This window comes from Deinococcus sp., assembly GCF_018260405.1.
Taxonomy (GTDB): domain Bacteria; phylum Deinococcota; class Deinococci; order Deinococcales; family Deinococcaceae; genus Deinococcus.
Genome location: NZ_JAGLBG010000005.1, coordinates 1 through 54,397, shown reverse-complemented (window position 1 = coordinate 54,397; position 54,397 = coordinate 1). Strand labels below are relative to the sequence as shown.

The window sequence follows — 54,397 nt, the reverse complement described above, 5'->3', positions numbered from 1 at the left end:
GCGGCGGTTAAAGGGCACCGGATGAACCCGTGGGCGGCGCACGTACCGGCGCAGGCGAATGACGCTGGGCACCTGGAGGACGGTACTGGGCGAACGCACCACATCGTCGCTGTCTTGCAGGACTTCCGCCACACCGTACTGCACGAGCGTAATGGCGCGTTTAGCGCTCGTAACATGCAGCGGTTCATAGGACGCGTTAAGCACCAGAACACGCGGCGCATTCAGGTCCGGCGCGACGCGGCGAGGTATTCGAGTTTCTTCCCCTCCAGTTCCAAGCGTATTCATGCCTCATTCTAAAAGTTTCTGGTCAAGAAAGTGTTGCGCCGAGTGGCCTAGTCCGAGTGGCCTAGTACAAGTTGAACGGGAGAAGCGCCCCCGCCCGCGTACAGAGGCCCAGAGAATGAGGCCCGGTCAGCGCGGCAGCAGCCCACCGCGCATTAGCGTCAGCGTACCGTCTGCGACGTACTGCACGGCAAGCGCCGCCAGCAAAACCCCCAGGACGCGCGTGACCACATGAATTCCGGTCAGGCCCATCAGGCGGGCGATCTGCCCACTTAGGCGCAGCGCCAGGTAACACAGCAGCAGCACGGCCCCCGTGACCAGCATGACCGTCAGAAGCAGTAGGGGTTCGCCGTGCGCCGTATTCGCCTCGATCATGATGCTCGCCAGAGTTCCCGGCCCGGCAATCAGCGGAATCGCTAGCGGAAATACACTGATGTCGGGGCGCTCCTGGGCTTCCTTTTCTTCCTCGGGGGTTTCCTTGCTGCCGCTCTGACGCGCAAAGACCATATCGAGCGCGATCATGAACAGAAGTAGACCCCCAGCGATCCGGAAGGCGCTGAGGCTGATGCCCAGGTAATGCAGCAGCGCCTGCCCGAACAGCCCGAACAGCAAGATGATACCGCCCGCGACCAGCACGCCCTTAGTGGCCATACGTCGCCGCTCGAAAGCCGGTCTGCTGCCTGCCAGACCGATAAAGATGGGGGCCAGGCCAATCGGGTCCATGACCACCACCATGGTCAGAAAGGTTCGGTTGGCTATGGTCAGAAATTCGCCTAGATCGGGCACAGTCCGCAGAGTATCAGGCCCCCCCCGCTCCGCTTCCCCGACTACTGCAGGTGTTGTTTGCAGTCAGGGCCTTTGAAAACGCCGCGCCGCCGCTGCACAAACAGCCCTAGAGCATTTTGCAAAAAGATGGTGCTCTTTTGACCATCTTTTGCCGAGTGGAACGAGTGAACAAGAAAGAGCAGGACGTAGCATGAAGGGGGCGGCGTTGTTCCGACGTGCCCATTATTCGGAGAACTGCTCTCAGTCAAAGGAAAACTCCCCGAAAGCGTCAGGGCTTACCGGGGAGGCGATCAAGGCGGGCCTTAATCAGATGAGGGTCTTGCGGCACTTGCTGCACACGCGCACGCGCAGGCTGACGCCGCCACGGGTCACGGTCATGGGTTGCAGATTGGGCTTCTGGCTGCGCTTGGACACACCAGTCACCTTACGGCCTACCCCACCCGCAGCGCGGGCCTTACCACGGCGGATAACCGAATTGACGACAATCGGCCCCTTACCACAAACTTCGCACACTTTAGCCATGTTCAACGCTCCTTCTTGAGTCTGGGCTGTACTTTTTTCCTGGCAGGCGCACCCCGGCTCCACCCGCTCGGCGGGTCAGGGCGTCAGCCGGGCCAGGTGAGGCCAGACAAGCCGTTAAACTGTAGCACACCGCGCGGGCCAAACAAAGAGCAACCGGATCACCGGTCAGGGCAACCGCAAAGTCGGTTCAAATCAGAGTCGCTTTTTCTGCCAAAAACAGAAATTGTAGTGTTCATTCTGCAATTTTGGGACTTTGCGGTTGCCCTGCGGTTCGTCATTGTGGTCATCGTGGCTGCGGTGAAAGTACCTGCACTTCCAGGGCACCGTCTGCAAATTCCAGCCGGAGAGTCTTTTCGCGCCTCCCCTGCGCGGCGCCGGTGACCACTTCACCAGTGGCGCCACGTACCAGGGCGTAGCCGCGCCTGAGCGTGCGCTCGGGTGTAAGGCCCAGGGCCTGGCGCATCAGGGCGTCTGCACCGGTGCTGGCGGCTTCGACCTGCCGCTGCGCCGCGCCGCGTATCCGGTCTACCATCCAGGCCGCTCCCGCATCGGCCTCGACCAGCACCTGTGCGCCGCGCTGAAAAATGAGACGGGCGTTGTCATGAGCCTGGGCAGTTGCGCTCGCCACCGTGCGTACGATCAGGGCCGCCGCCTTGCTGGGCGTATCGGTGCGGATATTCGCCACCTCGTCGGGAAGGGTATCGTCGCGGGCGTGTCCCAGACCGGTGATCACCGGAACCGGAAAAGTCGCCAGTCCGCGTGCCACCCCCAGGTCATTAAGCCATGCCAGATCAGTCGCCGCCCCACCGCCGCGAATGACCACCAGCGCGTCGAACGGCGTCTGATCGTGCTGCTCACGGGCTGCGGCAATGGCCCGGCTCAAACTGCTCGCCGCCTCACGTCCCTGAAAGGTGGCTGTCAGATAAACAAATTCCACAATTCCGGCGGCCTCCAGTCGGTCGGCTTCCCGGCGAAAATCGCCCAGGCCAGCCGCTTCCTGCGGGGCAATGACCGCCACGCGCGAGAAATCCTCAGGGGCAGGTAAGAGGCGGTTAAGTCCGTAGACGCCTTCGAGCACCAGTGTTTCACGCATGGCCTTGACCCGCAGGGCCGCGTCGCCCAGCGTAAATTCGGGGGCAATGTCCAGGATATGCAGCGAAAACCCGTATTGCTCGTGAAATTCGGCTGTGCAGTACAGCAGCACCTTCAATCCGGCGCTTAGCGCCCCGCCCGTCGCCCGGCGAAATTTGGCGTCCAGCGCAAAGCGCTCATGCGCCCAGAGCGTCGCGCGGCATTTGGCAACCTCGCCGCTTTCCCCGCCCCCGATCAGTTCCAGGTACAGGTGCCGCCTGTCCGTCAGAGAGGCGATCTCGGCCCGCACCCACACCGCGCCTGGCACGCCCCGCGCAATTACCTGCCCGACATAATTCAGCAGCTCCGGGAGTTCCAGAAACTGTTCGGGCGGGCGCTGGGATTCGGTTTTCTGGCGTCTGGGCATGGCTGTGGCAAACCTCGGAACTTAGAGCATTGTGCAAAAAGATGGTGCTCTTTTGACCCTCTTGTTGCCGAGTGGAACAAGTGAAAAAAACAGCAGGGCGTAGAATGGCAGGACGTAGAATAAAGGGGGCGGCAGTGTTGTTCCGACGTGCCCATCATTCGGAGAACTGCTCTAACCCTCGGAAAACAGTCGAGTGAAGGTTAATGCGCTGACTTTACCACCTGTCGCCCAGCGTCCGGCCAGCAAACGCCGCCGCCACTCCCAGGCTGAGGCTGCCAAAGGCGTAGACCAGGGCCAGCGCCGGAGCGCCACGGGCCAGTAGGGTCTCCAGGTCAACACTGAACGTGCTGAAGGTCGTAAAGGCCCCCAGAACGCCCGTACCAAAGGCCAGCCGCGCCTCTTCCGGCCACACGCCGCGCCCGGCCAGGGCCACGGTCAGGCCCAGCAGGAACGAACCCAACACATTGATAAGCAGCACATGCACGGGAAATCCGGCGCGTGCGGCATGCGGCGTTAGCAAAAGCACCGTACCGTAGCGCAGGGCCGCTCCGATGGCCCCGCCCAGCATGACCCACACCCAGTTCACACCAGGCAGAATACGCAATCCTGACCCCGACGGGCGGCAAAGCACGTAGCATGACAGTTATGATCCGTGCCAAACGCCTGTCTACCGGCGCCGAACTGCCGTGGACCGGCCAGACCAGCGATGTCTGGATAGACGTGCAGAGTCCGGCCCCCGACGAACTGGCCGCCCTGTGCCGCGCCTTTGCGATCAACCAGCTGGCCCTTGAAGACGCCCTGGAATATGGACACTGGTCGCGTGCCGAGGTCTACCCCGAGCACGCCTTTATTACCGTGCGCAGTTACGCCGACCCGGTGAATGACCGGGAATTCACGGAGCGAGTCAGTCTCTTCGTATTCCAAGACGCCGTCATCAGTCACAGCGTCGGCGGCACCCTGGCGCTGGGCAAGGTCTGGGACATGGTCGGGCGTGAGATGGTCAATACACCGCAGGAAATCACCTACGAGGTGCTCGATCACACCGCCGATACTTTTTTTATGCTGGCCGACACCCTGGAAGCCCGCGTCGACGAGCTGGAAGAAACGGTCTTCCGTACCCAGCGCCACAGCTCCGTCGGAGAAATCTTCGACCTCAAGCACCTGATCGGCCCGGCCCGCCGCCTTGCCAGCGACGCCCGTGAAGCCGCCGCCCTGTTAGGCCGCCACGGCACCGGTTCAGCTGCCGATCTGGTGCGTTACCGGGACGTGCAAGACAGTTTCATGCGGGCCACCAGCCGTTTCGAGGCCCTGCGCGAACACCTGACCAGTCTGCTAGACCTGCAACTGAGCCTGCAAGGTCAGCGCATGAATGAGGTCATGCGGACGCTTACCGCCGTCAGCATCATCTTTTTGCCGCTCACCTTTCTGGCGGGTGTGTGGGGCATGAACTACCAGATGATGCCCGAACTGCACTGGCGCTACGGGTACGCGTTTGCGTGGGCCAGCTTTCTGGGAGTCGGTTCCCTGCTGGCCTACTATTTCAAGCGGCGCGGCTGGTGGTAGGCAGGCGTGCGAGCCTCTCCCCTGCCCCCTGCGGCAGACCTCTAAGTGCGGCCAAGTGACCGTGTAGGGGTGACCCAAACACCAGGCTATCCCTGCACTCACCCTTGACCGCACCTTTTCCCATACTCGCCCCGCCCGGTTTGTCTTTACGCAAACTTGGTTGTCCTTAGCTCCAGCGGGCGATTACAGCGCTTCGAGCATCAGGCGGTCCGGATTTTCAAGGAGCCGGATTATTTCTTTGCAGAAGCGGGCCGCGTCGGCCCCGTCGACCAGGCGGTGGTCGAACGAGAGCGAGATGTACATCATGTGCGCGACCACGATGTTGTCGTCCTGATCGACGATGGGGCGCTTGATGATGCTGTGGATTCCCAGAATGGCCGCGTCGGGCACATTGATAATCGGAAAGCTAAACAGCGCTCCTATGGTGCCGATGTTAGTGATGCTAAAGGTGCTTCCGGCCAGTTCGTCGGGGTGCAGTTTGCCATCATTGGCGCGTCCGGCCAGATCGACCACTTCGCGGGCCAGCTCGAAGATGCTCTTGTGGTTCACGTCCCGGATCACAGGAACAGTCAGCCCAGCTTCCGTCGCTACTGCCATTCCCATGTTGTAGTAGCGCTTTTGCACGATTTCCTGCGTGGCCTCGTCAAAACTGGTGTTCAGGCTCGGGTATTTTTTGAGGGCCGCAGCCACCGCCTTGAAAATAAAAGGCAGATAGGAAAGCTTTACGTTGGCTGCGCTGGCCTCAGCTTTTACGCGGTTACGGAACTCGACCAGGCGGGTCATGTTGACTTCATCAACGGTCAGAGTCCGCACAGTGTACAGGTGGCTGGCAAACATCTGGTTGCTGATTGCCCGGCGCATTCCACGCAGGGGCAGGCGGTCTTCAAGGTGCTCGTAACCTTTGGGGGTACGGTACTGAACCGGGGCGGGCAGATGACCCACAGGTGCGGCAGCTTTTGCTGCTTGTGGCTGTGCCGGAAGCGGGGTCTGATGAGACGGCCCGCTGGCCTCCCCCGTTGGCTTTCCTGTCCCCTGCTGCGCGTGCTCCGCGACGTCTTGCACGCGGATACGGCCATTAGGCCCGCTGCCCCGTACGGTCGCCAGCTCAAGCCCCAGCTCACGGGCCAGTTGGCGGGCGGCAGGCACCGCCAGGGTACGGCCCTCGCCCGGCAGGTACTGGGGTGCAGGGGTCTGCGGTTGCCCGGCAGCGAAGGTCTTCAGCAGCCTGGTAGCGTCGTCCTGCGCCGCCGGAAGGTGGTTCGCCTCGACAATGCTGCCGCCCACTTGCTCCCGTTCTTCCTGGGCCTGCACGGAAAGCTGCGGCCTGGAGGCGGCTGGCGCAGCTTCCGTGGACGGTTCTGGCGCGGTTGCCGCCTCCAGATCGCCCGTAGCTTCCCCGATCAGGGCAATCACCGAATGTACCGGCACCACGTCGCCCTCGGCGACCAGACGCTTACGGAGCACCCCGGCCACCGGACTGGGCAACTCGACGGTCACTTTGTCGGTCATAACCTCGCACAGCGGCTGTTCCAGGGCCACGGGATCGCCCTCATTCACGAGCCATTTCAAAATTTCACCCTCGACGACACTTTCAGCCAATTCCGGGAGCACTATTTCTTTCATACCGACCTCTTAGAGCATTCGGAGAACTGCTCTAATGAAGACCCGCTAGGGCCATTCAGAGCATTTTGCGTAAGATGTTGCGCTTGTGACCCCGTGCGGGGGGTTGAACGGCACCCACTGACCTTCCGCGAACGGCTCTAGTGCAAAAGGACAGCCCGGAGCACCCCCCAGACCAGTAAAAGTGCGGCCAGCACCTGAATCCAGCGCTCGCCTGCTGCGTAGACCCAGGCCGCGCCACCCAGCAAAACGAACAAGGCCCCCACCGCCACGCTCTGCCACGGCTCGCCTAAGCGGTGAGCAAGCTGATAAAGCGCGTAGCCTATGCCAAGCCCAGCCAGACTGAGCAGCGGACGCAGGAATTCGGGCGGCATATCAGTCGTTAAGTCCCTCGCCACAGTTCACAACTGTGCGCCATCTTGCCTGAAAACAAATCCTAAGTGCTGCATGGACCTCCTCTAGAATGCACGGGCATGGACGATCTTCCCGGCACAACAATTTTGTCTAGTGTGTGGTAGGTATTTTAGTCGGCAACAGGTGTGTGGTGTGTTATCCCATTGTCCGGTATTGCAGGACACAATTCGACAATAGCAGGCTCTAGCCTGGAGGGTCTGTCCATTCCCACGACAACGTACTCAACTGTGTCATTAATAATACGCAAACAGTACGAGGTCCAGTGGCACACTTCCGGGAACGGCCCTCCTCTCCCCTACCGGCTTCAGGCCCTGGGCCAGTGCTCGGGCTTCGGCCAGGTACTCGGCGTAAGGCACCTCGCCCACTCCGGTCTGGGGCCGTTCGCTGCCGAACAGGTCTAGAGGGGCCTGATCCGCCGGGTGGCTCCAGGCCCCGGTTTTCCAGTCGAAGCTGTAGTGGTGCATAAAATGCTCTCCCCATTCGGCCACGAATTCTATGGCGCTCAGGATGAAATCCACCTCCGCGTCGCTGGCCCACGGAGCCAGATTCAGTCTGGTCCAGCCCGGCTTAATGCCTTCCAGGTCACTGATGACACACTGAAAGTAACGCTCGCTCTGGGCGTCGTCTACATTCAGCAGGGCGTGCCCGTAAGGCCCAGCACACGCGCAGCCGCCACGCGCCTGAATACCGAATAGGTCGTTGAGCAGCCGCACCACCAGCCGTGGATGCAGGTAAGGCCCAGACTCGGTATGAATGAGGAACGACAAAAAGGCCAGTCGCTCGGCGCGTGGATTGCCCAAAATCTGAATGCGCGGCTGGGCGGCCAACCGACCGAGCGCCTGCTGAAACAGCTGGTGTTCACGCTGGGTCAGCTGCTCTACTCCCAGTTCCTCCTTGACCTGGAAGGCCAGCGCCGTGCGAATCTTGCCCAGAATGGCAGGAGTTCCGGCGTCTTCCCTCGCCTCGATATCGTCTACGAAGGCGTGGCGAGTACGGCTGACATAGCTGACCGTGCCGCCGCCCGCCGTGCTAGGAGCGGCCAGCGTATACAGATGTTGCTGAAAGCATAGCAGTCCTGGCGTTCCCGGCCCGCCGACGAATTTGTGTGGACTAAGGAAAACAGCGTCGTAGCCGTCCGGCTGGCCCGGCTTCATATCGATTTTGACATATGGTGCGCTGGCCGCAAAATCGAAGAAGGCGTAGGCGCCGTGAGCATGCAACATTCGCGCCACTGTGCGGGTATCGGTCAGGAGTCCCGTGACATTGCTCGCCGCGCTGAACGAACCGATCTTGGGGCGCTGCACATAGCGCGGGTCCTTCAGGGCCTTGAGCAGAAAATCCAGATCCAGGTTTCCCTCCTGACACAGTGGGATTTCGATAACCTCGGCCAGCGTTTCGCGCCAGCTGACCTCGTTGCTGTGGTGTTCATAGGGGCCCACGAACACTACTGGCCGTTCCTGCTCGGGCAAATGCTCGAGCACCGTGTTCCGGTGCGCTGCCGAAACGGTCAGCCCCAGAATGTCCTGGATGCGCCGCACCGCCGCCGTACTTCCCGAACCGCAAAATACCAGTTTGCAGGTGGCGTCGCCGCCCAGTTGCGCCCGGATATAGTCCTGGGCCTGATGGGTCAGGTGCGTGCTGTGTGCCCCCGTCGCGCTGTCCTCGGTGTGGGTATTGGCATATAAAGGCAGAGCCAGCGTCGCCACGCGCTCTTCCACGCTCTTCAAGGGTTTCCCCGAGGCGACGTAATCGGCGTAGGTTACTCTTCTGGCTCCAAAGGGGGTCTGAATAACCGCGTCGGTGCCCATCAGGTCGCGGCGCAAAGTAGCGAAGTCCATGAAAAGATTGTACGGACTTGGGCTACGGCTGATGGTAATACTGTGGCAAAACCTGCAAAGGCGGCCTGCACGTTACGGTTGTCTGGCCTCAAAGCCCCTACACTTCTTCAGATATGAGCGGCTGGAATGTCATTGTTATCGGTGGGGGTCACGCGGGCATCGAAGCCGCCTGGGCCGCCGCCAAATTCTCACAGGTTGCCCTGCTGATCGGTAACCCCGCTACGGTGGGCCGTATGCCGTGCAACCCGGCGGTCGGCAGCCCCGGCAAAAGCCAGCTGGTGTTCGAGCTTCATGCTCTGGGCGGTCTGATGGGGCGCCTGGCCGACGACACGGCCATTCACACCCGTGTCCTAAACGCCAGCAAAGGCCCGGCGGTGCAGTCGCTGCGTGTTCAGAACGAGCGCGACGCTTACGCCGAACACGCGCAGGACATCATCTTCGGTCACCCTGGGATCGATATTCTGCGCGGTGAAGCTGCTGATCTACGTGGAGACGGGCGGGGCGGCTGGGTGGTCACGACCACCGACGGGCGCGAGTTTCACGCCCGCAGTGTCGTGGTAGCCGCTGGGACTTTTATGCGGGCACAGACCTGGTATGGCCGCCAGACCCGTCCCGAGGGTCGGCAGGGAGAACCACCTGCCCGCTTTCTTTCGTCGCCGCTGGCCCGCGCCGGACATGTGCTGAAGCGGTATAAAACCGGCACGCCCCCCCGCGTTCGGGCCGACTCTGTTCAGTTCGGTGAGCTTTTGCAAATTCCGGCGGATCCCCAACCGCGCGGCTTTACAGGTGCGCCCGGCCCCCGCGCCACCGAGTCACCGACCTGGCAAACCTACACCACTCTTGAAACGCACCGACTGATTCAGGAAAACATCCACGAGTCACCCATGTACGCCGGAGATATTGAGGGGCGCGGCCCGCGTTACTGCCCCAGCATTGAGGACAAGGTGGTCAAGTTTGCCCATCATGACCGCCATCTGCTGTTTGTGGAACCCGACGGTATTCAGACCAGCGAGGTCTATTTGCAAGGCTTTAGCTCCTCGCTGCCGCCGCATCTTCAAGATCAACTGGTGCGCACCTTGCCTGGTTTCGGTCGGGCTGTTATTCAGCGTTATGCCTACGCCGTCGAATACGACGTGGTGGACTCGACCGAACTGACTCTGAATCTGGAATCGCGGCATATGCCGGGCGTTTTCACGGCGGGGCAGATCAATGGCACTAGCGGCTATGAAGAGGCGGCGGCCCAGGGACTGATTGCCGGAACGGCTGCTGCCCGCCGCGCACAGGAGCTGCCCGAACAGTTTGTGACCCGCGAAACTGGCTATATCGGGGTTCTGCTCGACGATCTGGTGTTCAAGGGAAGTGACGAACCCTACCGCATGATGACCAGTCGCGTCGAGCACCGCCTGTTGGTTCGCCAGGACAATGCCGATGAGCGCATGACCCCCATTGGCGTGAAGCTCGGGCTAGTGGCTACGGCACAAGCAGAGCGCGTTTCCCAGAAATATCAGCAGGTTCAGGCAGGCATATCTGCTCTAGAGCAGCAGCGGGTTCAGGGCAACACGGGTGACGGCTGGTTGCGCCGCCCCGAATTTACCCTGAGTGATGTCGAGGCTTTGGGCCTCAGCCTGCCGCAACTGTCTGCTGAAGAGCGCGAGGCTGTGGAAATCCGAGTGAAGTACGCCGGATATATCGAACGCGCCAAGACGCAGTTGAAAGCCGAGGCCCGTGCCCGCAGTCTCAGCCTGAGCGGGATTAATTTTGCAGCGATCAGCACACTATCCAATGAGGCCAGGGAAAAATTGGCTCGTCACCAACCTCAAACCGTTGAACAGGCCTCCCGTATTTCTGGCGTGCGGCACGCAGACATCAGCGCGTTGCTGGTACATGTCAAGCAGGCGGGCGTTTCACGGGAAACCTGACGGTGAAACAAGGGCGACGTGCTGCTTCGCCCCAGGCTTGACCTCCTTCACGTTTCACGGGAAACTTGACCGTGAAACAAGGAGGGCTTCTTTTTGACCGAATTTGAACAGGGACTGTTGCTCGGCATCCTGATCGGTGAAGGACATTTTGGCGGCGACGGCAAGCAGCCTCAGATTACGGTGCGTATGCACACCCGCCACCAGCGGCTGTTTGAAACCCTACGGCGCATGTGCCCCGATTCCAAGCTGTACGGCCCCTATCAGCATGGTGGCCGCAGTTACTACCAGTGGATGGTGAGGGGTGAGGCGCTCCGTGAAAAATTGCTGCCTCTTTTAGACCGCTTGCCAATAGAGCAAACGGATGAACACGTGTATGCGAGGTATATGGATATGAAGCAGCGGTATAACCTGTGACGCCCGAGGGTCTGGCCCTGCTGCAAGACGGCGCAGGACAATTGAAACTAGAGTTGACCCCTGAGCAACTGTCGAAATTCGAGCAACTTTACATTCTGCTGCTTGAGGGCAATCACCGCCTCAACCTGACGGCGCTGCGGCAGGAGCGTGACATTGTGCTGAAACACTTCGTCGATTCGCTGAGCTGTTTGCGGGGCGGGCATCTTGGAGGCGATCTGAGGGTGCTCGACCTGGGCACGGGCGGCGGTTTTCCAGCGCTGCCTCTGGCGATCATGCGCCCCGAACTGCACCTTATTCCGCTGGATTCGACACGCAAAAAGATCGATTTTGTGCGTGAGACAGCCGCTGCATTGGGCCTGGATAATGTGACCCCACTCGTCGGGCGCGCCGAGCAGGTCGGTCGCCTGCCGGACTACCGTGAACAGCTTGACCGGGTGGTGGTGCGTGCTGTAGCCGCCTTGCCGGTGCTGGTCGAACTGGCCTTGCCTCTGCTCAGGGTCGGTGGTCAACTGGTGGCCCAGAAGGGAGCGCTAGGACAAGAAGAACTCGGGGCCGGGCAGCAGGTGGCGCGGGAACTGCGCGGTGAGGTTATAGAAGTGGACTCGTTCGGACTGCCGATCTTGGGAGACGAACGGACGCTGGTGGTGGTTCGCAAAGATGGCCGGACGCCGGAAAAATATCCACGGCGTGAGGGTGTGCCTACTACCCAGCCGCTATTCTGGAAAGTGAAGTGATGGGAGAGGCATGAAAACGATTGGAGTAGTCAACCAGAAAGGCGGGGTGGGGAAAACCACAACAGCTGTGAATCTGGCCGCGTATCTGGCCGCCAGCGGGCGTAAAGTGCTGCTACTCGACATGGACCCGCAGGGCAACGCCACCAGTGGCCTGGGTTTGCGCGGAGCCGAGCAGGGGCTGTATGAAGCCCTGGGCGAACCGGGGCGCGTACAGGAGTTCATCGTGACGGGCACTCAGAAGGGCCTAGACGTGCTTCCGGCAACCCCGGATCTGGCGGGCGCAGGGGTCGAACTGGCTGATGATCCCGACGCTCTGGCCCGGTTGCTGGCCAGTATTCAGGGCTACGATCTGGTTCTGATTGACGCGCCGCCTAGCCTGGGGCCGCTGACGGTGAATATTCTGGCCGGGGTAGATGCGCTGCTGATTCCTGTGCAGGCCGAGTATTACGCCCTGGAGGGTCTGGCGGGCCTGATGGAAACGGTGGAGCGTGTGCAGGGGGGGCTGAATCCGAAGCTGAAAGTGCTGGGCGTGGTTCTGACCATGCTGGACAGCCGCACCAATCTGGCCCAGGAAGTCGAGACGATGGTGCGCCAGCACTTTGGCGAACTGGTGTTCTGGTCGGTCGTGCCGCGCAATATTCGCCTGAGTGAGGCCCCCAGTTTTGCCAAACCGATCAACGCCTTTGCGCCGCTTTCGAGTGGTGCAGCGGCCTACAAGCGCCTGAGTGAGGAGGTGCTGCAACGTGTCGAAAAAATCTAGCCTGGGCCGGGGGCTGGACGCTCTGCTCAGCAAAAAGACGGAGGAGGGCGCAGGGACTCAGGTTCAGACCATCCGCATAGACAGGATAACTCAGGCAGGCTACCAGCCACGGCAGGTGTTCGGGCCGGAAGCCCTGGCCGAACTGGCGCAGAGCATCCGGGAAAAGGGCGTGTTGCAGCCACTGCTGGTGCGCCCACGTGGCGACGGCTTCGAGATTGTGGCGGGTGAGCGGCGTTGGCGGGCGTCGCAGCTGGCCGGACTCACCGAATTACCAGTCATCGTGCGTGACCTAGGCGACCGTGAGGCGCTGGAAATCGCCATCATCGAGAATCTGCAACGGGAAGACCTGGGACCGCTGGAAGAAGCGCAGGCTTATCAGGCTCTCATGGATCACGGACTGAACCAGGAGGGCGTGGCGCGGGCGGTAGGCAAAGGGCGGAGCACTGTCACCAACGCGCTTCGCCTATTGAGTTTGCCCGCGAATATCCTGCGGGCGCTTGACAGTGGGGAAATCACTGCCGGACACGCCCGCGCGATCCTGACGCAACCGGAAAAAGACCGGGACTGGGCACTAGAGCAGATCACCAAAGGTCAGTTGAACGTGCGTGAGGCCGAAGCGCTGAAACGGGAGAGCAGGGGAGCCGCTCCGGTCAAGGTGAACCCGCCGCGCACTTACCGTCAGCTTGAGTTGGACCTAAGCCGCCGCACCGGAACAAAGGTGCGAATTACCGGTGAAGACAAGGGCCGCGTGGAACTGAATTACGCCTCACGGGAGGAACTCGACCGCTTGCTACAGCTTCTGGGCTATGAGGCAGACACTTGAACGCCGCTCTTTAACGGTCGTTACAAAACGGGGGAGGGGAGAGGCTATTTGCTGGCCTCTCCCTTTTGCTTAATGATGCACGTCTGCCCCAAATAGAACAAGAAGGCGAAAAGGAGCTTCTGGTAAAAGTGGAGGCGTAGAGCCGTCCGGCGGAGGCACAGCTGGTGCTTGGTCAGGGGTCACAGAATTTAGCGTAGTCCGTCTTACTTTTTGGTGCCGACCCTGAAGATGTTGGGCCAGGGGCGGTAGGTGCTGCGCAGCACGTCGCGCTTGACTTCCTTGTTGCCCTGCATGAACTTGCGTGTGACCTCGATCACTGCGCCGGGAGCGGCCCAATCCACCTGCTGCCGGGTGCCCGCCGCCAGCGTGGGGTCAGGAATCAGACGGTCTTTGGGTCTGGGGCTGGTTTTAAGGGTTTTGGGTTCCTCGATAACCACGTTGTATTGCGGGGCTTTGCCGAACACGCTGACGCTGAGAATATGATCGTTGTCGTCCCACTCGGTCTGGAACCACAGCGGCCCACCGGTGTTATTGGCAAAGCGCAGGTCGAGACTGGGCTGGTAGATGGTGGCGTCGAGGCCCTGCGGGTCGTAGTAATGCACCTGATACGAGTGGTTCTGGCGCTGCACGATGGGCAGTCCGGCGCCGTATAGCGTACGGAAGACGGTAGAGCTGACCTGACAGATACCGCCCCCCACGCCACTGGCCGTCTGGTCGCCTGCAATGACCAGGCCCGCGACGTAACCGTTACGCGCCGTGATCGGGCCGACCATCTGATTGAAGGAAAAAGTCTTGCCATCAAACAGGCGGTCCTTAAAATTCTTAGCCCCGACATGAATGTTGGTGATGCGGTCCGCGCCGCTGCCGTCATAACTGGTCTGACCCGTCGCCAGGAAGTTGGTAATGCCCCTGGAGATAAAAAACTCCAGAGTACGTTTGGGAGGTGTTTGCCCAGTCACGACCACATCGGCCTGAGCCGCCTGGGGGTCACTCAGCATTGCCAGAACGTTGGCGCGGCTGGCCTGGCGGTCGATCTGAAGGTTGTTGCGTTGCACGGCGGCCCAGCGGCCATCTTCCAGTTGCATGAACCGGGCGTCCTGGCCTGCATTTTCAAGCTGGTCGAAGAACTTGTTCAGGTCGATACCAAGTTGCGTGCTGATTTTACCGCCGCGCCGCAGTTCGGCTGCCCGCTCCGCCGGAATAGGCAGCGTGCGGACAAAGGCGGTGGTGGTCTTTTGGCCTGCAATCAGCGCCGGAATCTGAGTACGCACCGTAATAAGCAGTGGCCCGCTTGCCCGTGGGCTGGGCGCAGCAGGAGTGGGCGCGGGTGCCGAAGCAGGCGTTGCTCCTGCCGCAGCCGCACTGTCGGTGGTGGCCGCAGTAGGGATGGAGGCGGCAGGGGTGGGAGCAGCAGGCCCGGGAGCCACAGCGTAAGCCACGGCCCCCAGAGCGAGGGCTGTGGTCAGAAAGGGAACTGAAAACCGGAACTTCATAGCTGCCAGTATTTCACGCACGGAGTTGATGCCCGTGAAGGCCTGAAAAACCTTCACCTGCCCGCAAACCCGCTCAGGTCGTGCTGGCGACCGGGGCCAGTTGCCGCGCGATCTCGGCCACTGCGTGATCGGCATGAAAGCGCCCGTTCTCGATAAACACCTGATTGGTCTTGCCCGCAAAGCCTGCTGATCCGACCACAAACAGCCCCGGCACGCTGCTCTGAAAATGTTCGTCGAGCACCAGGCACTGATCGGGCTGTTCGGCCAGTTGCAGCCCAGCCAGGAAGGATAGGTCGGGGCGGTAGCCAGTCAGGGCAAATGTGAAGTGGGTGGGCAGCTCGAAGGTGGTGTTGTCCGGGCGCTGCACGACCACATGTTCGGGGCGAATTTCGACCACGCGGGAATTGAAGTGGGCCGCGATACTGCCTTCCTTGATGCGGTTTTCGAGGTCGGGGCGCACCCAGTACTTGATGGTGCTCTTGAGTTCGGGCGCACGCACGACCATCGTCACGTTGACGCCGCTGCGCCACAGGTCGAGGGCCGCGTCTGCCGCGCTGTTGCCCGCGCCGATCACCGTGACATTCAGGCCCATGAAGGGGTGAGCCTCGGTGTAGTAGTGGCTGACATTTTCGCTGTCCTCGCCGGGAATGCCCAGGTACAGGGGGTTGTCGTAATAGCCGGTCGCCACGACCACGCGCCGCGCCTCGACCACGCCGGGCCTGCCGTCTTGCGCCTCGACTTCCAGGGTAAAGCCCGCCGGGGCCGCGTGAACCTGGGTGACTTCGGTGTACTGGCGCACGTTGAGCGCCTCGCGCTGGGTGACCAGCCGGTAATACATCAGGGCGTCGCGCCGGTCGGGTTTGTCGTGCCCGGTCACGAAGGGGTGGTTACCGATTTCGAGTTCGGGGGCGGTCGTAAAAAACCCCATGTAGGTTGGATATTCAAAAATGGCGTTGACCACGCAGCCCTTTTCCAGCACCACGTAGCTCAGGCCCGCGCGTTTGCAGGCGATGGCGGCGGCCAGCCCCACCGGGCCAGCACCGACGATAGCAACGTCAAAAAGACTCATGGGGGCATTGTGGCAGAGGCGCAGCAAAAAAAAGGAAGTTGATTTAGAAATGTCGGTGCTGAGCTTTCTGTGAACCGGGAAAAGGTCGCTATATTGCGCGAAATGTCTCTTCCAGATGTGCAGAGCGCCGTACAAGCCATTCAAGTTTGGCTGGACGATCCACCCGGCGAAGCAGTGGTGCGCCAGTGCATTGTGCTTAGGCTCCTGCTCGCCGCTGGTTTTGACATATGGAATCCTGAAGAAGTTCACCCGGAAGAAACCAACGTCACCGGCAACCGGGCCGACTTTCTTGTTCGCCGTGGAACCGGACAGTTTGCGCTGGAACTGAAAGGGATGAGCGCAACTTTGCAAGCCCGTGACTATCAGCAGGCCCTGAATTACGCCGTGAGCGTCGGCACCCGCTGGGCCATTGTGACTAACGGGCGGCTATGGCGTGTGCTGGATGAACGCCTGGATGGTGACTGGAACGCCAAAATTGCCCTGACGATAGAAATGTCGCGTGATGACCAGAACTTTGGAGAAGATATAGCGGCCCTACTCGATCCGCCCAGTTGGGAACGGGACGCATTTGCCGACGTTGTGCAGACCGTCAGCAACCGCCAGCAACAACGCAAGGATGAAGCGCGGATTCGCCGTGAGAAAACCAGGGTCGTAGAAGAAACGCAAAGCGAATTTGAGATTGCTAGCTTTGAGAAAGCTGCTGACGCTGCGGCAAAAATGGGGCGGATTACAGAAGCTGAAAGGGATGTCCTTTTGAAGCGCGTAACAAGTGCGTCGCTTAAGCCAGAGGAGATCGAGTTCACCTACAGCATCGGCGCAGCAAAAGCGACTGCAATTTATCGGCCTGATGATGGAACTTGAACCGTGCGGGCTGGCAGTACCGCTCGGAACATCATTCTTGGCAATGGTTCAAACGCAAAATCTTTGGAAAAGCGCCGAGCAAAGATGCTCACTGAAGGCACTCTGAGCGCTATTGAGGGCAACTTACTGCGTTACGAAAAAGATTATTCTTATGACTCGCCAAGCACACCTGGAGTTGATATTTCAGGCGGCTCCAAAAACGGCTGGGAGGTCTGGCGCGATGCTCAAAACCATCCTGCTCAGAACTACCGCCACAAATAGCCAAATATCACCATTTTCCTGGAATCCCCTGGCCCAATCTGTTAAACTACTTTGTTTGATCGGGGCCGCCGGATTTGCCTCGAAAGGGGTGAATACATGACGGCAGCCGAAAACTTATCAGAACAGCTTTATCCAGCGCCTATCAAGACCGTAGAGGAAGGCAGCCCGGCGGCCCGCGCTGGGGTCAGGCCCGGCGACGTGCTGCTGCGCGTGAACGGCGAGACGATCACCGACGTGCTGGACTACCGCCACAAGCTTGAACGTGGGGTGGTGACGCTGGAAATCGCTCGCCCGCAGCAGGCTCCGCTGGTCATGACCGGCGTGCCGACCACCGCGCAGGATCACCACCGCCTGATGCTGCCTGCCGCGCCCAGCCTCGACGATACCTTCACTTTCACAGTAGAGTGGGAAGACCCCGGCCTGGACTTTGAAGAAGTGCTGTTCGACGGCATCAAGAAATGCGCCAACAAGTGCGATTTTTGTTACGTACACCAGATGCCGCGCGGCTTTCGCAAGAGCCTGTACATCATGGACGACGATTACCGCCTGTCCTTTCTGTACGGCTCCTTTGTAACGCTGACCAACCTGACCGAAGGCGACATCAACCGGATTCTGAACGAGAACCTTTCGCCGCTGTACGTGTCGGTGCACACCGCCAACCAGGACCTGCGCCAGGACATGATGAAGTGGTGGAAACTGAAGGTCAAAGACCCCCAGGCCGTGCAGATTCGTGAGATGATCGAACGGCTGGAATCCATCGACCTGTACACCCAGATCGTGCTGGTGCCGGGCCGCAACGACCGCGAGAACCTCGACGAGACGGTGGAATACCTGTCTAGCCGCCCCAACGTGATCTCGGCGGCGGTGGTGCCCATCGGCCTGACTGCCCACCGCACCAACCTGCCCGACGTGAGAACTTTTAATAGAGAAGAAGCGCAGGACACCCTAAAACGCCTGAACATCTGGCGCAAAAAGTTCCTGGCCGAGCGCGGCACCCGCTTTATCTTTCCGTCCGACGAGATTTACCTGCTGGCGGGTGAGCCGCTGCCCAGCGAGGAAGAGTACGAGGGCTTTCCTATGCTGGAAAACGGCGTGGGTATGATCCGCGACTTCTTGACCGAGGGCTTGCCGGAACTGCCCGCCGCGCTGCCCCAGCCGCTGAAGGTGATTCTGGGCACAGGTCTGCTGTTTGCCGAGTCGCTAGACCGCGCTGTAGAGCCGCTGCGCGCTATTGACGGTCTGGACATCGAGGTGCGGGCTGTAGAAAACAAGACCTTCGGGCGCGTGACTACTGTGGCCGGGCTGCTGACCGGGCGCTGCTTCCGGCACGCGGTCAAGCCCGGTGAGGCCGACCTGCTGATCGTGCCGCCGACCACCCTGCGCTACGGCACCGAGCTGATGCTGGACGACGTGAGCCTAAGTGAACTGCGCCAGGAATTCAAGATGGACGTGCGGTCAGGCGGCGCGACGCTGGGTGAACTGGCCCGCGTGATTTTGCAGGGTGCCCAGAGCAGTGGCCCGCAATTCGGCATGAGTGCGCACGCTGTCAAGGACAAGCCAGCCGACGAGATCGTAGCCGAGGCGAGTATGCACGGGCGCGGTCAGGCTTAGAGGAGTTCTCCGAATGACGGGCACGTCGGAACAACACCGCCGCCCCCTTCATTCTACGTCCTGCTCTTTTTCTTTCACTTGTTCCACTCGGCAAAAAGAGGGTCAAAAGAGTACCATCTTTTTGCACAATGCTCTGAGCAATGGTTCGGACAGTTGCATAACCTGGAATAGAAGAAGTCCGAAAAAATCTGTCTGACACGAAATTAAAAAGGTTCCCGACCTCTTTAATCCTCTCCGTTTTACCCTCGTCCCTTGCGGGTCATTTGGCAGACAGCAGCACAGCCCCGATCATCGCTATGACCACGCCGACCCATTGCATGGGCTTGAGGCGTTCGCGCAGCACGACAACCGCCAGCAGGGTCGTGAACGCCGGGTACAGACTGGACAGCAGCGCCCCGATTGCCAGCCCGCCGCCCTGAACCGCGAGCAGGTAAAGCAGGTTGCCCGCCATGTCGAACGGTGCGGAGCCGAAGACCAGCGCCGGAGCCTGGGGCCGCAGCCCGACCATTTTGGCCGCAATAGGCAAGATGACCAGCGCACTGGCGAGGCGGGCCACCGCCAGCGTCCATAAGATGCCCTGCGCGGAGTGTGCCTGACCCAGCAGCGTAAAGAAGAAGCCGAAGCCGATGCCTGCCAGAATGCCAATGGTCACGCCGTTGCCGCCCCGTTCGCCGGGGTGCAGGCTAAGCATGGCGGTGCCGATCAGGACGGCCAGTGCTCCGAGCCAGCCGTTTAGACCCAGCGTCTCGCCGCCAATGATGCCGATAGCTACAGGCACCGCTGCCGAAAGTGCCCCCGCACTAACCGACACCGCACCCATCGGCCCCAGCGCTAGCGCCCGGTAAAAGGCCAGAATAGCCCCCAGACCGACCAGACCGCCCGCCACACCCCACCACAGGTCGCTGGCCGGGGGCAGCGGCTGGTGCAACAAAAAGGCCAGCAGACCCAGAGCCAATGCGCTCAGCGGATGGGTCAGTGCCGCGACCCGCAGCGGCGAATCGCGGCGGCTGGCCATGCCCGACAGAAAGTCCCCGACACCGTATATCAGTGAGGACAGTAGGCCGTAGGCGGCAGGATTCATAGGTGGCCTCGCAGTGTCACAGGGAGACAGTGTACCGGAGCAGAGTCCCTGGTCTCTCCAGTGCTACCGGCCCGCTCTGATCGCCGCTCCTCCCTTTGGTGGACGCGCCTGAACGCGCCAGCCCCTAACCTGCGCCCGTGCCGCCTTTTCCTTTTCTGCTGCTGACGTTCGCAGTGGCCGGGGCGCTGGGGTCGGGCCTGCTGTACCGCGTGGCAGTAGGTGCGGGGCAGGGGGCGGCGCAAAAAGCCTCGGCCCGCCCAGGTCTGCCCGCATGAGCGGCTTTCTGCTGTTTCTGAGCGTGCCATTGCTGCTGCTTTTGCCGTTCAGTTTCGGCGCGGGCTGGCTGGGGCGCGTCATTCCGCAGGGGTGGGCGTGGCGGCTGTTTTGGGGGCTAGCGGCGCTCTTTATGCCAGGGGTGTCGCTGTGGGGCTACCTTCACGAAGCGGGGCTGGCGGCTGCGCGGATGCCGCAGACCGTTCACGTCATGCAGCTTTTTCAGGCGCAGACAGCAGCGCTCGTGCTGCTCACCGCCGGGCTGACCTTCTGGGCAGTGCTGCGTCGGCCCTGGCTGTCGCCTTTGCCGCTGCCAATGATGTTTTCCGTGTTCTACCAGCTGGTATTAGGCCCGGTCTACGCTCACGGCCCGTATCTGGACGAGCAACTTTACGCCCAGCTGGACGGCGCGACCAACCGGGGGCTGTTCATGTCCTGCGTGCTGGGAGCGGCATTTTTGCTGGGCCTGGCCGCCGGAGACGCCGCCGCCGCCCGGTGCGCAACCCGTAAGATGACCGCATGACCCTGCATCTTCCCCGCCGCTCACCTGTGCCCCCCCAGGCATGCGGCTCCGACCCCGAGCTGCTGCGACGCGTCTCGCGCCACCTGTCCCCGGAACAGGCGCGGCATGTGGCGATCTTGACCGCTGACGGAATCACCGCCAACAGCGCTGCTCTGGCCGGGGCGCTGGTCTTTCACCGCTTTCACCCGTTGACGGCTCAGGCCACCACGGGTGACGGCGGCGGCCTCGGGGGGCTGATTTCGGGTGTGCTGGGCGGCGCTCCTGCAACGGCTCAGGGTGTGCAAGTCAGTTGCAAGGACGAGCGCAGCGGGCCATACCGCCGGGTGTTCAGCAACCCGGGCTACGCCTACCAGTCCAGCCAGGTGTACCTCCCCAGCGCCGACGCGGGCGAGGTCCATGAGGCCAAAGAAGCCGGGCACGGTGACACGGCCTTTATCTATATGGGCGGCTGGGGCGGCAAGGGCGGCGCGGTGGACGCCGGAGTTCAGCACGGGCGCTATGTCAATGGCCCGCACGACGACTGGGCACCCTTCTTTCTGGTGCAGCAGCCGAGCGGCCCCAGCGCGGTGACCGTCTCTGACCAGCGGCAGGCCGGGGGCGACCCCTGGCGGCTGGCGGCGGGCCAGAATGCCACCCTGACCTTCTGGGTGTCCACCGACGCCGATTTAACCCTCCTGAACCTGTTCATTCGCGGAGTCACCAACCTTGACCGTACCGAGACCACCCTGACCCTCAGCGCCCCGGTGGATTCCAGTTTCGGCTGGACTCCGGCGGGCAGTAGAACTGGCGGCGCAACTATCCTGAAGCGTATGACCACCATCGGCCAGACCACCGGCCACCAGAACCTGCAAAGCGGCAGCTTTTTGCGTGGCGTGAACTGGCGCAGCAGCGACATCGGCACCAGTGAGGCCGACGCCCAGCCCTGGAAGGCCGAGCAGACTGGCGGCTATTGCAGTTTTCCGGCCCCCCAGTCGCCTGAGGGCGTGCGCGGCGACGGCCTGGGGCCAAAGTGGAAGATAGAGTTCCGGGACGCTGGCAGCGAAACCGATAGCGTGGATTTGGTGTGAAGGGAGGTGAGCGGACAGTGGTAAGTGATAAGTGGAAAAAACGCAGTTGGTTGGCCCAGATAGCGCTGCTGGCCGGGGCCGCTGCAACCTGGGCTGCTGGGGCCCCGGCGCAGGCCGCGCAGCCTCAGCCGGTGCGGGTGCGTTTTGAACATCTGGCCTGGGTAGGGGCAAAAACGGTCATGCCACAACTGGCGTCCGGTCAGGTGCTGGTGCCTCCCGCCGAGGCGTGCGACCTGCTTGGCCTGGACTGCGCTGTGGGAAAAGATTCGGTGTCTGTTGGGGGGCAAACGCTGCGCCTGATTCCGGCGCTAGTCACCGAGCCGAACATAACTCAGACCTTCAAGCTGACTTCTTTGGCCCCACTGATCAAGCTGTCAGGCCAGAACCTTAACTGGGACGCGAAAACCAGAACTGCCACCGTGTCGGGCGGCAGCGGCAGCAAGGGCTGGCGGTATGCGCTGGACTATCTGGGGCGGCCACAGCACGTCTATTCCGGCCCGCTCCAGGCTAGTCGCGCTGCACTGCAACTGGGTAAGCCGACGGTGGCGCAGAGTGTGACGGCGTCTGCGCCGCTGGATCAGTTGACCTACTTCAGCAAAATCACGGGCAGGCTGAATATCGTGGGTGCCCAGATGCCCGGCACGCCCGACAACCCCAACAAGTGGCCCGGCTGCGGCGGCCAACTCACCTGCACCCTACCAGTGCCCCGTGACGCGCTGTGGGTGCTGGCCCTCGTGACCGCGAAGTGATGTTCCAGCTTTAGAGCGCCGTTCCCTACTGCTTTGCGGCCTAGCTCCAGGAGTCTGCTCGAATTGAGCGAACCAGTCCGTATCAGGTTATCCGGGCCTCGCCCCTGCTTATCTGGTAGGCGGTTGAAGGCCATAGGGAAATTCCGGGGAACGGTTTCAAGCGAAGCAATGAGGCTTGGTCGATCAGCTTTCTGGACAGGGGAAGCGGTCATTCCATCCGTTGCGCGAACTGCCCCTAAACTGGTGGCCGTGCCCGAGATTCTCCTGACGCCCCACACGCTTGAAACCGGACTGCACTGGCTCGACTTGATCGGTATCCTGGCCTTTGCCATGTCGGGCGCCCTGCTCGGAGTCCGCAAAAAATTCGATCTGTTTGGTGTGGTGGTGCTGGGCTGCGTCACGGCGGTGGGCGGGGGCGCTATTCGTGACACCTTGACCGGCCAGACACCGCCACTGTTCTTGCGCGACGAAAGTTACCTCTGGATGGCGATCGTGGGTTCGCTGCTGGGCTTCAGCCTGGGAGAGCGGCTGGCGCGTTTCGAGCGCACCATGAGCTTTTTCGACACCTTAGGTCTGGCCCTGTTTGCGGCGTCCGGTGCAGTAGGAGCGATTAATTTTGGGCTGGGGCCGCTGGGGGTCGTGTTCGCCGGAATGCTCAGCGGTGTGGGCGGCGGCATCGTGCGCGACCTGATTGCCAATGAAGTGCCGGAGATCATGTACCGCAGCGATCAGCTTTATGCCACCGCTGCGGCTGCCGGGGCCGCTGCCGTCTGGTTGCTGTACCCCAGGATGTCTCATTTTGACGCCCAGCTGTGCGGCGCACTGGTGGTCGTGGCCCTGCGCTGGATTTCGCGGCGGGGCTGGGTGCGCCTGCCAGTCCGGCGCATTCCGTAAAGCCGCCCGGCCATCAGCGTCCCGTTTGGTGCGTTACAAGACGAAGAAAGCGTCAGCATTTAGCCAAACCCGTATCTTTTCCCACTCGCCTGCGCCCGGCTTGAATCTAGAGCAGTTCTCCGAATGATGAGGACGTCGGAAAAACACCGCCGCCCCCTTCATTCTACGTCCTGCTCTTTCTTTTTCACTCGTTCCACTCGGCAAAAAGATGGTCAAATGAGCGCCATCTTTTTGCAAACTGCTCTAAAACGACCCCCGGTTCAATCGGCAGTTCGTATTATGCGGTGCCCGACCGGTTTTGCCAGGCACCCGCCGCCAGGCTAAGGCCCAGCATGAACCACGCGATAGGCGCAAAACGGATAATTTCCGGCCACGTGCATAAAAACAGGGCGTAACTGATCAGTCCGGCAGACAGGCCAGAGGCTGCCGTTCGTCCGGACCAGACGCCCCAGCCGAGCAGGGTGACAAACAGGAGGGCGGCGGGAAGGCCGTAAGTTAGGGCGTAGTCGAGATACTCATTGTGAACCTTGTCGACATTATTGATCATGACCCGTTCCTTCTTGCCCCCCGGATAGGTCACCAGGAAAATTGGAGCAGACAGGGCATTTTGCCGGACTGCCCTGTAGTCAGCCACGTTCAGAGTGCCGTTTTCACGGAGAAGGTCCAGTGGCGGACGCACACTCATGACTCGGTGCAGCGCGGGCGTGCCCCAGCCGAAGACCGGTTTCTGTTTGATGCCGTACACTGCCGAGTTCCAGAGCACGGTTCGCCCACTGTTGTCGGTCAATTCCTGCCCGCCGGAGCCGTCCAGGGAAAGCTGCCGTGCGTTGTCATAGAGCGGCGTCACTAGTGCAAAAGCCAGAAGACCGGCCAGAACCGGAAGCCAGACCTGACGACTGGGACGTTCAAAATAAGCCAGCCAGACCAGCCCGAGCGCTCCTGCCAGCCAGGCCCCACGGGTAAACGCTCCGAGCCAGCCCCAGGCCACCAGCATGACCGCCAGCTGGCCTGCTCGCTGATATCTGGCAGGAACATACGACATGGCCCAGAGACTGCCGGGCAACAACAGGGCCAGAGCGCCGCCCATGTACCCCCGATTTCCAAGCGTACCGCCAAAAGGGTTCGCGGCTACCCCAGAGAGGGCATACTCGTTGGCGATTCCGGCCAGGTGCAACTGCTGCGCGATATTCGTGAGGGCCAGCAGGCCGCCGCCGATCAGTAGCGCCGCTGAGAATTTCGGTCGCCATTCGGGGTCGGCAGTTCCCAGCCGCCAGCCACAGAGGGCCAGCAGGACATACACGGCGTGCATCAGAACGCCGTCGGCCCGGTCAGCCTGCCCCCACCACCCCGGCCAGCCTGCCCCTGTCACCAGAACCGATACGGCGAGCCAGAGTAAAAAGACGCCCACCAGTGCCAATAAAGACCGGGGAAGCTGCCAGGGAACGCGGAAATGGCCCAGCAGGAGGAGGCCGCACGGCAGCACAATACCGTAGATAAGCCACAGACGCGGCAAAAGATACGTTTGGTCGAAACTGCTGAATACACCTGGGTTAATCAGGAGGGGAACGGCGAAAAGCGTCCCCAGGAGCAACGGAACAGCCAATGAAAAACGACCCGGCACCTGACCGGATCGCGTTTGGGTAGACTCAGCTGCCCTGAATAAACTGGCCGTTTTCATACTTGAATAGTTTACCAGTAATACTGGTCACAGAGATATTGTAATCTGAACGGTTGGCATTGGGCGTAATAAGGGTGCTGCTGACCGAAGAGGGCAGGGTCTGGGCTGCGTCGGTGAGCAGAGGATCGTCGCACCGGGCCGCGTTCACAATGTACCCTTGCTGGTCACGTTTTATCTCCATAGCTGTAATGCAGTGACGCAAAAAGGCATATGCAGCGCTGTCGTTGGCCTTGGCGCGGGCACTGAGCAGACTGGGAATCAGGACGGCGGCCAGAATACCGATGATGGCGATCACGATCAGCAGTTCGATCAGGGTGAAACCTTGGGTAGCATTGGTTTTCATCTTGGCTCTATGCTTGAAAAACCCCCACCCCGGGTGGGAGTGAGGGTTCAAGTTAGCTGAGGTTAATCAGCTTAGCTCTGGGTCATGGTGCTGCCGTCGAAGGTGAAGACCTTGCCGCTCACACCAGTAACGGTGACCATAAAGCCGCCGCCAGTGGTCGCAGCGTAGGTACCAGCAGTAGGCACCGAAGCGGTGGGCTTGAGGGCGTTGGTGCCCAGGGCAGCGCCTTCACAGCTGCCGTTGGCGGGCAGGGCCTGGGTGGTGCTGTTACGGCTCAGTTCCACGGCGGTGAAGCAGTTGCGGGTGTAGGCCATCGCGGCGCTGTCGTTGGCCTTGGCGCGGGCGCTCAGCAGGTTAGGGATCAGAACGGCGGCCAGAATACCGATGATGGCGATTACGATGAGCAGTTCGATCAGGGTGAAGCCTTGGGTGCTGTTGGTCATGTGAGTTCTCCTGGTTCGGCGCGGCGGATAATGTTATGTATGGTTCCGCGTTGCCTACTTATTGCATTTAGCGGTGTCCGGATGTCTTCCGTTCCTGCTTGACCACAGATTACGCAGCGTGTTCTAACAGGACTCTTACGGTACGGAGAAAGGGCTGAGACCTGTTTTGGGGGTAGTCCTCGGTGCATCCTGGTAAGCCTGATAACCCGGAAGGTCGTCCAGAACGCCACTTTCTGGATGGGGGGGTAGGGTCTGTCATACTTTGTAAGAGTTGCAGTAAGAACGCCCGGGGGTCACTGCGGCCAAAGTGATATGCTGCCCCTCAGTTCAGCCGCGCCTCCGGGTACGGCGAATGGAAGCCCCGCCTTCCACCCCTAAATTCACTTTGTCGGTCCTTTTCGGGCGCAACCTGCACACTCAGGTTGGGTCGTCAGGGGAGGCCGGAAGAGAGGCCCCTGTTGGAACTTACGCCGCGCGTCGCGCCCCACAGCCAGGAAGCTGAAATTAGCGTTCTGGGCAGTATTTTGCTCGACAACGATACCCTGACCCAGCTGGGGGATACTGTCATTCCCGAAATGTTCTACCGCGAGGGACACCGCAAGATTTTTGCGGCCATGCGTACTTTGCAAGAGCGCGGCGAACCGGTCGATCTAGTGACCCTCAGCGAAGACCTGCGCGGTAAGGGACAGCTTGACGAGATCGGCGGCCTGACCTACCTGATCGGGCTGTCCGAGCAGGTGCCCACCGCCGCCTACGCCGAGCATTACGCCCGCATTGTGCAGGAAAAACACACGCTGAGACAGCTGATTAGCGCCAGCGGCAAGGTCATGCAGCTGGGCTACGACGCCAACTTGCCCCTCGAAGACCTGCTGGACCGCGCCGAGAAGCTGATCTTCGAGGTGGCCGAGCAAAAGAAGAGTCAGGGTTTTGCCGAGATGAGCGAGGTCGTGCAGGACACTTTCGAGTACATCACCCTGCTGCACGCCAACAAAGGCATTCCCGACGGCGTGAGCAGCGGCTTTAAGGACCTCGACGAGCAAATTTCGGGCCTCCAGAAGGGCAGTCTGAATGTGCTGGCCGCGCGTCCGAGCATGGGAAAAACCGCCTTCGCGCTTTCTATCGCCCAGAACGTTGCTCTGCGCGGCGAAAAAGCGGTTGCGGTTTTCAGTCTGGAAATGCCCAGCGTGCAACTGGCCCTGCGAATGCTGTGCAGCGAGGCCCGCGTGGACATGAACCGCATTCGCAGCGGGCAACTCAATGAGCGCGATTTCGAGCGCTTGGCGCACGCGGCGGGGCGGTTGGCCGAGGCCCCAATGATTATCGACGACGAGCCAGACCTGACCCTTAACGGCCTGCGCAGCAAGCTCCGGCGCATGTCGGCGCAGCATGGGCAGCTGGGACTGGTGGTGATTGATTACCTGCAACTGATGTCGGGCGGCAAGAGCAACGGCGGCAGCGACAACCGTCAGCAGGAAATCAGCACCATTTCGCGCGGCCTCAAGGGGCTGGCGCGTGAGCTCGAAGTGCCGATCATGGTGCTTTCGCAGCTGTCGCGTGCCGTAGAGCAGCGTCCCAATCACAGGCCGATGCTTAGTGACCTGCGTGAATCGGGCGCAATCGAGCAAGACGCCGACATCGTGATGTTCATTTACCGTGACGAGTACTACAACAAAGAAACCGACCAGCAGGGCATCGCCGAAATTATCATCGGCAAGCAGCGCAACGGCCCGGTCGGCACCGTTAAGTTGCAATTTCATAGCGCACACGTTCGCTTCAACGATCTTGCGCCGGAGGGTGTGTAATGGCAGAAGATCGGCCCAAACCAGAAAAGAACAAGGCAGCCCAGCCAGGAACCCCGGCAGGCGGCGCGGCCCAGAACAACAATCAGCGCAGGCGTCGGCGTCGGCGCACGGCCCCCGCTCCGGCGACGCTGCGGCCCGGACAGGTGACCAACACCACCGCTGTGCCTGTTCCGGCGGCTCCCAGCAAGCGTGGGCACAAGCAGCCGCTGGCCGCTCCCCGCATCGGAGTGGGGTGCATCATCTTGCGCGGCGACGAGATTTTGCTGGTGCGCGAGCGTGGGCGCTGGTCGCTGCCCAAAGGTGGCCTGGAGACAGGGGAACTTGTGCAAGACGGCGCACGCCGCGAAACTTTCGAGGAAACTGGACTGGTCGTCGAACTGCGCGACCTCGCCTTTATCGTCGAATTTCAGGCGCAGACCTGGGGGCATCACCTCCAGTTTTTCTACACGGCCCGTGAGGTCAGCGGCGAGCTGCAACCACGCGACCCCGACCGCGACGTGCAGGAGGCCCGCTTTATTCCGATCCGGCAACTGCGCGAGTTCATCCGCTTCCGGCCCCGGTTGGTAGCGCTCGAAACGTGGTTACGTGAGCGCCGTCCCCGCCATTTCGTGTTCAACCTCGACAAGGAACCCGCCATGCTGCGTAAGCGGCGGCGTGTGGGCGAGGGCGGCGTGGTGACGGTGGTGCCAGAGCACGACTTCGACGGCGAACCGGATTTATGATTCGCGCCGCTTTCCGGGCCAGCTCAGCCCTTATCTTTAAGCCATGACCTATGCACTCGGCACGCCGCAGAGCCTAGCCGGAAAGGTGATCGCCGTGACTGCCGCCGATCAGGGCTATGGCCGGATCGTCAGCACGGCCCTGGCCCGCGCCGGAGCGAGTCTGGTGCTTATCGGCAACAATTCCGAAACCCTGGCTTCTGCGGCCAGCACCATCGAACTGCTGGGCGGCGAGGCTATTCCGCTGAAAGCCGATGTGACCGTGCCGCTTGATTTTGTTAGTGCCCAGAGCCGCATCACCCAGATTTTCGGGGCTTTGCACGGCGTGGTGCATGTGGCCGACAAACGCGCCAGCGTGTCTTTTACGTCCATGAGTGAGGGCGAGTGGATGGAGCTGTTCAACGGAAATGTCAAAAGCAGCGTCGGCATCGCGCAGATCATCGCCCGGCGCCTGCCCGGTACCTGGCTGACCATTATCGGGCCGCATCTGGAAGACCGCAGCCTTCAGGTCTACCCCCAGCGCGGGGCTTTACGCGGATTGGTCGAAAAGGCCCAGCAGGAAGACATGCGCGTGAATATGGTGCTGCCCGAACGCGCCAGCACGGGCGAAGAAGCCCTCGACGCGCCCGTGGCCGAAGCGGTGCTGGCCCTGGCCGTGACCCGGCTGCGCGGCAACGTGCTGGAAATTCCATTGGAAGCTGCCCCTAAACTGCGACTGCCCGACGTGCCGTACCTATGAACTATCGTGCCGTACCTATGAGCTATGAGCCGTAAGTTGCCCCTTTCACCGCCCCCCGCCTCCTGCGCCCTGCCCACCGTATGAAGTGTCCCTATTGCTCGGCCCCCGACAGCAAAGTGGTCAACTCGCGCCCCAGCGACGATGGGGCCAGTATCCGCCGCCGCCGCGAGTGCCTGAGCTGTGCGCGGCGCTTTACCACCTATGAACGCGCCCAGCTAGAACCGCTGATGGTGGTCAAACGCAGCGGGCTGCGCGAAGCCTTTAACCCCGACAAACTGCTGCGCGGCCTAAGTCTTGCCACCGAGAAGCGCCCCGTGGACGAGGCCCGGCTCCGAGCCTTTGCCTACAGCTTTGAAGACGACGTGCAAGCCGCCGAGATTCCGGCGAGCGAGATCGGTAGGCGGGCCATGACCTTTCTGCGCCCGCTGGACGACGTGGCCTACATCCGTTTTGCCAGCGTGTACCGCGATTTCGACAGTCTGGAGCGCTTTATCGAGGAAATTCGCGGCTTGAAGGATCAGGGCGAAGTACCAGCCGAACCTGACACCGACAAAGGCGATTCAGGCCCTGGGCGCTAGGTGGCGGGCAGAGTCTAGGTTACCTAGAGCAGTTCTCCGAAGTATGGGCACGTTGGAAAAACACCGCCGCCCCCTTCATTCTCCGTCCTGCTCTTTTTATTTCACTCGTTGCACTCGGCAAAAAATGGTCAAAAGAGCACCCTCTTTTTGCACGATGCTCTAGGTGTTAAACAGATTTTGGTTGCACCGGGCGCGGCGCAATCGGCCCCTGGTTTTTGGGGTAGCGGCCCTGCACGCCCCCCAGCAGTGCAGCGATACTGGCAAAATCGGCCTCGATATCACCGGTGGGCTGCACGTATCCGGTAATCCCGATGCGTTTGCGGCCCCAGTCGAGTGCCATGACGCCAATTGGTACGCCCGCTTCCTGCGCCATGCAGTAAAACCCCGTTTTCCAGTAGGGCGTGTAGGCACGGCTGCCTTCCGGGGCGACGGCCAGCGCGATTTCGGGCTGCATATGAATCAGTTCGACCACGGCGCCTACGAAGTTGGCTTTGGCCTTGCTGCGGTCTAGCGAGATGCCGCCGACCGCCCGCATGAAGCTGCCCTGCGGCCCGCTGAACAGCTGGTGCTTACCGACCCAGCGCATAGGCGTGCGCGTGGCCCAGATCCAGAACAGCGCGACCCAGAAGTCGGCGTTGGCAGTGTGTGGCCCGGCGGCGACCACGAACTTGAGGCCGGGCGGCGGCTCCAGCACGGGCGTCCAGCCCGCCAGCCTCAAGCAGACCAGGGCAGCGCGGGAGCCAGGTGTATGCGGCAGGTTTTTCCAGGTGGGGAACACGTCCCGCAGTATGAGGGCCATAGCCTTGCAAAAGCCTTGCGCGTGGACGGGGTACAACTGTTTGGCCCAAGACGGCGCCGCCTGCACCGCCAGAGCGCCAAAGCCGCATCTTTTCGTGCTCGCCTGCGCTCGGACTAAATCCCTTCGCGCCCGATTCAATCCGCAGCCTTATTAAACCTTTGAAAGTACACACAACCTAACGCTCGTTAGGTATACTGAGATCAGTCCAAAGTTCTATCCGATCTAGGAGGTTGTCTTATGACCCAGACTCAACCCAATTTGCCCAAGCACATCTCCGCAGGCGAAACGCCCGAGCAGCACGCCGCTTTTGAGGCCCGTATCGCCGCCGGAGAAAAGATAGAACCCGGCGACTGGATGCCCGCCGAGTACCGCCGCCAGCTAATCCGCATGATTTCACAGCACGCGCACAGCGAAGTCGTGGGTATGCTGCCAGAAGGCGAGTGGATTTCCAAGGCCCCGACCCTCAAGCGCAAAACCATCCTGATGGCAAAGGTGCAAGACGAGGCCGGGCACGGGCAGTATCTCTACCACGCCGCCGAAACGCTGGGCATCACCCGCGAGGAAATGATCGAGGCGCTGCTGACCCGCAAAGCCAAATACAGCTCTATTTTCAATTATCCCACCACGACTTGGGCCGACGTGGGCATGGTCGGCTGGCTGGTAGACGGCGCGGCGATTAAAAACCAGACTATGCTGGCCGGGTGCAGCTACGGCCCTTACAGCCGGGCGATGGTTCGCATTTGCAGCGAGGAAACCTTTCACCACAAGCAGGGCAAGGAAATGATTGTGCTGTACGCCCAGGGCACACCCGAGCAAAAGCAGATGGCGCAGGACGCCCTGAACCGCTGGTGGTGGCCCGCCGTGCAGATGCTGGGGCCGCACGATTCCGACAGCCCCAATACCGGGGAACTGAGCCGCTGGGGCATCAAGCTCAAGACCAACGACGAGGTGCGCCAGGAATTCATCAACGAGCATGTGCCCGAGCTGATGGAGGCTGGCCTAACTGTCCCCGACCCCGATATGCACCAAGACGAGGCAGGCAACTGGATTCACGGCCCGATTGATTGGACAGAGTTCTGGGCCGTCATTAAGGGTGAGCGGGGCCTGGGCAAGCAGCGAATTGCCACCCGCCAAGCCGCGCAGGACGAGGGCGCGTGGGTGCGCGACGCCCTGGAAGCGTATATGGCGCGGCCAAAGGGTGAGGCGGCGGACTAAGCACTCCTTCTTCGTTTACCCCCTCCTTCTTTGCTTTGCAAGGCCCTCCCCGGCCAAGGGCTGACTAAGGCACACGCTTTACACTGCTGGACTCCATAGGACATAAAGCTTCTCGCTCTTTCGGTGAGATGTCTTACATCTTCTGGGCAAAAACGAGAAAGGCACGTAGCTGAAACCATTGGGTGATATGAGCGAGAAGTGTGTGCGAGTTGGCCCGCAAAGGGAAAGGGCCATAAGGGCATTATCTGTACCCAAATGCTTTAAAAGGGGGGCTAAAACCTGCCCCCAAGCCTCCCTTTTAAGGGGAGATGCCCCGCAGGGGCGCAGGGGTAACCCATGCGTAAGCTCAAGCCGCTGGAGAAAAAGACATGACCCAACCCCAACCTGACCATCCAGACACCCAACACCACGACACTCAACGCCACGATACCCAACCCCATGATACCCAGTGGCCCCGCTGGGAAGTCTTCAAGCAGGACAGCGAGAAACGCCCCTATCAGGCCATCGGCTCTGTGCATGCGGGCGACCCCGACCACGCCCTGGTCACTGCCCGCAACGTGTTTGTGCGCCGCCCGGCAGCGGTGAGCCTGTGGGCCGTGCGTGAGGCCGACATCCTGATGGCCACGCCCCAGGAACTGGTGGGTACGCCGGACGTTCTGGCGGTGAGTGGCACAGCGGGCCTGTACCACGTGGGCATCAAGAAGTCGCACAAGCGCAGCATGACCTTTGTGGATCTGGTCGGCGCAGTCCAGGCGACTGGCCCCGGCGACGCGCTGAGGCAGGCGCACGAGCAGTACCCGGACGCACTGGCATGGCTGGTCTTTCCTGACGCGGCCAAAGTCGCCACCGACCCCGACCCCGGCACGGTGGAAAGCTGGTTTGCACCCGCCACCGAAAAAACCTACAAGCAGCAGCAGTACTACGGCACCATCGGGCGGCACGTGGGCGAACTCAAGCGTTCGGGCCAGATGCCGGGCCGCGTGAACGAACACCCGCATGTGGGCGAACAGCCCGCCGTCAAGCACAATGAGGAGCCTGTCAAATGACTGCCCCCACCCCAACCGTGACCGAACTGAACGCCGCTCGGACGGCGGCCCTGATCCGCAAACTGACCGCTCTGGCCGACGACGAGATTATTCTGGCCCACCGTGACGGCGAATGGACTGGCCACGCGCCGATTCTGGAAGAGGACATCGCGCTGGCGAACATCGCCCAGGACGAGCTGGGGCACGCGGGAATGTACCTGGAACTGCGCCGCGCACTCGACGGCAGCGACCCTGACCGCCTAGCCATGTTCCGGAGCGCCACCGAGTACACCAACACCCGGTTTGTCGAGTTGCCGAGGGGCGACTGGGCCTACACCATGCTGCGGCAATTCATGTACGACGCTTACGAGGCGCTGTGGCTCGAAGCCGCGCAGCACAGCACCTATGCGCCGCTGGCCGAAGTTGCCGCCAAAGCGGTGCGCGAGGAAAAATTCCACGTGCAGCACACCGCCCTGTGGGTAGAGCGCCTGGCGCTGGGAACCCCGGAAAGCACGCGGCGCACCCAGACCGCCCTGGCCGACCTGTGGCCGCACGCCGCACAACTGTTCCAGCCGGTCGAGGGCGAAGACGAGCTGGTAAAGGCCGGGATCATTCCCGACATTGCTGGGGTCAGGTCCCGTTGGGAAGCGGTGATGGTCAAGCACTTGCAGGACAAATGCGGCCTGCGGATGTCACGCGACTCTTTCCCCGGCCCGGCCCGCGAGAACCACACCGAGCACCTCGCGCCGCTGCTGGCCGAGATGCAGCAGGTGGCGCGGCAGCACCCCAACGCGGAGGTCTGGTAAGTGGCAAGTGGTGCGTGGTGAGTGGCGAAACTTGGCCGGGGCTAAAGCTCTGGCAGGCTTTTCCACCACCTCCTGCACGCTCTCCACTGACCAGCAAGCTATGACACAGCTCCAAACGGAACAGGTCTGGCAGGCCCTTCAGGATGTCCCCGACCCTGAAATCCCCGTCGTGTCTATTGTGGACATGGGCATGGTGCGCGGCGTGGAGGTGGACGGGGCCAAAGTCAGCGTGACCTTTACGCCCACCTTCAGCGGTTGCCCGGCGCTGCACGTCATCCGCCAGAGCATTGAGGACGCGGTGCGCGGGCTGGGCGTGGCCGACGTGGAAGTGGTTAGTACCCTCACGCCCCCGTGGACGACCGACGCCATTTTGCCCGACGCCCGCGAACGCCTGCGCCAGTACGGGATTGCGCCGCCCGCCCCCGCTGGTGAGGGGCTGATTACGCTGGAGTCAGAGCCGACCCGTTGCCCCCGCTGCGGCAGCTTTGACGTGACCCTGACCGCCTCTTTCGGCTCTACGCTGTGCAAGCGGCTGTATGTGTGCGGCAGTTGCAAAGAGCCGTTTGAGGAGTTTAAGAGCGTTTGAGAGGCAAAGGGAGAATGAAGGGCAACCAGAGCAAACATTCAGAAGCGCCACAATCTTTGCAGCAAGTGCAAACAGGTTGGGACATATTCGCAAAAGCGCCCAAAGTTGAGGATTTTGCAGCCCCAGAACGTGCAAAAGCTGGTGAAATTTCACCACGAAAAACAGCCGACTTTGCTCAACCCTTGGGAGAGTGAAACGTGAAGCCCCCAACCCCGCCCCAGCCTGAGCCGAAGCGAGGAGAACTATGCTGAGATATTTTCTTCTACTGCTTTTGTTTCTGAGCAATGTTTCTCTTGGACAAGCAAAACCCGTTCTAAATAGATTGGATATTTCCCTGAATGGTCAGCCTAGAGTTACTGAATATAGATTTTGGACCCATCACCCGTATGTCAAACTCAAAGACACCCACATATTAGATTGGATGCCTTACCTTGACGCAGTTCACAATTTGGCTGATATTTCCGCCTGCATTCGTTTAGAGCCGAACAGTGACAGGGTAACGGCAGTCTGGCATTCCAGGGACATCAGAGGCGTAGCTTTAGGGAGCGAACTTCCTAAACTTGCCGTGCCAACGCGAGTAGCTGCGGGCGAGTTGTGGATTCCCGTAGACAGCGTGGCTGAGGCGATGGGTTATAGGGCGAAGTTTAACGCGCAAAAACAATTTTTGGAGTTAGTCAGTTCGGCAGAGCCTTATGAAGCTGCTTTTCCCAATTACTGCCAATACGTTTTACAGAGAAAGGAATAACAAAGGAGCCAACCACATGACCACTAATCCCCAAATCCTCCGCCCCGCCTCCTACGTTTACGGGCAGTGGCACGCCAACCCCGAAGGCCAGACCCTACTAGACGCTGTGTATGGCCGCCCCGTCGCCGTCATTTCCTCCGAGGGCGTGGACTTTGCCCAGGCGCTGGCCTACGGGCGCGAAAAGGGCGCGGCGATTCGCCAACTGACCTTCCACACGCGGGCGCGGATGCTGAAAGCTTTGGCGACCTACCTGATGGAGCGCAAAGAGGACTACTACGCCCTCAACGCGCTGACCGGGGCCACGAGGCGCGACGGCTGGGTGGACATTGAAGGCGGCATCGGCACGCTGTTTGCGTACAGCAGCATGGCGCGGCGCGAACTGCCCGACGAACGCTTTTTGCCCGACGGCAAGGTGGAAACACTGGGCAAGGGCGGCACCTTCGTGGCCCGTCACCTGCTGGTGCCGCGTGAAGGCGTGGCGGTGCAAATCAACGCCTACAACTTTCCCATCTGGGGGATGCTGGAAAAATTTGCGCCTGCCTTTATCGCGGGGATGCCCAGCCTGGTCAAACCCGCGCCGCAAACCGTGTACCTGGCCGAGCGGATGGTGCGCGACATCGTGGCCTCGGGCATCCTGCCGGAAGGGGCGCTGCAACTGGTCACGGGCGAGCCGGGCGACCTGCTCGACCACCTGGAAGAACAGGACATGCTGGCCTTTACGGGATCGGCGGCGACGGCCAACAAGCTGCGTGTTCACCCCAACATCGTGGCCCGTGCCGTGCCGTTCAGTGTCGAGGCCGACAGCCTGAACGCCTCCGTGCTGGGCCTGAGCGTTAAGCCTGAAGACCCCGAATTTGCCCTATTCGTGAAGGAAGTGGCCCGCGAGATGACGGACAAGGCGGGCCAGAAATGCACCGCCATCCGCCGCCCGCTGGTGCCGCGTGGCATGGTAGACGCCGTGGTGGACGCGCTGAAAAAGGAGCTGGCGAAGGTGACGGTGGGCGACCCCGCCCGCGACGACGTGCGAATGGGCGCACTGGTCAGCGTGGAGCAGCGCCAGCGCGTGCGCGAGACATTGGAAAGGCTGGGGCAGGAAGCCGAAATTGTCATTGGTGGCGGCAATGTTGATGGTCTTCGGGAACTCTTGGGCGGTGACCGCGAGAAGGGCGCGTTCCTTGACCCCACGCTGCTGCTGTGCCGCGACCCGCTGAGTGCCAGGGGGCCGCACGAACTCGAAGCCTTCGGGCCAGTAGCGACCCTGATGCCCTACGACTCGCTGGACGACGCCATCAAACTGGCGAAAATGGGGCGCGGAAGCTTGGCCGCCTCCGTCATCACCCATGACCGAACCGAGGCCACCGAACTGGTGCTGGGCATCGCCAGCACGCACGGGCGGGTGCTGGTGCTCAACCGCGACAACGCGAAGGAAAGCACGGGCCACGGCTCACCGCTGCCGCAGCTTTTGCACGGCGGCCCTGGTCGGGCGGGCGGCGGCGCGGAACTGGCGGGCATAGCGGGTGTGGGGCACCACATGAACAAGGTGGCAGTGCAGGCCGACCCGACCACCCTCGCCGCCATTACCCGTGAGCATGTCCCTGGCGCGGCGGTGCAAGAAGACGTGGTTCACCCGTTCCGCAAGACCTTCGATCAGATTCAGGTCGGGGATAGCCTGCTGACCCACCGCCGCACCGTCACTGAAGCCGACATCGTGAACTTTGCCGCGCTCACGGGCGACCACTTTTATGCCCACGTAGACGAAATTGGCGCGAAGGAAGGGATTTTTGGCAAGCGGGTGGCGCACGGCTATTTCCTGATTTCCGCCGCCGCTGGGCAGTTTGTTTCGCCTGCGCCTGGGCCTGTGCTGGCGAATTACGGCCTGGAAAACCTGCGGTTCGTAGAGCCGGTGGGTATTGGCGACACCATCCGCACGCGCCTGACCTGCAAGCGCAAAATCCGCAAAGACCTGCGCGTGGGCGAAACGCGCCCGACGGGTGTGGTGGAGTGGCACGCCGAGATTCGCAATCAGGACGAGGTTTTGGTGGCGACCTACGACATCCTGACGCTGGTGGAGCGGGCCAGGGACGAGTTTGACGGGCCTGCGCAAACAGAAGGCGAGAGCGCGGAGGCCTGAGCCTGTAGGCGGTTGAGCGGGGGCGGTTGGGCGTCTGCGCCCCCTTTTTGCCTTTATGACCGAGAAAATCTATCGCCTGTCTTTGGAATGTCGGGCGTCGCCCTGCTGACGCATCCGGATGTCCAGTTTGTTCAGCCGGAATACATTGCCCAGGAAAGCGCCTATGAGTTGCACAAGTGGGTACAGATTTTGCGTGAACGGCATGCGTCTGTGCCTGCGGAGTTGGAAATTCTCATCAGGAGCAGCTTTGACACCCTGCAAGGCGTTATTCAAATTTTTCCCGCTCCCACTTACGCGCCTGATGAAGCCGTGGCCCGTCGCCGCGCCGCGTGCTTCAAGACCCCCAAGATTGGAGGCTGGCGGCGGCGCTGTCTCTGGAAGGAGCAGGCATTCTGACCAACGCCACATGAGCCGAACTGGAAGCATGACCGCTCCCGCCGTCACGTTCCCGTTATCCTTCCGACACGCTGGCCGCGCAACTGGTGATGGCGCGGGTCACGGGCAATTTCAGGCGTGGGCATGTGAAAGGGCGCTGAGCGGTTTCCGGCGGTGATGTGGCTCGGGAACCCTCTTTGTGTCTTTTCGGGGCAGTGGACAAACTCTGGCCTGGCACGCCGTAAGAGTGTTGGCGTTAATCTAGGTTGGGCAAGGGTTCACACGCAGGGCTAGTGCGTGGTCCTAGACTGTCAGGCACGGAGGATTTTATACATGACTAAAAACGATGTGATGGGTGGTATGGATCAGACCCGGATGGCGACCGGCGCTGCGGGTGGCGCACTTGTTCTGATGGGCCTCAAGAAGCGCGGCGTGCTTGGGCTGCTGCTGACTGGTGCGGGCGGCTACCTGGCTTACAAGGCCGTGACTGGCAACGACCCCGTGATGGCTGCGGCTGGCCTGGGTGGGGGAAGCGTGGCCTCCAAGCCTATTTTCGTGGAGCACAGCGTGGTCATTGACCGCCCGGCGCAGGCCGTATACGACTACTGGCGTAAGCTTGAAAACCTGCCCCACATTATGAGCCACCTCGAAAGCGTCACGGCCCTCGATGACAAGCGCAGCCGCTGGGTTGCCAAGGCCCCGCTGGGCACCCACGTCGAGTGGGAAGCCGAGATCGTCAACGACAAGCCCGGCGAGCGCATCGGCTGGCATAGCCTTCCTGGCGCCACCGTGGACAATGCGGGCAGCGTGCAGTTCGAGAGCCTCGACGGAGGCAAGTGCCGCGTGCATGTGGCCCTTAGCTACCGTCCGCCCGCTGGCCCCCTCGGTGCGGCAGTCGCCAAACTATTCGGTGAGGAACCTAGCCAGCAGATCGCCGAGGACCTTCAGAAGTTCAAGTCGGCCTTCGAAAGCGCTCATCCTGTTGGGTAAGGCATACCAGAGTCTCTAAACAGTTCAAAAGAAGAAGGTGGCCTGTAGGGGGGCCACCTTTTTCTTCTTTAGTTTCTTCTTGAGGGACTTACCAGCTCAGGTCGTAATCGGTAATCCGGCTGGGCTGCGTGACTGCCGTGCCGATCACATAATTCCACCCTGCTCTGAGGCCCACGAGCGATGCCAGCCCGCCACCGCTTTTGGCGTAGGCAAGGTACTTGTTGTTGTTGGCTGTGCGTAGTTCGCCCAGGTTGTATTTGCCGTTCCCGTCGGCGTCTATATAAGCGATGACCTGATACAGCCCGTCAGCGGGGCTAAGGGGATAATCCACGCTGAATTTTTTGCCGTCGGGACTACTGATGGCGATCTGGCCCGTAGCCGTATTGACCACGCCGCCGAGGCTGACGCCCACCACAGCCATTTTAAGCGCGCCGCTGGGCTGCTTTCCCGAAATAGTGCCGCTCACGTCGTAATTCTTGGGCGTGCCACCGATCCCACACGCGGCGAGCAGCAGGGGTAGCAAAGCGGTCAAGACTAGTTTGTTCATAGCCTCAATTTGGGCCGCTCTCATGAAAATTTACTGTGCTGGCTCCCTGTACGGTGTGAGTGGTTGTTGCTCTCGTCGCGCTCGGCGACCGTAAGCGAGCGTAAAGTCGCGCCCTGGTGCCAGCCGAATTGTGGTTCACGCAGGCCCAGAGCCTCGGCAATGGCTTGCCCCTGACTCTGTTCGGGTTCGCCTTCGAGCTTGAACAGCAGAAATTTGCGGCCCCCCGGCGCAACCCGGATAAAGAGGTCTTCGCCGATTTCGAGCTGCTGCGTGCGTTCCAGGCGGGCAGCCCGCTCCTGGGCATGTCTGACGGCCTCACGGATAGCGACAGTGACCGTTGGTGGAATCATGGGCGCTCCTGCGGGAGGGGTGTTTTTAGGCCGCTCAGCAGCATTTCGGCAAAGCTGTCGGCCACGTTCCGTGGGCTTAGCAGGCCACCAGGGTGATACCAGGTGTAGGTCCAGTTGACCACCGAGAGAATCAGGTTGGAAGCCATTCGGACGTCCAGGCCCGGGCTAAAGACCCCTTCCCGGATGCCCTGCGTAATCAGTTCGCGGTAAAAATTATCGATGGTGTCGCGCCAGTGGGTCACTTTGCGGTAGGCTTCCGGCGACAGGTGTTTCCACTCGTGGAAAAAGACGGTCGCGCTTTCCAGGTTCTCGGCCACGACCTGAATATGGCGGTACATGGCCTCCCGCAGCTTTTCGTCGGCAGGCAGATCGGCGCTCTGAAGGGCCAACAGCGCCTCGTCGAACTGCCGCGACGCCCCGTTCACAATTTCGATAAGCAGGTCTTCTTTACCGCTGATGTGGGCGTACAGACTCCCGCCCTGCATCCCCAGTTCGCTCGCCAGATCGCGCATGCTGGTGGCGTGGTAGCCACGCTCGGAAAAAAGGCGACTGGCGACATCATGAATCTGTTCGCGGCGGGGTTTGCTGGGGGTATCGGTCATGGTCGGCGGGCACGCGGGGCACCTTGCGGTAGCGTACCACGCGGTTACGGGGTTCGCGGTATGGCCCCGGCAGAGCTGCTCGGCACAGGCACCTTTGATGCCTTTCCAAGTGTGCCGGAATGTAGCGCAGTCCGTATCAGCTGGTCTTCAGCCCCGCGAAGCTCTGCATGGCCCGGAACTTCATATCTTCGACCGCCCCCCAGTCTGGAGTGATCCGGTCATAGGCCTGCTTCGCCAGCAGATCGGCGTCGGGGTCAGTGGTGTGGGTGGACGCCCCGGCGTCGTGGCAAAAGCCGCTGACCTTGGGGTCGTAGGTCAGGCCGCAAAAGGGCACCCCGGCTGCCGCCGCCAGAATCAGCGCGTGGAGCCGCACCCCGATCACGAACCCGCTCTGGGCGATGGTGTCCAGCGCCACCTGTGGGTCACGGGTGCTGATGACCTCGTCGGCGTCCAGTGATCTGGCGGCGGCGTCGTCGTGGTCGGGCATGAAGCTCAGGGCCACGACGCGCCGACCCTTGTGCCGCAGTTGCTTGACCGTGCGCCGCAAGCCCGGCAGCGACTCGGTCACGTCGCCGCGTGGGGCGATAATGACCGTGTGCAGATCGCGTTCCAGCCCGGCAGACGCCGCCAGCAGCAGCGCGGGATCGCCGCCAAGTTGGGCCTGAAGATTCATGTTCCGCAGCGTGTCGAGGCTGCCCCGGTCGCGCACAATGGCCTGCACACCCTGAAGCGCAGCCGCGACTTTTTCGGCCCCCGCAGGCGAAAGCGGCCCGATACTCTGGTTAAACACCACGACTCGCTTTCTCAATAGGCGGCTCAAGCGGATAATGCCCAAATAGTAGGTCAGGTTGCGGGCGCTGGTCTTGTCCTGAAGCAGCCCGCCCCCGCCCGACAGCACCAGCTGAGCGCCGCTAATGGCCCCCAGCAGGGCCAGGGGCTGCATGCGGGCCACGCTTTCGCAGCCGTACAACTGCGCGGTCTGGGCCGGGGTGTTCGAGAGCAGCACGGGCGTGTGGCCCTGTTTTTTCAGCTCGCGGGTAATGGCCAGGGCAATCGCCTCGTCCCCGGTATTCCCGAAACCGTAGTAGCCGCTGACGACAATTTTCATGCCTGGGCCGCGCCGTAACCGCGCCACAGCTTGATAACGGCCCGCACCAGGTAGGTCAGGATCAGGCCGCCCAGCAGGCCGATTCCCAGGCCGATAAAACAGCGGGTCGCGCTGATCAAAAAGGGCGTGTGGAAATGCGAGAACGTGTTCAGGATGCTCGCCTGGCCCATCACGCCGCCCAGCAGCATCAGGGCCCCGAAGTAGCCCGGCAGCGCCCCGCTGAGGCCCAGAATGCCCAGCGGGTGAGCGCCCATTTCCTTGAAGCGGGGGCGGACCATCGTGTCCTGTACGTGCTGGCGCAGCGAGACCTCGAAGTCGGAAGTGCTGCCGCCCGTGGCGTTACCGCGCCGCTCGTAGACCATCATCAGCAGGCCCAGCCCCAGCCCCATGATCAGAATGTCCCCGAACTTGATCGGCGCGTTGTACACGTCGGCCACCGTTTTGCGGAAGTCCTGGCGGGGCAGGAAGCTGGCGGCCACCAGCAGCAGGGGCAGCAGCAGCGTCAGGCCCACGCCCTTGAAGGGTTGCAGGCCCAGCGTACTGTTGTGGGTGGCGCCCAGCGCCGACACGAAGAACACCCCGATCAGACTTAGGCCCGTCGCCAGGAACCAGTCGGTCAGCTTGCCGCGCCGCAGCACCAGCCCCAGCGCCGGGAAGGTCACGGCAGCGACCAGAGCCGCGCCCTCAAAAGGATGAAACCCGTTCAGCCCGAACGCCAGTAGCAGCGTCAGGCCAGCCAGTACCAGCCCCAGGCGGCGCAGCGGAAAGCTAAGGGCTAGCAGCACCAGCGCCACGACCGGCCCGATGACGCTCAGGGCCTGAAGCAGCGAGCTGGGGTTATAGAACTGAATCCGGGGCGCCGTGACGGTCACGCCCGAGTTTTTCAGCAGGCTGGTGGTCTGGGTCAGCAGATCGACCGTTTCGTTGATGGTCGGGTAGGGCCGGAAATACAGCAGGCGCTGTCCACGTTCGCGGGCGGCGAGGTTGTATTTGCTGGCGATCTGGTCGGGCTTCAGTGCGTTTTGCCAGCTCGGGGCCACGGTAAAGAGCCTCGCGCCGCCGTGCGTCTGAACCAACTCGTCGAGGCCCTTTTGAATGTTGCCCTCGATGATGGCGGGCAGGCGGCTTCCCAGTGACTGGTCGACCTGGGTCAGCAGTTCGGGGGTGCGGGCCCCGATGACCTCGTCACCCGTGAAGATGATGTAGGGCACGTCCGGCCAGTCAGTGCCGACCTTGCTCACGGGCACGGCTTCGTCGGTGTAAGGGCGGTAGGCCAGCACCAGCCCCTGCGCCTTCAGGTCGTTCACCAGCTTGGTATTCGGGCCAGCGGGCAGGTAGCTCGGGTCGGTGGGCCAGTCGATCCAGCGCTGGCCGCCGATGGTGACTTCCGTGGTCGGAATGGTGTAGCGCTGCGTCAGGCGCAAGGCGTTCGGGCTGGCCCGCATGTACACGTCGCTGGTTTTGACCCCCTGGCCCGGAAAGTCAGCGGCCAGGTCGGTGCCTTTGCGCATATACACGTCGCCGCGCTGTTGCAGGCTGGCAATGGTGTCTTCATAGAGCGCCACGCCGTTGATCCCCAGGGCCTTGTACTTGTCGAGCAGCGCCTGCGGCTCCATGCCGTAGCGCCGGGCCTGAACGACCAGGGCAGGGTAGTCCATAACCATCGCAGTGGTTTTCTGGGAGCGTTCGTAAGACACGCGTTGCAGAGTCAACATCAGGGCGGGAATAAAGGAAAGCAGCACCAGTCCCAGCAGCAGCGGCGTTTGCGGGTGGAAGCTGGGGGTCGGCGGCACCGTATCGGGAGTGGGCGCCGGGTCGGGAGCTGGCACTGGATCAGGACGTGGTGCAGGCCCTGTTGCAGGCTCAGTCGCCGCACGGAGGTACGGATCGGGAGTGGTCACGGCTTACATCCTAAAGCGCCTAACAGCTGCTGGGAAATGCCCGGCGCATAACCCGGCAGCTGCTTGTGCCGGAACAGAGGCGGGGGCCGTTAGACGGCGGTGCGAATGCGGGCCGCCAGCATGTCCAGGGCGGGTTCATTCATGCCGCCGTGCGGAATAATCACGTCGGCGTAGCGCTTGGTCGGCTCGACAAAGCTCAGGTGCATGGGCCGCACGAATTGCAGGTACTGCTCGATCACGCTCTCGGGGGTGCGCCCGCGTTCCTGGGTATCGCGCAGCAGCCGCCGGATAAAGCGCACATCGGCGTCGGCGTCTACAAATACCTTCAGGTGCATCCGCTCACGCACGTGCTCGTCGTACAGGGCAAAAAAGCCCTCCAGCACCACGACCCGGCCCGGCAGCACCCGTGTGGTCGCCCCGGCGCGGGTGTGGTGGGTGAAATCGTACTCGGGCATCTCAATGGGAACGCCCGCCAGCAGGGCGTCTAGGTGCTCGCGCAGCAGTTTCCAGTCGAAGGCCGCCGGGTGGTCGTAATTGGTTTTCAGCCGCGCCTCAATGGGAATATCCGACTGGTCGCGGTAATAGTTATCCTGATTAAGCACCGCCACGCCCTGCGCCCCCACAGTTTCGATCACGCGGCGGGTCACGGTGGTTTTGCCGCTGCCCGAGCCGCCCGCCACCCCGATCACGAAGGGGCCGGTCATGCGCTCTCCGGGTGACCGACCGGCTTATCGGTCAGGTGGTTGGGCCTGTGGCCGCGTGTGTGTTGTTCTGCGAGTATCAGCATCGTTTCTCCCTACCAGTTTGGCGCGGCGTTCTTCGTCACGGTGTTTGTTCTCTAGCACCGTGTTCTTTGGTGCAGTGCTCCGGGCCAAGAGTTGGGTGCAGGGTAGCACCGTCACCCCTGACGCCTCAGGGAAAAGTGGGAGCCAGGGCACAGGCCACTAAACCTCCCGCAAAAGTGAGGGGTCGGGCCGCGCCGAAGCCCCGCTTTCGCCGAGCAGGGCGAGTAGGAGCAAACCTAGTTAGACTAACCGGGCGACTTTTTCAAGAGGTCTACTGAAAGAAGGCTGTCAGAGGTGAGCGGGCACGCTATTCTCTGTGAAGCTCAATTGCCACCGCACTACGCCTGTTACAGAGACAACTCTGGTCAGATCCACGAACTCGTATGCGCGAAGGGAGAAATAATGGAACGCATTGCGCCACTGGCGAAAATCCTAGCAGAAGCGAACGGCATCGAATGGCAGGACCTGCACGGTACAGGGGCAGGCGACCAAATCGTGGAGCAGGATATTCTGGACTACCTGTCCCGCGTTATGAGCGGCGAGGCCGAGCCGCCTTCGACCCCCGTAGACGCTCCGCCCCCAGACTGGAACGGTGAGGACATCCCCGGTGCAGGCATGTTCGACGTGTCGGCCCTGAGCCGCGCCGGAGTCGACAGCGACATCACCGACTTCGTGCAGCAGGGCCGCCCGGCGGGTGTGCAGCCTGCGGCCCCACAGGTTCCCGGTACGTCCGCGCCTGCACTGGCGAGCGACGATTTTGAACTCGAAGACGCTCCCGACGTGGTTCCTCCGCCTGCTGTCAGTGTCCCGGTGCCGACCGCTGCGCCTGTGGCCCCAGTTGCTCCGGCGTTCGGTGCGGCGGGCCTGAGTGTCCCCAGCACGCCAGTGTCCAGCACTCTACCGGGTGTCGCTGGGGGGCTGGCAACCGGAGCGGCTGGTGTTGCTACCGGAGGCCTGGGCAGCCTGCTCTCGCGCCTGTACCACAAAGAAGAAGCGCCCGCTGCGGTGCCCGCCCCCGAAGTGCAGCCCGCCCCGGTCATTCAGGCCCCGCAGGTGAGCACGCCCAGCTTCACGGCTCCTGAAGTCAAGCTGCCTGAGGTAAAGGCTCCAGAGGTGGCAGCCCCGGCTTTTACCGCGCCCAGCACGCCCTTGACCACGCCCGCCATGCCCACTGTGCCTGCCATGCCTGCCACGCCCGCCGAGCCAGCAGTCACGGCCCCGGCCTTTACAGCTCCGGTCCCCGCTGAGAACCGCATTGCTGTGCCGGTGGCCCCGGCCATGCCCACCCCCGCCGCCAGCTTTACCCCTGAGCCGGAACCAGTCGCCAGCCCCGCTCCCGCTCCTTCCGTTCCTGCGGCCCCCAGCACCGCTGCTACCCCTGAAGTGCCGCGCGACGCCGTGTGGTTCGGCACCTACCTGCGCCGCAGCGCCGACGTGAGCCAGCTGAGCGACCTGCGCGGCCAGCTGAGCGAAGCCCTGGAGCAGGACGTGCCGCTGGCCCTCCTGGTGGCCCGCGCCGCCCAGCGCCACGCCGACACACTGGGCCTCAAGACGGTCGCCATGCAGGACGTGCAGGCGAACGAAGCCCACAGCGTCGGCGAAGGCAGCCTGCGCGAGGCGCTTCAGGCCAGCCACCTTTTGTTCAGCGGTCAGCCCGACCTGCTGATCGTGGACGCCGGAACCCTGGAACTCGACGACCTGCACTACCCCCACACCACCACCCTCAGCGTGGGCCGTGTGGAGGGTGGCCGCGCCGGACTGAGCATTCAGGGCGACGTGGATCAGGCCAAGGCCGCGCAGTTCCTCGCTGCCGTGGCCCAGACGCTCGAAAAACCAGTCATCTTGCTGGTCTGAGCGACAGACAGGTACAGGTAAACGACAGACAGGTGAACAGCGGAGGCTCCGGCTTCCGCTTTTTACCTGTTGCGACGCTTATCTGCTCCTGAAGTTCTTGAAGTCAGGGCCAGACAACGTGGGCCGATACGAACTGCCGATTGAACCGGGCCGTTTTGGATTCAATCGGAGTAGAGGCGAGAAGGAAAAGTACGGGTTTCGCGGTTTAGTTCCAGCTCACCGCGCCGTAGGTCTTTTCGCGCTCAGGGCCGCACGAGAAGATGACCACCGGGCAATTCACCGTTTCCTCGATCAGGTCGAGGTAGGCTTGCGCTTCCCGGGCAAGGGTGCCCCGGTCGGTCGCGCCATCGGTCGTGGCCCAGCCCTTCATCTGTTTCATGATCGGCTGGCCCTCGCTGCCGTAGCCCACGCACACCGGAATGGTGTCGAGGCCGCTCAGGATGTCCATTTTATTGATGACCAGTCCGTCGAGGCCGTTGACGTCCACCGCGTACTTAAGCAGTTCGAGGTCGAGCCAGCCGACGCGGCGCGGGCGTCCGGTGGTGGTGCCGTATTCGTCCCAGGGGTTCGAACCGTCGCCGCGCAGCCGCAAGATGCCCGCCTCGTCGTGCACTTCGGTAACAAAGGGGCCATGTCCCACGCGGGTATTAAACGCCTTGGCGACGCCGTAGACCTTGTGAATGGCCTTGTGGCTCACGCCCGCGCCGACCAGAATGCCGCCTACCGTGGGGTGCGAGCTGGTCACGAAGGGGTAGGTGCCGTAGTTGAGGTCAAGCAGTGTGGCCTGTGCGCCCTCGAACAGCACGTTTTCGCCGTCCTTGATGGCCTGGCGCAGCAAAGCGCCCGTATCGGCGACAAAGGGCAGCAGGTTTTCGCGGATTGGGGCCAGGGCCGCCAGCGCCACCTCCACGCTGGTCCAGCCCGCGTCACGGGTGCTGTTGGGCTTGGCCTCCAGCAGGTGCTCGACCCGCTGACGCAGCACGCTTTCATCGGCGAGGTCGCCAAAGCGGATGCCCACACGCCGGGCACGGTCAGCGTAGGCGGGGCCGATTCCCCGGCCTGTTGTTCCCACGAAGTCCTTGCGCCCGTCTACGTATTTGTGATGGGGCAGCACCAGGTGGGCACGGTCACTGATTCGCAGGTCAGGGTTCAGACCGCCCTCAATAAGGTTTTGGCGTTCCTCGATGAACTTGTCCGGGTCGATAACCATGCCGTCGCCCAGAATCGAGACTGCCCCTTCGTGCAGCACGCCGCTGGGCAGCAGGTTAAGCTTGAAGGTCTTGCCACCTGCATTGACAGTATGTCCGGCATTCGCCCCGCCCTGATAACGGGCTACAAATTTCGCTTCCGGGGCCAGGAAATCAACGATCTTCCCTTTTCCCTCATCGCCCCACTGGGCACCAATAATTGCAATACCGGGCATTTCAGCCTCCTGCCATACGCCCAGACTTACTTTTCTCGCATCAACCCACGGCGGTCTAAAGGTTTAGAACGGCTGGGAGGCAAAAAAAAGCACGGCGCACAGCACCGTAATTCAGTTTAGCGGATTTGGGGTCGGTACAGAGTAGACAGTCTAGGAGGTGAGCGGGGTCGGGGAGGTGGTCGCCCGGCCAAAGGGGTGAGCAGCGGGGCAAGCGGCCAAAGGCATGGCTCTGGAATTGAATTCAAAGCCGCCCGTTTCAATCGGCAGTTCGTAGGGCTGCCCCCAAAATGGCGTTTGCCTGAGGGGCCACCAGAGCTTATCTTCCGGTTCGGTGAACTTTGGCCTCCGTAAACGCCCCAAAAACCGCGCACCACGCACTATCCTTCCCCCATGAATCTGCCCGAAGCCCGCGCCGCCCTCGCCCAAGCCCGCCGCGTCGCTGTGCTGACCGGGGCCGGAATCAGTGCCGAGAGCGGTATCCCGACTTTCCGCGACGCCCAGACCGGCCACTGGGCACGCTTCAGGCCCGAAGACCTGGCTAGCCCGCCCGCCTACCAGCGCGACCCCGCAGTGGTCTGGGAGTGGTATGCGGGGCGCTAACGCGACGTGCTGGCGGCCCAACCGAACGAAGGCCACCGCCTACTGGCCGAACTGGAAGCGCAAAAGGGCGCGGGGTTTTTTCTGGCGACCCAGAATGTAGACGGCCTGCACGCCCGCGCCGGAAGCGGCACGCACGGCGGCGCCCTAGTCGAGCTGCACGGCAACCTGCTCAGCGCCCGCGACGAAAAGACCGGCGAGACTTTCCCACTGCCCGCGCCCGCGCAGTTGCAGACCCCGCCCGTTTCGCCTAACGGCAACCGGATGCGCCCCAACATTGTCTGGTTTGGCGAGTACCTGCCCGCAGAGGCGCTAGACGCTGCCCAGCAAGCCTTTGCCGGGGCCGAGGTCGCCCTGATTGTCGGCACCAGCGGCGTGGTCTACCCGGCGGCGGGGCTGGCCCTGGAAGCGGTGCAAGGGGGCGCAACCGTCATTGAAATCAACCCCGACGAAACCGAACTGACGCCGCTGCTGACGTTCAGCCTGCGCGAAAAGGCGGGGCAGGGGCTGCGGCTTTTGCTGGAAGGGGAATACGAACTGGGCGGTTGATTCGGCTCAAGCCCGAATCACTCCGAGCGGACGCGAGGAGGAACAACAGACGGACTTTGCGGTGTGGACTGGTACAACTCGCACAGAGGGGGCGCGTGCCTAACGTTTCACGCATGGCGCTGCAAAAATCCTGACCGTAGGAAGCGACCAGGCCCCTTTCTGGGTGCCGTTTTGGTCAAGAAGCGGGCAGGCTTGCTCAAGCGAGTCCGTTTTGCCCAAGCGGGCACCGCCCGTACCGCCTTAGCGCGAAACCCGTATCTTTTTCTCCTCGGCCCGGATTGACTCCAAAAGTGCCTGGTTCAATCGTGCCCGGTTCAATCGCTAGTCCGTATCACCCTTTCCTATTCCCCGAAACCGCCCCCAGCAACCCGGCCAGCCCCCCCACAAAGCCGTCGTCCAGGCGGCCCCACGCCGGGTCGAAGGGCTGCGTGCGGGTCACCTCGTTGGGCACCACCACCACACGCATTCCGGCGGCGGCGGCGGCGGTGGCCCCGTTCAGGCTATCCTCCACGGCCAGGCACTCGGCTGGGCGCACACGCAGGCGTTCGGCAGCCAGCAGGTACAGCTCGGGGTCGGGCTTGACGCGGGCCACATCGTAGCGGGTCGCGGTGGCCTGGAAGAGTTCCAGCAGATTGTGCTGCGACAGCCAGCCTGTCACCCAGTCGCGGTCACTGCTGGTTGCCAGCGCCAGCTTCAGCCCGGCGGGTTGCACGGCCCGCAGCACCTCGCGCACGCCGGGGCGCACATCCTGGGCGCGGATGTCGGCCAGCAGGCGCTCATGCAGGGCGGCCTGCACGTTTGCGCGGTCACCTTGCACCGGCTCGGGTAGCCCAGCCCAGGGGTCGAAGGCGTCCCAGGTGCCTACCCCACGCTGCCAGTCGCTCAGGGCCAGTTCGCGGCCATGTTCGCGGTACAGGGCCTCCCAGCGGCGAAATTCGGTGGTCTCGGTGTCCAGAATGGTGCCATCAAAGTCAAAGATGATGGCCCGCAGGCCAGCAGGAACGGTCACGGGCTGAGTCATTTTGCCAGTCTATAAGGCCTCCGGTCAAAACAGACTCATGGCCCGCACTTTTGGCCGCCTGCCAACCGCTTCAGGGGATGAGCCGCGTGCCCGCCTCGCCCCGCGCCGCCGCCGCCAGCACCCCGGCCTGCATCCCGCTGGCAATGGTGGCGTGGGGCGCACCCCGTTCCAGCGCGTCCAGCGCGGCCTGAACCTTGGGAATCATGCCCCCGGCGATCCAGCCCGCACCGATTCCCTCTTCGGCCTCGGCGCGGGTCAGCTGCACGGCGCGGCTCGCGGGGTCGGGAAAGGCGCGGTAAACCCCGTCCACGTCGGTTAAAAAGACGATGCCCTGACCCAGCGCCCCCGCCACTGCCCCGGCGGCGGTATCGGCGTTTACGTTCAGCGCTTCGCCGCCCGGCCCGACAGCCACGCTACCAATCACCGGGGTCAGGCCGGTGCCCAGAAGTGTGCGAATCAGTTCGGCGTTTACTCCAGTCACGCGGCCCACCCGGCCCAACTCAGGGTTCAGTACCTCGGCCCGCAGCAGTTCGCAGTCGCGTCCCATCAGACCCACCGCCTGACCGATGTCCTGCGAAAGCTGCTTGTTCAGCTGGCACAGCGCCATCTCGACCACGTCCATGGCAGCCGGGCTGGTCACGCGCAGGCCACCCCGGAACTCACTGGCGACGTTGCGGGCGGCCAGTTCGCGCTCGATCACCGGGCCGCCGCCATGAACCACCACCACCGAAAAAGTGCCGCGCAGACCGGCGATTTCTGCGGCCACCGCTCGCCGCAGCTCCAGGCTTTTCATGGCGTTGCCACCGTACTTGACGATCATGCTCAGAGTGTAACGGTCAGGGCTGCGCCAGCCGCGCAACCTGATCCTGTTCGCCGGGTGCAGCGGGCCTGAGCCGTTTGGCGTACCACGTCATCGCGGGGCGGGCGTCCAGTTCAAAGGTGTAGCCCAGGCGCTCCCAGAAGCGCACGCCGCGCGGGTTGTCGCCCAGCACACTGGCCAGGATGCGGCAGGTGCCGCGTGGCAGGCGCGCCTCGAACTGCTGGATGGCCTGCGCCCCCAGGCTCTGGTTCTGGCGGTCATGGTGGATCAGCAGCAGGTTGATGGTCACGTCGCCCGGCTGCGGGTAGTCGGACTTGTAATCCAGGCTGCCGACCAGCTGCCCCGCGTCGTCATGCAGCAGTTCCAGATGCCGCCGGGGGTCTTGAATGGCCGTGGCGACGTCGGCCTCGACCTCGGGCAGCGTGGGGGTATGGTTGCCCAGCAACGCAAAATAGTTTGGGGCCGCCAGATAGGAGGCGTGCAGCAGAGGCGCGAGGTGCAGGGCTACAGGGGTGAATTCCAAAGTAGTGAGTCCTTCCACCCGACGGGCGGCTGGTTTAACCAACAAGTCGAGAATACGCCGACGTTATGACAGTTTTATGCCACTCACTTACTGGCCGGGCTTGAGACTGCCTTCATTCGCCCACTGGCTCAGCCGCGCTATCCTAAGGGAATATGAACGCTGTGCCACCCACTTCTGCTGCCGGTTTTTACGCCCGCCGCCTGGCCCGGCCCGGCGCGGTACTGGCGCCTATGGCGGGGTACAGTGACGCGCCCATGCGTCAGCTGGCCGCCGAGCAGGGGGCACTCTGGACCGTCAGCGAAATGATCAGTGCGCGCGGGCTGGCGCTGGGCGGCGAAAACGAGAGCCTGCATCTGGGCCGCCCGTACCCCGGCGAAACGGGACGAGTGGTGCAGCTGTTCGGAGCCGACCCGGACATCCTGGCCGACGCCGTGCAAAAGGCCCAGGCGTGGTTTGCGCCCGCTGCCATAGACCTGAATATGGGCTGCCCGGTGCCCAAAGTGCGCGGTAAGGGTGGCGCGTGCCTGCTCCAGACCCCAGAAGTCGCCTTCGACCTAATCCGCGCCATGAAAAGCGCCACCACCCTGGATGTGAGCGCCAAGATTCGCCTAGGCTGGGACAGCAACCGGAGTATCGAGATCGCTCAGGGGTTGTCGGAGGCGGGGGCCGCCGTGATAACTGTACATGGCCGCACCAGTGCCCAGCGGTACACGGGGCAGGCCGACTGGGAAGCCATTGCGCGGGTCGCGGCCAGCGTGCCGACTCCGGTGATCGGCAGCGGCGACATCCTGAGCGCAGAGCAGGCCCGAGAACGTCAACGCCTGGGCGTGGCCGCAGTCATGATCGGGCGCGGCGCGGTAGGCAATCCCTGGATTTTCCGGGCGCTGGCCGACGAGAACCCGGAGCGGCCCACCCCTGCTCAGCGGGCCGCCACCGCGCTCAGGCACGCCGAATTACAACACCAGTTCTACAGTGCCCCGGATCGCTACCGCCCCGGCGAAATGCGCTACGCCAGCATGAAACCGCTGCGTAAGGTGCTGCCCGGATACCTGCCGGATTGCCCCGAACTGCATGCCGAGCTGGTGCAGGTCGAACGCATCGAGGACGTGCGCCGCCTGCTGGAGCCGCTGGCCAACTTGCAGAAACCTAAATGTATGGGGCCACAACCGCGTGACGGCGCTGCTCCCGCGCTATTCTCTTAAACGATCATGAACGCCCAAGAGTACTACGCCTACATGGCCGCATCCCGCGAGCAGCTCTGGAATTTTGTGCGGGCACTTCCTGCCGCTGACCAGAACCGTGACATGATCGAAAGCGGCGAGCGTTTTCATTCCATTAAGGACTTGCTGCTGCATATCAGCGATGTCGAGGACCACTGGATTCATACCATTGCCCGCCAGGACGGAGTGCAGCGCGAAGGCCAATACCAGCATGACTGGGTCAGGCCGCGTGCCGAACAGTATGACCTTAACTGGATTATCGAATACAGCCAAGAGGTGACGCGCCGCACCCGCGAATTTTTAGGCAGCCAGCCTGACCTCACCCGCCCGGTCAAACTGATTCAGGACGACCCGGCCAGCGAAACGGCCACGCTGGATCATCTGCTGTGGCACGTCATGACCCATGAAGTGCGTCATACCGCGCAAATCGTCTTGATGATCCGGCAACTGGGCCACACTCCGCCCTGGCTTGATTACCTGCGCTTCGTTCGTCCCGAGGTCCCCAATAGTCCGTAAATCGGCACCGACCCCGGTGATGGTACCGACGACGAGGCACAAATGGCAAACGGAAGGCGGCGCTCAGGTCTTCCGTTTTCTTTTGTCCGGCACCAGCCAGCGCACCGCGAACAGGACGATCAGGCCCAGAACTACGATCAGCGGGCCGGTGTGGTCTTTTTTGACGCCCCACCAGTAGTGCAGGGTCGCTAAGCCTACGGCTGGATACACCAGTCGGTGCAGTCGGGTCCAGCGGGCAAACCCCAGCCGGGCCACGCTGCGGGGCGTGCTGGTCAACGCGAGGGGCAGCAGGAGCAGCAGCGCCAGAAAACCCGCCGTCACGAAGGGGCGCTTCAGAATGTCCTGGGCCATCTGCGACAGGCTTAAGTCCTGGTCCAGCAGATAAAGACCCAGATGCAGAGCAGCATAAAAAAAGGCGAGCAGCCCCAGCGCCCTGCGAATCCGGATGGGCCAGGGCCAGTGCGTCAGGCGGCGCAGCGGCGTGCAGGCCAGCGACAACAGCAGCAGAATCAGGGCCAGTTGCCCGGTCTGGTGGGTCGCCTGCCTGATCGGGTTGGCCCCCAGCAAGCCGCGCACGGCGTCTGCGGCCAGGACTGCGGCGGGAAGCAGCCCGCCTACGCTAACGGCGGGAACCAGCCAGTTCCAGCGGCTGGGCCGCTTCAAGACCCCACCATCAGAAGTTGCGGCGTAGGTCCAGCCCCTTGTACAGGTGCGCCACCTGCTCGGCGTATCCGTTGAAGGGCAGCGTCTGGCGGCGGGAAAACTCACCGATGCGCCGCTCGGTAGCCTGGCTCCAGCGCGGGTGATCGACCGCCGGGTTCACGTTGGCGTAAAACCCGTACTCAGACGGGGCCGCCAGCGCCCAGGTTGTGGCGGGCCGCTCGCTGGTCAGCGTGATTTGCACGATGCTCTTGATGCCCTTGAAACCGTATTTCCAGGGCACCACCAGCCGCAGCGGTGCCCCGTTCTGGTTGGGCAGCGCCCGCCCGTCGAGGCCCAGCGCCATGAAAGTCAGTGGGTGCAGGGCTTCGTCCAGCCGCAGCCCCTCGGTGTAGGGCCACTGGAGCACCTCCGAACGCTGGCCCGGCATCTGTGCGGGGTCGTGCAGCGACGTGAAGCTGACATAGTTCGCCTTGCCTGTCGGCTCGACGCGGCGAATAAGGGCCGCGAGCGCAAAGCCCATCCAGGGCATGACCATGCTCCAGCCTTCCACGCAGCGCATCCGGTACACGCGGTTTTCGAGCGGAAACCAGGACTGCAAGGTGTCGATGTCTACGGTCTGGGGCTTACGCACCTCTCCGTCGATCCTGACCGTCCAGGGGCGCGTGCGTAGCGAACCCGCGTTCTGCGCCGGGTCGGACTTGTCGAGGCCGAACTCATAGAAATTGTTGTAGGTCGTGGCCTGCGCGTAGGGCGTGACTGCCTCGGAGGTGTCGTAAGGCCCCAAGGGACGCTTGACCCGGCCCAGAGGCGCGGCGCTGCTGCCTGCCGCCCCGGCCCCCGAGGGACGGCGCGTGAGCAGTTCGAGGCCCCCGCCCAGCCCCGCTACCGTCGCCGTAAACAGTGTGGCCGAGCGCAAAAACTCGCGGCGGGACGTGGGCGGTTGAATGGCAGGCTGGGCCGTATCCGTGCCTATTTCGTCGCCTTCACGCTGCACCGGGAGTTTTGCCATGCCCTGTATTGTGCCCGGCTCAGCGCCCGCGCAAGGTGCCCTGCACTGCACTCATGAACTCGGCGCGGGTGCGGGCGTCGCTGCGAAACAGGCCGCGCATGGCGCTGGTGGTGGTCGAGGAATTCTGCTTTTGCACGCCGCGCATTGCCATGCACAGGTGCACGCCTTCCATCAGCACAGCCACGCCCCTGGGGGCCAACAGGTCCTGCACGGCGTCGGCCACCTGCGTGGTAATGCGCTCCTGCACCTGTAAGCGGCGCGAGTACAGATCCACGATCCGCGCAAACTTGCTGAGGCCCAGAATCTTAGCGTTGGGGATATAGGCTATATGTGCCCGGCCATAAAACGGCAGCATGTGATGCTCACACATAGAATAAAACTCGATATCCTTCACAATGACCATTTCACTGCCCTCGGCGGCAAAAATCCCCTCTCCGACCACTTCTTCCAGTGTCTGCCCGTAGCCCTCAGTCATATAGGCCCAGGCTTTAGCAACGCGCTGGGGCGTGCGTAACAGTCCCTCGCGCCCAGGGTCTTCACCTACTGCGGCCAGCCAGTCACGGGTCAAGGGTTCGAGTTCGGAAATGGTCTGTGGTTGCTCAGACTTGCTCAAATGGATGTCCTCCGGCACAAATAATACGGAGCGCCGATTGAACCGGGCCGTTTTGGATTCAATCCGAGCGGACGCGAGTAGCAAAATCCGTACCAACCAATTGTACGCGCCCCAATTGTACGTGCCCAGCCAGGCCACAAAAAACCGCCACCGCCCCGGAGTCTTACGGGCAGTGACGGGTGGGGGTCTGAGAGGCTGTCTGAGGCCCATATCGTCGGAGTATCCATGCTGCCCTCTTCATCAGGCGCACAATCGCTGGAGCAGAAT

The 54,397-nt window shown here is 62.2% G+C and carries 58 protein-coding genes and 1 pseudogene (1 of these 59 cut by a window edge); 31 read left to right on the top strand and 28 right to left on the bottom strand.

From position 1 onward, the window contains the following. From QZ269_RS01805 to crcB, 5 genes are all read right to left on the bottom strand, one after another. Window positions 1–285: the 5' portion of an HNH endonuclease gene (locus tag QZ269_RS01805; protein WP_291423664.1), read on the bottom strand. The gene continues 282 nt to the left of window position 1, outside the view; only the first 285 of its 567 coding nucleotides appear in the window; the start codon lies at window positions 283–285; its stop codon lies beyond the left edge, outside the window. Window positions 286–411: 126 nt separating this feature from the next. Further along, window positions 412–1,068, bottom strand: a complete 657-nt coding sequence (locus tag QZ269_RS01800; protein ID WP_291423662.1) for a MarC family protein — start codon at window positions 1,066–1,068, stop codon at window positions 412–414. Window positions 1,069–1,374: 306 nt separating this feature from the next. Beyond that, on the bottom strand, window positions 1,375–1,590 hold the full coding sequence (rpmB, locus tag QZ269_RS01795; protein ID WP_291423660.1) for a 50S ribosomal protein L28: 216 nt from the start codon (window positions 1,588–1,590) through the stop codon (window positions 1,375–1,377). A gap of 283 nt (window positions 1,591–1,873) precedes the next feature. Then, entirely contained in the window at window positions 1,874–3,088 is a 1,215-nt protein-coding gene (gene xseA, locus QZ269_RS01790) for an exodeoxyribonuclease VII large subunit (RefSeq protein ID WP_291423658.1), read from the bottom strand. Between the two features lie 214 nt (window positions 3,089–3,302). Then, window positions 3,303–3,656, bottom strand: coding sequence for a fluoride efflux transporter CrcB (gene crcB, locus QZ269_RS01785; RefSeq protein ID WP_291423687.1), 354 nt, complete (start codon window positions 3,654–3,656; stop codon window positions 3,303–3,305). Between the two features lie 77 nt (window positions 3,657–3,733). On the opposite strand from crcB, the gene QZ269_RS01780 reads away from it, so the two are divergent. Next, window positions 3,734–4,651 carry a magnesium transporter CorA family protein gene (locus QZ269_RS01780; RefSeq protein ID WP_291423656.1) on the top strand — a complete coding sequence of 306 codons (918 nt, stop codon included), beginning with the start codon at window positions 3,734–3,736 and terminating at the stop codon, window positions 4,649–4,651. Between the two features lie 183 nt (window positions 4,652–4,834). Here QZ269_RS01780 and QZ269_RS01775 read toward each other — a convergent pair whose 3' ends face one another. The 3 genes from QZ269_RS01775 to QZ269_RS01765 form a co-directional block, all read right to left on the bottom strand. Beyond that, on the bottom strand, window positions 4,835–6,274 hold the full coding sequence (locus QZ269_RS01775) for a dihydrolipoamide acetyltransferase family protein (protein ID WP_291423654.1): 1,440 nt from the start codon (window positions 6,272–6,274) through the stop codon (window positions 4,835–4,837). A gap of 137 nt (window positions 6,275–6,411) precedes the next feature. Continuing rightward, on the bottom strand, window positions 6,412–6,645 hold the full coding sequence (locus QZ269_RS01770; RefSeq protein ID WP_291423652.1) for a hypothetical protein: 234 nt from the start codon (window positions 6,643–6,645) through the stop codon (window positions 6,412–6,414). Between the two features lie 273 nt (window positions 6,646–6,918). Further along, the gene (locus QZ269_RS01765; protein WP_291423650.1) at window positions 6,919–8,523 is read right to left on the bottom strand and encodes an aminotransferase class V-fold PLP-dependent enzyme; all 1,605 of its coding nucleotides are present in this window, start codon (window positions 8,521–8,523) and stop codon (window positions 6,919–6,921) included. Window positions 8,524–8,636: 113 nt separating this feature from the next. On the opposite strand from QZ269_RS01765, the gene mnmG reads away from it, so the two are divergent. The 5 genes from mnmG (at window position 8,637) to parB (ending at window position 13,173) form a co-directional block, all read left to right on the top strand. Further along, window positions 8,637–10,442 (top strand): tRNA uridine-5-carboxymethylaminomethyl(34) synthesis enzyme MnmG, encoded by a 1,806-nt coding sequence (mnmG, locus tag QZ269_RS01760; protein ID WP_291423649.1) that lies wholly within the window; start codon window positions 8,637–8,639, stop codon window positions 10,440–10,442. A 93-nt stretch (window positions 10,443–10,535) separates the two neighbouring features. Next, on the top strand, window positions 10,536–10,856 hold the full coding sequence (locus QZ269_RS01755) for a hypothetical protein (protein ID WP_291423647.1): 321 nt from the start codon (window positions 10,536–10,538) through the stop codon (window positions 10,854–10,856). Next, window positions 10,853–11,590, top strand: coding sequence for a 16S rRNA (guanine(527)-N(7))-methyltransferase RsmG (gene rsmG, locus QZ269_RS01750; RefSeq protein WP_291423645.1), 738 nt, complete (start codon window positions 10,853–10,855; stop codon window positions 11,588–11,590). Before QZ269_RS01755 ends, rsmG begins: the two co-directional genes overlap by 4 nt. Before the next feature lie 10 nt (window positions 11,591–11,600). Further along, entirely contained in the window at window positions 11,601–12,350 is a 750-nt protein-coding gene (locus QZ269_RS01745; RefSeq protein WP_291423643.1) for a ParA family protein, read from the top strand. Beyond that, window positions 12,334–13,173: a ParB/RepB/Spo0J family partition protein ParB gene (parB, locus tag QZ269_RS01740; RefSeq protein ID WP_291423641.1), complete on the top strand. Its 840-nt coding sequence runs from the start codon at window positions 12,334–12,336 to the stop codon at window positions 13,171–13,173. The genes QZ269_RS01745 and parB overlap by 17 nt, the downstream gene beginning before the upstream one ends. 203 nt (window positions 13,174–13,376) lie before the next feature. On the opposite strand, the gene QZ269_RS01735 is transcribed toward parB, so the two are convergent. Beyond that, a complete protein-coding gene (locus QZ269_RS01735) occupies window positions 13,377–14,666 on the bottom strand; it encodes a VanW family protein (protein ID WP_291423639.1) in 1,290 nt (429 codons plus the stop codon). 73 nt (window positions 14,667–14,739) lie between these two features. Next, window positions 14,740–15,735, bottom strand: coding sequence for a YpdA family putative bacillithiol disulfide reductase (locus QZ269_RS01730; RefSeq protein ID WP_291423637.1), 996 nt, complete (start codon window positions 15,733–15,735; stop codon window positions 14,740–14,742). Between the two features lie 102 nt (window positions 15,736–15,837). Here QZ269_RS01730 and QZ269_RS01725 point away from each other — a divergent pair, with 102 nt between their 5' ends. The 3 genes from QZ269_RS01725 (at window position 15,838) to QZ269_RS01715 (ending at window position 18,468) form a co-directional block, all read left to right on the top strand. Beyond that, window positions 15,838–16,596 carry a type I restriction enzyme HsdR N-terminal domain-containing protein gene (locus tag QZ269_RS01725; protein WP_291423635.1) on the top strand — a complete coding sequence of 253 codons (759 nt, stop codon included), beginning with the start codon at window positions 15,838–15,840 and terminating at the stop codon, window positions 16,594–16,596. A 3-nt stretch (window positions 16,597–16,599) separates the two neighbouring features. Beyond that, window positions 16,600–16,857, top strand: coding sequence for a DUF4357 domain-containing protein (locus QZ269_RS01720; RefSeq protein WP_291423633.1), 258 nt, complete (start codon window positions 16,600–16,602; stop codon window positions 16,855–16,857). A gap of 96 nt (window positions 16,858–16,953) precedes the next feature. After that, window positions 16,954–18,468 carry a DUF512 domain-containing protein gene (locus tag QZ269_RS01715; RefSeq protein WP_291423631.1) on the top strand — a complete coding sequence of 505 codons (1,515 nt, stop codon included), beginning with the start codon at window positions 16,954–16,956 and terminating at the stop codon, window positions 18,466–18,468. A 259-nt stretch (window positions 18,469–18,727) separates the two neighbouring features. On the opposite strand, the gene QZ269_RS01710 is transcribed toward QZ269_RS01715, so the two are convergent. Further along, on the bottom strand, window positions 18,728–19,549 hold the full coding sequence (locus QZ269_RS01710) for a DMT family transporter (RefSeq protein ID WP_291423629.1): 822 nt from the start codon (window positions 19,547–19,549) through the stop codon (window positions 18,728–18,730). A 137-nt stretch (window positions 19,550–19,686) separates the two neighbouring features. Between QZ269_RS01710 and QZ269_RS01705 the strand changes: the two genes are divergently transcribed. The 5 genes from QZ269_RS01705 to QZ269_RS01685 all read left to right on the top strand — a co-directional run bounded on the left by QZ269_RS01705 (window position 19,687) and on the right by QZ269_RS01685 (window position 23,055). Then, entirely contained in the window at window positions 19,687–19,824 is a 138-nt protein-coding gene (locus QZ269_RS01705; RefSeq protein WP_291423627.1) for a hypothetical protein, read from the top strand. After that, window positions 19,821–20,345: a hypothetical protein gene (locus QZ269_RS01700; protein ID WP_291423625.1), complete on the top strand. Its 525-nt coding sequence runs from the start codon at window positions 19,821–19,823 to the stop codon at window positions 20,343–20,345. Before QZ269_RS01705 ends, QZ269_RS01700 begins: the two co-directional genes overlap by 4 nt. Beyond that, entirely contained in the window at window positions 20,342–21,412 is a 1,071-nt protein-coding gene (locus QZ269_RS01695) for a hypothetical protein (RefSeq protein WP_291423623.1), read from the top strand. The genes QZ269_RS01700 and QZ269_RS01695 overlap by 4 nt, the downstream gene beginning before the upstream one ends. Window positions 21,413–21,429: 17 nt before the next feature. Next, on the top strand, window positions 21,430–22,161 hold the full coding sequence (locus QZ269_RS01690) for a hypothetical protein (RefSeq protein WP_291423621.1): 732 nt from the start codon (window positions 21,430–21,432) through the stop codon (window positions 22,159–22,161). Between the two features lie 249 nt (window positions 22,162–22,410). After that, window positions 22,411–23,055: a trimeric intracellular cation channel family protein gene (locus QZ269_RS01685; protein WP_291423619.1), complete on the top strand. Its 645-nt coding sequence runs from the start codon at window positions 22,411–22,413 to the stop codon at window positions 23,053–23,055. 277 nt (window positions 23,056–23,332) lie between these two features. On the opposite strand, the gene QZ269_RS01680 is transcribed toward QZ269_RS01685, so the two are convergent. The 3 genes from QZ269_RS01680 to QZ269_RS01670 form a co-directional block, all read right to left on the bottom strand. After that, window positions 23,333–24,568, bottom strand: coding sequence for an O-antigen ligase (locus QZ269_RS01680; RefSeq protein WP_291423617.1), 1,236 nt, complete (start codon window positions 24,566–24,568; stop codon window positions 23,333–23,335). Window positions 24,569–24,701: 133 nt separating this feature from the next. Further along, on the bottom strand, window positions 24,702–25,076 hold the full coding sequence (locus QZ269_RS01675) for a type II secretion system protein (RefSeq protein ID WP_291423615.1): 375 nt from the start codon (window positions 25,074–25,076) through the stop codon (window positions 24,702–24,704). A 71-nt stretch (window positions 25,077–25,147) separates the two neighbouring features. Further along, complete coding sequence (locus QZ269_RS01670; RefSeq protein ID WP_291423613.1) at window positions 25,148–25,519, bottom strand: type IV pilin protein; 372 nt, start codon at window positions 25,517–25,519, stop codon at window positions 25,148–25,150. Between the two features lie 458 nt (window positions 25,520–25,977). On the opposite strand from QZ269_RS01670, the gene dnaB reads away from it, so the two are divergent. From dnaB to nrdR, 4 genes are all read left to right on the top strand, one after another. Beyond that, entirely contained in the window at window positions 25,978–27,321 is a 1,344-nt protein-coding gene (gene dnaB, locus QZ269_RS01665) for a replicative DNA helicase (protein WP_291423611.1), read from the top strand. After that, window positions 27,321–28,043 carry an NUDIX hydrolase gene (locus QZ269_RS01660; RefSeq protein ID WP_291423609.1) on the top strand — a complete coding sequence of 241 codons (723 nt, stop codon included), beginning with the start codon at window positions 27,321–27,323 and terminating at the stop codon, window positions 28,041–28,043. Before dnaB ends, QZ269_RS01660 begins: the two co-directional genes overlap by 1 nt. Window positions 28,044–28,086: 43 nt before the next feature. Then, complete coding sequence (locus tag QZ269_RS01655; RefSeq protein ID WP_291423606.1) at window positions 28,087–28,779, top strand: SDR family NAD(P)-dependent oxidoreductase; 693 nt, start codon at window positions 28,087–28,089, stop codon at window positions 28,777–28,779. 80 nt (window positions 28,780–28,859) lie between these two features. Further along, entirely contained in the window at window positions 28,860–29,357 is a 498-nt protein-coding gene (gene nrdR / locus QZ269_RS01650; RefSeq protein ID WP_291423604.1) for a transcriptional regulator NrdR, read from the top strand. Window positions 29,358–29,523: 166 nt separating this feature from the next. On the opposite strand, the gene QZ269_RS01645 is transcribed toward nrdR, so the two are convergent. Beyond that, complete coding sequence (locus QZ269_RS01645; protein WP_291423602.1) at window positions 29,524–30,156, bottom strand: 1-acyl-sn-glycerol-3-phosphate acyltransferase; 633 nt, start codon at window positions 30,154–30,156, stop codon at window positions 29,524–29,526. Window positions 30,157–30,393: 237 nt separating this feature from the next. Between QZ269_RS01645 and paaA the strand changes: the two genes are divergently transcribed. From paaA to QZ269_RS01600, 9 genes are all read left to right on the top strand, one after another. Next, a complete protein-coding gene (paaA, locus tag QZ269_RS01640; protein WP_291423600.1) occupies window positions 30,394–31,371 on the top strand; it encodes a 1,2-phenylacetyl-CoA epoxidase subunit PaaA in 978 nt (325 codons plus the stop codon). A 368-nt stretch (window positions 31,372–31,739) separates the two neighbouring features. Continuing rightward, on the top strand, window positions 31,740–32,417 hold the full coding sequence (locus QZ269_RS01635; protein WP_291423598.1) for a phenylacetic acid degradation protein: 678 nt from the start codon (window positions 31,740–31,742) through the stop codon (window positions 32,415–32,417). Beyond that, a complete protein-coding gene (paaC, locus tag QZ269_RS01630; RefSeq protein ID WP_291423596.1) occupies window positions 32,414–33,202 on the top strand; it encodes a 1,2-phenylacetyl-CoA epoxidase subunit PaaC in 789 nt (262 codons plus the stop codon). Before QZ269_RS01635 ends, paaC begins: the two co-directional genes overlap by 4 nt. 100 nt (window positions 33,203–33,302) lie before the next feature. Next, complete coding sequence (paaD, locus tag QZ269_RS01625; protein WP_291423594.1) at window positions 33,303–33,788, top strand: 1,2-phenylacetyl-CoA epoxidase subunit PaaD; 486 nt, start codon at window positions 33,303–33,305, stop codon at window positions 33,786–33,788. Window positions 33,789–33,802: 14 nt separating this feature from the next. After that, entirely contained in the window at window positions 33,803–33,982 is a 180-nt protein-coding gene (locus QZ269_RS01620) for a hypothetical protein (RefSeq protein ID WP_291423592.1), read from the top strand. Between the two features lie 227 nt (window positions 33,983–34,209). After that, on the top strand, window positions 34,210–34,533 hold the full coding sequence (locus QZ269_RS01615; RefSeq protein WP_291423589.1) for a hypothetical protein: 324 nt from the start codon (window positions 34,210–34,212) through the stop codon (window positions 34,531–34,533). A gap of 16 nt (window positions 34,534–34,549) precedes the next feature. Further along, entirely contained in the window at window positions 34,550–36,664 is a 2,115-nt protein-coding gene (paaZ, locus tag QZ269_RS01610) for a phenylacetic acid degradation bifunctional protein PaaZ (protein ID WP_291423587.1), read from the top strand. A gap of 87 nt (window positions 36,665–36,751) precedes the next feature. Further along, window positions 36,752–37,060, top strand: a complete 309-nt coding sequence (locus tag QZ269_RS01605; protein ID WP_291423585.1) for a hypothetical protein — start codon at window positions 36,752–36,754, stop codon at window positions 37,058–37,060. A 312-nt stretch (window positions 37,061–37,372) separates the two neighbouring features. Next, entirely contained in the window at window positions 37,373–38,029 is a 657-nt protein-coding gene (locus QZ269_RS01600; protein WP_291423584.1) for an SRPBCC family protein, read from the top strand. Between the two features lie 88 nt (window positions 38,030–38,117). Here the strand turns inward: QZ269_RS01600 and QZ269_RS01595 are convergent, their stop codons facing one another. The 6 genes from QZ269_RS01595 to udk all read right to left on the bottom strand — a co-directional run bounded on the left by QZ269_RS01595 (window position 38,118) and on the right by udk (window position 43,241). Further along, window positions 38,118–38,576 carry a hypothetical protein gene (locus QZ269_RS01595; RefSeq protein WP_291423582.1) on the bottom strand — a complete coding sequence of 153 codons (459 nt, stop codon included), beginning with the start codon at window positions 38,574–38,576 and terminating at the stop codon, window positions 38,118–38,120. 20 nt (window positions 38,577–38,596) lie between these two features. After that, entirely contained in the window at window positions 38,597–38,926 is a 330-nt protein-coding gene (locus QZ269_RS01590) for a hypothetical protein (RefSeq protein ID WP_291423580.1), read from the bottom strand. Then, window positions 38,923–39,528, bottom strand: a complete 606-nt coding sequence (locus QZ269_RS01585) for a TetR/AcrR family transcriptional regulator (RefSeq protein WP_291423578.1) — start codon at window positions 39,526–39,528, stop codon at window positions 38,923–38,925. Before QZ269_RS01585 ends, QZ269_RS01590 begins: the two co-directional genes overlap by 4 nt. Window positions 39,529–39,664: 136 nt before the next feature. Beyond that, window positions 39,665–40,636, bottom strand: coding sequence for a polysaccharide pyruvyl transferase CsaB (gene csaB, locus QZ269_RS01580; protein ID WP_291423576.1), 972 nt, complete (start codon window positions 40,634–40,636; stop codon window positions 39,665–39,667). Beyond that, a complete protein-coding gene (locus QZ269_RS01575) occupies window positions 40,633–42,537 on the bottom strand; it encodes a DUF5693 family protein (protein ID WP_367272181.1) in 1,905 nt (634 codons plus the stop codon). Before QZ269_RS01575 ends, csaB begins: the two co-directional genes overlap by 4 nt. A gap of 89 nt (window positions 42,538–42,626) precedes the next feature. Next, window positions 42,627–43,241, bottom strand: a complete 615-nt coding sequence (udk, locus tag QZ269_RS01570) for a uridine kinase (protein ID WP_291423574.1) — start codon at window positions 43,239–43,241, stop codon at window positions 42,627–42,629. A gap of 483 nt (window positions 43,242–43,724) precedes the next feature. Between udk and QZ269_RS01565 the strand changes: the two genes are divergently transcribed. Further along, window positions 43,725–45,176 carry an E3 binding domain-containing protein gene (locus QZ269_RS01565; RefSeq protein ID WP_291423571.1) on the top strand — a complete coding sequence of 484 codons (1,452 nt, stop codon included), beginning with the start codon at window positions 43,725–43,727 and terminating at the stop codon, window positions 45,174–45,176. 205 nt (window positions 45,177–45,381) lie between these two features. Here the strand turns inward: QZ269_RS01565 and QZ269_RS01560 are convergent, their stop codons facing one another. Continuing rightward, window positions 45,382–46,599 carry an adenylosuccinate synthase gene (locus tag QZ269_RS01560; protein WP_291423569.1) on the bottom strand — a complete coding sequence of 406 codons (1,218 nt, stop codon included), beginning with the start codon at window positions 46,597–46,599 and terminating at the stop codon, window positions 45,382–45,384. A 390-nt stretch (window positions 46,600–46,989) separates the two neighbouring features. Between QZ269_RS01560 and QZ269_RS01555 the strand changes: the two are divergent. Beyond that, window positions 46,990–47,745: pseudogene (locus tag QZ269_RS01555) on the top strand (NAD-dependent deacylase). Between the two features lie 331 nt (window positions 47,746–48,076). Here QZ269_RS01555 and QZ269_RS01550 read toward each other — a convergent pair. The 3 genes from QZ269_RS01550 to QZ269_RS01540 form a co-directional block, all read right to left on the bottom strand. Further along, on the bottom strand, window positions 48,077–48,766 hold the full coding sequence (locus QZ269_RS01550; protein WP_291423567.1) for an HAD family hydrolase: 690 nt from the start codon (window positions 48,764–48,766) through the stop codon (window positions 48,077–48,079). Between the two features lie 70 nt (window positions 48,767–48,836). Then, entirely contained in the window at window positions 48,837–49,586 is a 750-nt protein-coding gene (gene argB, locus QZ269_RS01545; RefSeq protein ID WP_291423565.1) for an acetylglutamate kinase, read from the bottom strand. A gap of 16 nt (window positions 49,587–49,602) precedes the next feature. Then, window positions 49,603–50,109 (bottom strand): GNAT family N-acetyltransferase, encoded by a 507-nt coding sequence (locus QZ269_RS01540; RefSeq protein WP_291423563.1) that lies wholly within the window; start codon window positions 50,107–50,109, stop codon window positions 49,603–49,605. A gap of 152 nt (window positions 50,110–50,261) precedes the next feature. On the opposite strand from QZ269_RS01540, the gene QZ269_RS01535 reads away from it, so the two are divergent. Then, window positions 50,262–51,311, top strand: coding sequence for a tRNA-dihydrouridine synthase (locus QZ269_RS01535; RefSeq protein ID WP_291423561.1), 1,050 nt, complete (start codon window positions 50,262–50,264; stop codon window positions 51,309–51,311). Between the two features lie 6 nt (window positions 51,312–51,317). After that, on the top strand, window positions 51,318–51,845 hold the full coding sequence (locus tag QZ269_RS01530; RefSeq protein ID WP_291423558.1) for a DinB family protein: 528 nt from the start codon (window positions 51,318–51,320) through the stop codon (window positions 51,843–51,845). Window positions 51,846–51,908: 63 nt separating this feature from the next. Here the strand turns inward: QZ269_RS01530 and QZ269_RS01525 are convergent, their stop codons facing one another. From QZ269_RS01525 to folE, 3 genes are read right to left on the bottom strand one after another with little or no spacing between them, the layout of a single operon-like run. Then, the gene (locus tag QZ269_RS01525) at window positions 51,909–52,508 is read right to left on the bottom strand and encodes a sulfite oxidase heme-binding subunit YedZ (RefSeq protein ID WP_291423556.1); all 600 of its coding nucleotides are present in this window, start codon (window positions 52,506–52,508) and stop codon (window positions 51,909–51,911) included. Window positions 52,509–52,518: 10 nt separating this feature from the next. Then, complete coding sequence (gene msrP, locus QZ269_RS01520; protein ID WP_291423554.1) at window positions 52,519–53,517, bottom strand: protein-methionine-sulfoxide reductase catalytic subunit MsrP; 999 nt, start codon at window positions 53,515–53,517, stop codon at window positions 52,519–52,521. Window positions 53,518–53,536: 19 nt separating this feature from the next. Continuing rightward, entirely contained in the window at window positions 53,537–54,130 is a 594-nt protein-coding gene (folE, locus tag QZ269_RS01515; protein ID WP_367272180.1) for a GTP cyclohydrolase I FolE, read from the bottom strand. Between the last annotated feature and the right edge of the window lie 267 nt (window positions 54,131–54,397).

What these genes read in the sequence shown, in the direction of transcription:
- rpmB (WP_291423660.1), bottom strand. Translation starts at nt 1,590, where the DNA reads ATGGCTAAAGTGTGCGAAGTTTGTGGTAAGGGGCCGATTGTCGTCAAT.
- xseA (WP_291423658.1), bottom strand. Translation starts at nt 3,088, where the DNA reads ATGCCCAGACGCCAGAAAACCGAATCCCAGCGCCCGCCCGAACAGTTT.
- crcB (WP_291423687.1), bottom strand. Translation starts at nt 3,656, where the DNA reads ATGCTGGGCGGGGCCATCGGAGCGGCCCTGCGCTACGGTACGGTGCTT.
- QZ269_RS01780 (WP_291423656.1), top strand. Translation starts at nt 3,734, where the DNA reads ATGATCCGTGCCAAACGCCTGTCTACCGGCGCCGAACTGCCGTGGACC.
- QZ269_RS01775 (WP_291423654.1), bottom strand. Translation starts at nt 6,274, where the DNA reads ATGAAAGAAATAGTGCTCCCGGAATTGGCTGAAAGTGTCGTCGAGGGT.
- QZ269_RS01770 (WP_291423652.1), bottom strand. Translation starts at nt 6,645, where the DNA reads ATGCCGCCCGAATTCCTGCGTCCGCTGCTCAGTCTGGCTGGGCTTGGC.
- QZ269_RS01765 (WP_291423650.1), bottom strand. Translation starts at nt 8,523, where the DNA reads ATGGACTTCGCTACTTTGCGCCGCGACCTGATGGGCACCGACGCGGTT.
- mnmG (WP_291423649.1), top strand. Translation starts at nt 8,637, where the DNA reads ATGAGCGGCTGGAATGTCATTGTTATCGGTGGGGGTCACGCGGGCATC.
- QZ269_RS01745 (WP_291423643.1), top strand. Translation starts at nt 11,601, where the DNA reads ATGAAAACGATTGGAGTAGTCAACCAGAAAGGCGGGGTGGGGAAAACC.
- QZ269_RS01735 (WP_291423639.1), bottom strand. Translation starts at nt 14,666, where the DNA reads ATGAAGTTCCGGTTTTCAGTTCCCTTTCTGACCACAGCCCTCGCTCTG.
- QZ269_RS01730 (WP_291423637.1), bottom strand. Translation starts at nt 15,735, where the DNA reads ATGAGTCTTTTTGACGTTGCTATCGTCGGTGCTGGCCCGGTGGGGCTG.
- QZ269_RS01725 (WP_291423635.1), top strand. Translation starts at nt 15,838, where the DNA reads ATGTCTCTTCCAGATGTGCAGAGCGCCGTACAAGCCATTCAAGTTTGG.
- QZ269_RS01715 (WP_291423631.1), top strand. Translation starts at nt 16,954, where the DNA reads ATGACGGCAGCCGAAAACTTATCAGAACAGCTTTATCCAGCGCCTATC.
- QZ269_RS01710 (WP_291423629.1), bottom strand. Translation starts at nt 19,549, where the DNA reads ATGAATCCTGCCGCCTACGGCCTACTGTCCTCACTGATATACGGTGTC.
- QZ269_RS01700 (WP_291423625.1), top strand. Translation starts at nt 19,821, where the DNA reads ATGAGCGGCTTTCTGCTGTTTCTGAGCGTGCCATTGCTGCTGCTTTTG.
- QZ269_RS01695 (WP_291423623.1), top strand. Translation starts at nt 20,342, where the DNA reads ATGACCCTGCATCTTCCCCGCCGCTCACCTGTGCCCCCCCAGGCATGC.
- QZ269_RS01675 (WP_291423615.1), bottom strand. Translation starts at nt 25,076, where the DNA reads ATGAAAACCAATGCTACCCAAGGTTTCACCCTGATCGAACTGCTGATC.
- QZ269_RS01670 (WP_291423613.1), bottom strand. Translation starts at nt 25,519, where the DNA reads ATGACCAACAGCACCCAAGGCTTCACCCTGATCGAACTGCTCATCGTA.
- QZ269_RS01660 (WP_291423609.1), top strand. Translation starts at nt 27,321, where the DNA reads ATGGCAGAAGATCGGCCCAAACCAGAAAAGAACAAGGCAGCCCAGCCA.
- QZ269_RS01655 (WP_291423606.1), top strand. Translation starts at nt 28,087, where the DNA reads ATGACCTATGCACTCGGCACGCCGCAGAGCCTAGCCGGAAAGGTGATC.
- nrdR (WP_291423604.1), top strand. Translation starts at nt 28,860, where the DNA reads ATGAAGTGTCCCTATTGCTCGGCCCCCGACAGCAAAGTGGTCAACTCG.
- QZ269_RS01645 (WP_291423602.1), bottom strand. Translation starts at nt 30,156, where the DNA reads ATGGCCCTCATACTGCGGGACGTGTTCCCCACCTGGAAAAACCTGCCG.
- paaA (WP_291423600.1), top strand. Translation starts at nt 30,394, where the DNA reads ATGACCCAGACTCAACCCAATTTGCCCAAGCACATCTCCGCAGGCGAA.
- QZ269_RS01635 (WP_291423598.1), top strand. Translation starts at nt 31,740, where the DNA reads ATGACCCAACCCCAACCTGACCATCCAGACACCCAACACCACGACACT.
- paaC (WP_291423596.1), top strand. Translation starts at nt 32,414, where the DNA reads ATGACTGCCCCCACCCCAACCGTGACCGAACTGAACGCCGCTCGGACG.
- paaD (WP_291423594.1), top strand. Translation starts at nt 33,303, where the DNA reads ATGACACAGCTCCAAACGGAACAGGTCTGGCAGGCCCTTCAGGATGTC.
- QZ269_RS01620 (WP_291423592.1), top strand. Translation starts at nt 33,803, where the DNA reads ATGAAGGGCAACCAGAGCAAACATTCAGAAGCGCCACAATCTTTGCAG.
- QZ269_RS01615 (WP_291423589.1), top strand. Translation starts at nt 34,210, where the DNA reads ATGCCTTACCTTGACGCAGTTCACAATTTGGCTGATATTTCCGCCTGC.
- paaZ (WP_291423587.1), top strand. Translation starts at nt 34,550, where the DNA reads ATGACCACTAATCCCCAAATCCTCCGCCCCGCCTCCTACGTTTACGGG.
- QZ269_RS01605 (WP_291423585.1), top strand. Translation starts at nt 36,752, where the DNA reads ATGTCGGGCGTCGCCCTGCTGACGCATCCGGATGTCCAGTTTGTTCAG.
- QZ269_RS01600 (WP_291423584.1), top strand. Translation starts at nt 37,373, where the DNA reads ATGACTAAAAACGATGTGATGGGTGGTATGGATCAGACCCGGATGGCG.
- QZ269_RS01595 (WP_291423582.1), bottom strand. Translation starts at nt 38,576, where the DNA reads ATGAACAAACTAGTCTTGACCGCTTTGCTACCCCTGCTGCTCGCCGCG.
- QZ269_RS01590 (WP_291423580.1), bottom strand. Translation starts at nt 38,926, where the DNA reads ATGATTCCACCAACGGTCACTGTCGCTATCCGTGAGGCCGTCAGACAT.
- QZ269_RS01585 (WP_291423578.1), bottom strand. Translation starts at nt 39,528, where the DNA reads ATGACCGATACCCCCAGCAAACCCCGCCGCGAACAGATTCATGATGTC.
- csaB (WP_291423576.1), bottom strand. Translation starts at nt 40,636, where the DNA reads ATGAAAATTGTCGTCAGCGGCTACTACGGTTTCGGGAATACCGGGGAC.
- udk (WP_291423574.1), bottom strand. Translation starts at nt 43,241, where the DNA reads ATGACCGGCCCCTTCGTGATCGGGGTGGCGGGCGGCTCGGGCAGCGGC.
- QZ269_RS01565 (WP_291423571.1), top strand. Translation starts at nt 43,725, where the DNA reads ATGGAACGCATTGCGCCACTGGCGAAAATCCTAGCAGAAGCGAACGGC.
- QZ269_RS01560 (WP_291423569.1), bottom strand. Translation starts at nt 46,599, where the DNA reads ATGCCCGGTATTGCAATTATTGGTGCCCAGTGGGGCGATGAGGGAAAA.
- QZ269_RS01550 (WP_291423567.1), bottom strand. Translation starts at nt 48,766, where the DNA reads ATGACTCAGCCCGTGACCGTTCCTGCTGGCCTGCGGGCCATCATCTTT.
- argB (WP_291423565.1), bottom strand. Translation starts at nt 49,586, where the DNA reads ATGATCGTCAAGTACGGTGGCAACGCCATGAAAAGCCTGGAGCTGCGG.
- QZ269_RS01535 (WP_291423561.1), top strand. Translation starts at nt 50,262, where the DNA reads ATGAACGCTGTGCCACCCACTTCTGCTGCCGGTTTTTACGCCCGCCGC.
- QZ269_RS01530 (WP_291423558.1), top strand. Translation starts at nt 51,318, where the DNA reads ATGAACGCCCAAGAGTACTACGCCTACATGGCCGCATCCCGCGAGCAG.
- msrP (WP_291423554.1), bottom strand. Translation starts at nt 53,517, where the DNA reads ATGGCAAAACTCCCGGTGCAGCGTGAAGGCGACGAAATAGGCACGGAT.